Annotated in this window: 53 protein-coding genes and 4 pseudogenes; 29 read left to right on the top strand and 28 right to left on the bottom strand. The window is 69.2% G+C overall.

What is annotated here, in order from left to right:
* Window positions 1-160: 160 nt before the first annotated feature.
* The 4 genes from ACYSUO_RS39660 to ACYSUO_RS39645 form a co-directional block, all read right to left on the bottom strand.
* Window positions 161-1,117, bottom strand: coding sequence for a fumarylacetoacetate hydrolase family protein (locus tag ACYSUO_RS39660; protein WP_461781063.1), 957 nt, complete (start codon window positions 1,115-1,117; stop codon window positions 161-163).
* 87 nt (window positions 1,118-1,204) lie between these two features.
* Entirely contained in the window at window positions 1,205-2,161 is a 957-nt protein-coding gene (locus ACYSUO_RS39655) for a VOC family protein (protein ID WP_461781062.1), read from the bottom strand.
* Window positions 2,154-3,683 (bottom strand): bifunctional 3-(3-hydroxy-phenyl)propionate/3-hydroxycinnamic acid hydroxylase, encoded by a 1,530-nt coding sequence (locus tag ACYSUO_RS39650; RefSeq protein WP_461781061.1) that lies wholly within the window; start codon window positions 3,681-3,683, stop codon window positions 2,154-2,156. Before ACYSUO_RS39650 ends, ACYSUO_RS39655 begins: the two co-directional genes overlap by 8 nt.
* Before the next feature lie 44 nt (window positions 3,684-3,727).
* Complete coding sequence (locus ACYSUO_RS39645) at window positions 3,728-4,594, bottom strand: ABC transporter substrate-binding protein (RefSeq protein WP_461781060.1); 867 nt, start codon at window positions 4,592-4,594, stop codon at window positions 3,728-3,730.
* A 341-nt stretch (window positions 4,595-4,935) separates the two neighbouring features.
* Here ACYSUO_RS39645 and ACYSUO_RS39640 point away from each other — a divergent pair, with 341 nt between their 5' ends.
* Window positions 4,936-5,535 carry a TetR/AcrR family transcriptional regulator gene (locus ACYSUO_RS39640; RefSeq protein WP_461781059.1) on the top strand — a complete coding sequence of 200 codons (600 nt, stop codon included), beginning with the start codon at window positions 4,936-4,938 and terminating at the stop codon, window positions 5,533-5,535.
* 280 nt (window positions 5,536-5,815) lie between these two features.
* Here the strand turns inward: ACYSUO_RS39640 and ACYSUO_RS39635 are convergent, their stop codons facing one another.
* Together ACYSUO_RS39635 and ACYSUO_RS39630 are read right to left on the bottom strand one after the other, a co-directional pair.
* Window positions 5,816-6,607 (bottom strand): transposase family protein, encoded by a 792-nt coding sequence (locus ACYSUO_RS39635; protein ID WP_461781058.1) that lies wholly within the window; start codon window positions 6,605-6,607, stop codon window positions 5,816-5,818.
* 78 nt (window positions 6,608-6,685) lie between these two features.
* The gene (locus tag ACYSUO_RS39630) at window positions 6,686-6,856 is read right to left on the bottom strand and encodes a hypothetical protein (protein ID WP_461781057.1); all 171 of its coding nucleotides are present in this window, start codon (window positions 6,854-6,856) and stop codon (window positions 6,686-6,688) included.
* A 322-nt stretch (window positions 6,857-7,178) separates the two neighbouring features.
* Between ACYSUO_RS39630 and ACYSUO_RS39625 the strand changes: the two genes are divergently transcribed.
* Complete coding sequence (locus ACYSUO_RS39625; protein ID WP_461781056.1) at window positions 7,179-7,781, top strand: lipocalin family protein; 603 nt, start codon at window positions 7,179-7,181, stop codon at window positions 7,779-7,781.
* Between the two features lie 42 nt (window positions 7,782-7,823).
* Here ACYSUO_RS39625 and ACYSUO_RS39620 read toward each other — a convergent pair whose 3' ends face one another.
* Genes ACYSUO_RS39620 through ACYSUO_RS39610 form a run of 3 tightly spaced genes read right to left on the bottom strand, consistent with a single transcriptional unit; the run spans window position 7,824 to window position 11,338 of the window.
* Entirely contained in the window at window positions 7,824-9,383 is a 1,560-nt protein-coding gene (locus ACYSUO_RS39620) for an FAD-dependent oxidoreductase (protein WP_461781055.1), read from the bottom strand.
* Window positions 9,380-10,102 (bottom strand): class I SAM-dependent methyltransferase, encoded by a 723-nt coding sequence (locus ACYSUO_RS39615; RefSeq protein ID WP_461781054.1) that lies wholly within the window; start codon window positions 10,100-10,102, stop codon window positions 9,380-9,382. Before ACYSUO_RS39615 ends, ACYSUO_RS39620 begins: the two co-directional genes overlap by 4 nt.
* Before the next feature lie 36 nt (window positions 10,103-10,138).
* Window positions 10,139-11,338, bottom strand: coding sequence for a lycopene cyclase family protein (locus ACYSUO_RS39610; RefSeq protein ID WP_461781053.1), 1,200 nt, complete (start codon window positions 11,336-11,338; stop codon window positions 10,139-10,141).
* A 219-nt stretch (window positions 11,339-11,557) separates the two neighbouring features.
* Here ACYSUO_RS39610 and ACYSUO_RS39605 point away from each other — a divergent pair, with 219 nt between their 5' ends.
* From ACYSUO_RS39605 to ACYSUO_RS39585, 5 genes and pseudogenes are all read left to right on the top strand, one after another.
* The gene (locus ACYSUO_RS39605; protein WP_461781052.1) at window positions 11,558-12,811 is read left to right on the top strand and encodes a polyprenyl synthetase family protein; all 1,254 of its coding nucleotides are present in this window, start codon (window positions 11,558-11,560) and stop codon (window positions 12,809-12,811) included.
* Entirely contained in the window at window positions 12,808-14,346 is a 1,539-nt protein-coding gene (locus ACYSUO_RS39600; RefSeq protein WP_461781051.1) for a phytoene desaturase, read from the top strand. The genes ACYSUO_RS39605 and ACYSUO_RS39600 overlap by 4 nt, the downstream gene beginning before the upstream one ends.
* Complete coding sequence (locus ACYSUO_RS39595) at window positions 14,343-15,371, top strand: phytoene/squalene synthase family protein (protein ID WP_461781050.1); 1,029 nt, start codon at window positions 14,343-14,345, stop codon at window positions 15,369-15,371. Before ACYSUO_RS39600 ends, ACYSUO_RS39595 begins: the two co-directional genes overlap by 4 nt.
* Window positions 15,368-16,375 carry a DUF5914 domain-containing protein gene (locus ACYSUO_RS39590; RefSeq protein ID WP_461781049.1) on the top strand — a complete coding sequence of 336 codons (1,008 nt, stop codon included), beginning with the start codon at window positions 15,368-15,370 and terminating at the stop codon, window positions 16,373-16,375. The genes ACYSUO_RS39595 and ACYSUO_RS39590 overlap by 4 nt, the downstream gene beginning before the upstream one ends.
* Before the next feature lie 7 nt (window positions 16,376-16,382).
* A pseudogene (locus ACYSUO_RS39585) lies at window positions 16,383-16,573 on the top strand (IS5/IS1182 family transposase); the annotation flags it as partial.
* A gap of 154 nt (window positions 16,574-16,727) precedes the next feature.
* On the opposite strand, the gene ACYSUO_RS39580 reads toward ACYSUO_RS39585, so the two are convergent.
* Window positions 16,728-17,366 (bottom strand): hypothetical protein, encoded by a 639-nt coding sequence (locus tag ACYSUO_RS39580; protein WP_461781048.1) that lies wholly within the window; start codon window positions 17,364-17,366, stop codon window positions 16,728-16,730.
* 264 nt (window positions 17,367-17,630) lie between these two features.
* Here ACYSUO_RS39580 and ACYSUO_RS39575 point away from each other — a divergent pair.
* The 4 genes and pseudogenes from ACYSUO_RS39575 to ACYSUO_RS39560 all read left to right on the top strand — a co-directional run.
* A pseudogene (locus ACYSUO_RS39575) lies at window positions 17,631-17,738 on the top strand (IS5/IS1182 family transposase); the annotation flags it as partial.
* A 472-nt stretch (window positions 17,739-18,210) separates the two neighbouring features.
* A complete protein-coding gene (locus tag ACYSUO_RS39570; protein WP_461781047.1) occupies window positions 18,211-18,699 on the top strand; it encodes an STAS domain-containing protein in 489 nt (162 codons plus the stop codon).
* An 18-nt stretch (window positions 18,700-18,717) separates the two neighbouring features.
* Window positions 18,718-18,900: a hypothetical protein gene (locus ACYSUO_RS39565; protein WP_461781046.1), complete on the top strand. Its 183-nt coding sequence runs from the start codon at window positions 18,718-18,720 to the stop codon at window positions 18,898-18,900.
* A gap of 123 nt (window positions 18,901-19,023) precedes the next feature.
* Complete coding sequence (locus ACYSUO_RS39560; protein WP_461781045.1) at window positions 19,024-19,530, top strand: GNAT family N-acetyltransferase; 507 nt, start codon at window positions 19,024-19,026, stop codon at window positions 19,528-19,530.
* Window positions 19,531-20,333: 803 nt separating this feature from the next.
* Here the strand turns inward: ACYSUO_RS39560 and ACYSUO_RS39555 are convergent.
* Both ACYSUO_RS39555 and ACYSUO_RS39550 read right to left on the bottom strand, forming a co-directional pair.
* Window positions 20,334-20,795: a hypothetical protein gene (locus ACYSUO_RS39555; protein ID WP_461781044.1), complete on the bottom strand. Its 462-nt coding sequence runs from the start codon at window positions 20,793-20,795 to the stop codon at window positions 20,334-20,336.
* Between the two features lie 18 nt (window positions 20,796-20,813).
* A complete protein-coding gene (locus ACYSUO_RS39550; RefSeq protein ID WP_461781043.1) occupies window positions 20,814-22,328 on the bottom strand; it encodes a restriction endonuclease fold toxin-2 domain-containing protein in 1,515 nt (504 codons plus the stop codon).
* A gap of 158 nt (window positions 22,329-22,486) precedes the next feature.
* Here ACYSUO_RS39550 and ACYSUO_RS39545 point away from each other — a divergent pair, with 158 nt between their 5' ends.
* The gene (locus ACYSUO_RS39545) at window positions 22,487-22,828 is read left to right on the top strand and encodes a hypothetical protein (protein ID WP_461781042.1); all 342 of its coding nucleotides are present in this window, start codon (window positions 22,487-22,489) and stop codon (window positions 22,826-22,828) included.
* Between the two features lie 35 nt (window positions 22,829-22,863).
* On the opposite strand, the gene ACYSUO_RS39540 is transcribed toward ACYSUO_RS39545, so the two are convergent.
* Window positions 22,864-23,343 carry an SRPBCC family protein gene (locus ACYSUO_RS39540; RefSeq protein WP_461781041.1) on the bottom strand — a complete coding sequence of 160 codons (480 nt, stop codon included), beginning with the start codon at window positions 23,341-23,343 and terminating at the stop codon, window positions 22,864-22,866.
* 361 nt (window positions 23,344-23,704) lie between these two features.
* Window positions 23,705-24,361: an alpha/beta hydrolase gene (locus ACYSUO_RS39535; protein WP_461781040.1), complete on the bottom strand. Its 657-nt coding sequence runs from the start codon at window positions 24,359-24,361 to the stop codon at window positions 23,705-23,707.
* 299 nt (window positions 24,362-24,660) lie between these two features.
* On the opposite strand from ACYSUO_RS39535, the gene ACYSUO_RS39530 reads away from it, so the two are divergent.
* Window positions 24,661-25,128: a hypothetical protein gene (locus tag ACYSUO_RS39530; protein ID WP_461781039.1), complete on the top strand. Its 468-nt coding sequence runs from the start codon at window positions 24,661-24,663 to the stop codon at window positions 25,126-25,128.
* Window positions 25,129-25,207: 79 nt separating this feature from the next.
* Complete coding sequence (locus tag ACYSUO_RS39525; protein ID WP_461781038.1) at window positions 25,208-25,660, top strand: hypothetical protein; 453 nt, start codon at window positions 25,208-25,210, stop codon at window positions 25,658-25,660.
* On the opposite strand, the gene ACYSUO_RS39520 is transcribed toward ACYSUO_RS39525, so the two are convergent.
* Window positions 25,643-26,353: a GntR family transcriptional regulator gene (locus tag ACYSUO_RS39520; RefSeq protein WP_461781037.1), complete on the bottom strand. Its 711-nt coding sequence runs from the start codon at window positions 26,351-26,353 to the stop codon at window positions 25,643-25,645. The two genes, ACYSUO_RS39525 and ACYSUO_RS39520, sit on opposite strands and share 18 nt — an antisense overlap.
* A gap of 209 nt (window positions 26,354-26,562) precedes the next feature.
* Here ACYSUO_RS39520 and ACYSUO_RS39515 point away from each other — a divergent pair, with 209 nt between their 5' ends.
* The 7 genes from ACYSUO_RS39515 (at window position 26,563) to ACYSUO_RS39485 (ending at window position 33,942) form a co-directional block, all read left to right on the top strand.
* On the top strand, window positions 26,563-27,945 hold the full coding sequence (locus ACYSUO_RS39515) for an MFS transporter (RefSeq protein WP_461781036.1): 1,383 nt from the start codon (window positions 26,563-26,565) through the stop codon (window positions 27,943-27,945).
* 51 nt (window positions 27,946-27,996) lie between these two features.
* On the top strand, window positions 27,997-28,764 hold the full coding sequence (locus tag ACYSUO_RS39510) for an SDR family NAD(P)-dependent oxidoreductase (protein ID WP_461781035.1): 768 nt from the start codon (window positions 27,997-27,999) through the stop codon (window positions 28,762-28,764).
* A gap of 157 nt (window positions 28,765-28,921) precedes the next feature.
* Entirely contained in the window at window positions 28,922-29,656 is a 735-nt protein-coding gene (locus tag ACYSUO_RS39505) for a FadR/GntR family transcriptional regulator (RefSeq protein WP_327660139.1), read from the top strand.
* A 26-nt stretch (window positions 29,657-29,682) separates the two neighbouring features.
* Window positions 29,683-30,567 carry an NAD(P)-dependent oxidoreductase gene (locus ACYSUO_RS39500; RefSeq protein WP_461781034.1) on the top strand — a complete coding sequence of 295 codons (885 nt, stop codon included), beginning with the start codon at window positions 29,683-29,685 and terminating at the stop codon, window positions 30,565-30,567.
* Window positions 30,568-30,677: 110 nt separating this feature from the next.
* Window positions 30,678-32,030: an MFS transporter gene (locus ACYSUO_RS39495; protein WP_461781033.1), complete on the top strand. Its 1,353-nt coding sequence runs from the start codon at window positions 30,678-30,680 to the stop codon at window positions 32,028-32,030.
* Window positions 32,027-32,935 carry a transketolase gene (locus tag ACYSUO_RS39490; RefSeq protein ID WP_461781032.1) on the top strand — a complete coding sequence of 303 codons (909 nt, stop codon included), beginning with the start codon at window positions 32,027-32,029 and terminating at the stop codon, window positions 32,933-32,935. Before ACYSUO_RS39495 ends, ACYSUO_RS39490 begins: the two co-directional genes overlap by 4 nt.
* A gap of 2 nt (window positions 32,936-32,937) precedes the next feature.
* Window positions 32,938-33,942, top strand: coding sequence for a transketolase family protein (locus tag ACYSUO_RS39485; protein WP_461781031.1), 1,005 nt, complete (start codon window positions 32,938-32,940; stop codon window positions 33,940-33,942).
* 251 nt (window positions 33,943-34,193) lie between these two features.
* Here ACYSUO_RS39485 and ACYSUO_RS39480 read toward each other — a convergent pair whose 3' ends face one another.
* The 5 genes from ACYSUO_RS39480 to ACYSUO_RS39460 all read right to left on the bottom strand — a co-directional run bounded on the left by ACYSUO_RS39480 (window position 34,194) and on the right by ACYSUO_RS39460 (window position 40,113).
* Window positions 34,194-34,802 (bottom strand): SMI1/KNR4 family protein, encoded by a 609-nt coding sequence (locus ACYSUO_RS39480; RefSeq protein WP_461781030.1) that lies wholly within the window; start codon window positions 34,800-34,802, stop codon window positions 34,194-34,196.
* A 1,106-nt stretch (window positions 34,803-35,908) separates the two neighbouring features.
* Window positions 35,909-36,526 carry an ArsR/SmtB family transcription factor gene (locus ACYSUO_RS39475; protein ID WP_461781029.1) on the bottom strand — a complete coding sequence of 206 codons (618 nt, stop codon included), beginning with the start codon at window positions 36,524-36,526 and terminating at the stop codon, window positions 35,909-35,911.
* A 201-nt stretch (window positions 36,527-36,727) separates the two neighbouring features.
* On the bottom strand, window positions 36,728-38,161 hold the full coding sequence (locus tag ACYSUO_RS39470; RefSeq protein ID WP_461781028.1) for an MFS transporter: 1,434 nt from the start codon (window positions 38,159-38,161) through the stop codon (window positions 36,728-36,730).
* Window positions 38,162-38,290: 129 nt separating this feature from the next.
* Window positions 38,291-39,235 carry an aspartate carbamoyltransferase gene (locus tag ACYSUO_RS39465; RefSeq protein ID WP_461781027.1) on the bottom strand — a complete coding sequence of 315 codons (945 nt, stop codon included), beginning with the start codon at window positions 39,233-39,235 and terminating at the stop codon, window positions 38,291-38,293.
* Window positions 39,232-40,113 carry a ThiF family adenylyltransferase gene (locus ACYSUO_RS39460; RefSeq protein ID WP_461781026.1) on the bottom strand — a complete coding sequence of 294 codons (882 nt, stop codon included), beginning with the start codon at window positions 40,111-40,113 and terminating at the stop codon, window positions 39,232-39,234. The genes ACYSUO_RS39465 and ACYSUO_RS39460 overlap by 4 nt, the downstream gene beginning before the upstream one ends.
* 601 nt (window positions 40,114-40,714) lie before the next feature.
* On the opposite strand from ACYSUO_RS39460, the gene ACYSUO_RS39455 reads away from it, so the two are divergent.
* Window positions 40,715-41,407 carry a TetR/AcrR family transcriptional regulator gene (locus tag ACYSUO_RS39455; RefSeq protein ID WP_461781025.1) on the top strand — a complete coding sequence of 231 codons (693 nt, stop codon included), beginning with the start codon at window positions 40,715-40,717 and terminating at the stop codon, window positions 41,405-41,407.
* Between the two features lie 94 nt (window positions 41,408-41,501).
* On the opposite strand, the pseudogene ACYSUO_RS39450 reads toward ACYSUO_RS39455, so the two are convergent.
* Window positions 41,502-41,691: pseudogene (locus tag ACYSUO_RS39450) on the bottom strand (transposase); the annotation flags it as partial.
* A gap of 299 nt (window positions 41,692-41,990) precedes the next feature.
* Between ACYSUO_RS39450 and ACYSUO_RS39445 the strand changes: the two are divergent.
* The 3 genes from ACYSUO_RS39445 (at window position 41,991) to ACYSUO_RS39435 (ending at window position 45,626) form a co-directional block, all read left to right on the top strand.
* Entirely contained in the window at window positions 41,991-44,141 is a 2,151-nt protein-coding gene (locus ACYSUO_RS39445) for an ATP-binding protein (RefSeq protein ID WP_461781024.1), read from the top strand.
* A 105-nt stretch (window positions 44,142-44,246) separates the two neighbouring features.
* Window positions 44,247-44,516 (top strand): hypothetical protein, encoded by a 270-nt coding sequence (locus tag ACYSUO_RS39440; RefSeq protein WP_404082487.1) that lies wholly within the window; start codon window positions 44,247-44,249, stop codon window positions 44,514-44,516.
* A 9-nt stretch (window positions 44,517-44,525) separates the two neighbouring features.
* Window positions 44,526-45,626 carry an integrase core domain-containing protein gene (locus tag ACYSUO_RS39435; RefSeq protein ID WP_461781023.1) on the top strand — a complete coding sequence of 367 codons (1,101 nt, stop codon included), beginning with the start codon at window positions 44,526-44,528 and terminating at the stop codon, window positions 45,624-45,626.
* A gap of 117 nt (window positions 45,627-45,743) precedes the next feature.
* On the opposite strand, the gene ACYSUO_RS39430 is transcribed toward ACYSUO_RS39435, so the two are convergent.
* From ACYSUO_RS39430 to ACYSUO_RS39420, 3 genes are all read right to left on the bottom strand, one after another.
* The gene (locus tag ACYSUO_RS39430) at window positions 45,744-46,202 is read right to left on the bottom strand and encodes a hypothetical protein (protein WP_461781022.1); all 459 of its coding nucleotides are present in this window, start codon (window positions 46,200-46,202) and stop codon (window positions 45,744-45,746) included.
* Between the two features lie 124 nt (window positions 46,203-46,326).
* Window positions 46,327-47,273, bottom strand: a protein-coding gene (locus ACYSUO_RS39425; RefSeq protein ID WP_461781021.1) for an IS5 family transposase whose coding sequence is annotated in 2 segments (ribosomal slippage) — window positions 46,327-46,874 and window positions 46,874-47,273 — 948 coding nt in all. Because the reading frame shifts where the segments join, the coding sequence is not laid out codon by codon here.
* Window positions 47,274-47,325: 52 nt separating this feature from the next.
* Window positions 47,326-47,760, bottom strand: coding sequence for an HAD family hydrolase (locus tag ACYSUO_RS39420; protein WP_461781020.1), 435 nt, complete (start codon window positions 47,758-47,760; stop codon window positions 47,326-47,328).
* Between the two features lie 535 nt (window positions 47,761-48,295).
* Here ACYSUO_RS39420 and ACYSUO_RS39415 point away from each other — a divergent pair.
* Window positions 48,296-48,655: pseudogene (locus ACYSUO_RS39415) on the top strand (ATP-binding protein); the annotation flags it as partial.
* Window positions 48,656-48,673: 18 nt separating this feature from the next.
* Here the strand turns inward: ACYSUO_RS39415 and ACYSUO_RS39410 are convergent.
* Both ACYSUO_RS39410 and ACYSUO_RS39405 read right to left on the bottom strand, forming a co-directional pair.
* Window positions 48,674-49,210, bottom strand: a complete 537-nt coding sequence (locus tag ACYSUO_RS39410) for a 2'-5' RNA ligase family protein (RefSeq protein WP_461781019.1) — start codon at window positions 49,208-49,210, stop codon at window positions 48,674-48,676.
* Complete coding sequence (locus ACYSUO_RS39405) at window positions 49,116-49,430, bottom strand: hypothetical protein (protein WP_461781064.1); 315 nt, start codon at window positions 49,428-49,430, stop codon at window positions 49,116-49,118. The genes ACYSUO_RS39410 and ACYSUO_RS39405 overlap by 95 nt, the downstream gene beginning before the upstream one ends.
* Here ACYSUO_RS39405 and ACYSUO_RS39400 point away from each other — a divergent pair.
* Complete coding sequence (locus tag ACYSUO_RS39400; RefSeq protein WP_461781065.1) at window positions 49,314-49,625, top strand: hypothetical protein; 312 nt, start codon at window positions 49,314-49,316, stop codon at window positions 49,623-49,625. The two genes, ACYSUO_RS39405 and ACYSUO_RS39400, sit on opposite strands and share 117 nt — an antisense overlap.
* A gap of 61 nt (window positions 49,626-49,686) precedes the next feature.
* Window positions 49,687-50,049 carry a hypothetical protein gene (locus tag ACYSUO_RS39395; RefSeq protein WP_461781018.1) on the top strand — a complete coding sequence of 121 codons (363 nt, stop codon included), beginning with the start codon at window positions 49,687-49,689 and terminating at the stop codon, window positions 50,047-50,049.
* A 239-nt stretch (window positions 50,050-50,288) separates the two neighbouring features.
* Here the strand turns inward: ACYSUO_RS39395 and ACYSUO_RS39390 are convergent, their stop codons facing one another.
* Window positions 50,289-51,263, bottom strand: coding sequence for a DMT family transporter (locus ACYSUO_RS39390; protein WP_461781017.1), 975 nt, complete (start codon window positions 51,261-51,263; stop codon window positions 50,289-50,291).
* A 345-nt stretch (window positions 51,264-51,608) separates the two neighbouring features.
* A complete protein-coding gene (locus ACYSUO_RS39385; protein WP_461781016.1) occupies window positions 51,609-52,568 on the bottom strand; it encodes a GlxA family transcriptional regulator in 960 nt (319 codons plus the stop codon).
* 148 nt (window positions 52,569-52,716) lie between these two features.
* Between ACYSUO_RS39385 and ACYSUO_RS39380 the strand changes: the two genes are divergently transcribed.
* On the top strand, window positions 52,717-53,613 hold the full coding sequence (locus ACYSUO_RS39380; protein ID WP_461781015.1) for an NAD-dependent epimerase/dehydratase family protein: 897 nt from the start codon (window positions 52,717-52,719) through the stop codon (window positions 53,611-53,613).
* Window positions 53,614-53,741 lie beyond the last annotated feature (128 nt).

The following is a 53,741-nucleotide window of genomic DNA, read 5'->3' as shown; positions in this document are numbered from 1 at the left end:
GGGGTGCCCGGGCGCCCCCCGCGGCCGCCCGTCCCCGGGTTTGGGGGGGGGGGGGGGGTGGGGTTTCTCACCCAAACACACTTGTCTCCCCTTGGGGGTGGGCCCCCCCCCCGGGGGGGGGGGCCACCGGGTGGCCCCGCAGGGACGGCTCCGGCGATGCCTAGCTGCACACGGTGCGCTGCGTACCGAGGCCGGTGATCTCGCTCTCCATCACGTCGCCCGCACGCAGGAACCGCCCGTAGTGGGAGCCGTTGCCCTCCGGTGAGCCGGTGATGAGCATGTCGCCCGGCTGCAGGACCAGGCGGTGGGAGGCGTACGAGATGAGCGAGGCGATGTCGAAGATCATGTCGCCCGTGTTGCCCTTCTGCATGACCTTGCCGTTGAGCTTCAGCGTGATGTCCAGGTCCTGCGGGTCGGGCACGAAGCGCGCGGGCACCACGTACGGCCCCGTGGGGTAGAAGCCGGGCTGGTTCTTGGAGCGCATCCAGTCCGTGCCCATCATGGGGATCTCCGGGCGGGGCACGAGACTGCGCGTCGTCAGGTCATTGCAGATGGTGTAGCCCGCGACGTGGTCGAGCGCCTCGGCGGGGCTCACCTCGCGCGCCTCGCGGCCGATGATCACGCCCAGTTCGAGTTCCCAGTCGTGGTTCTCGCCGAGGGAGGGCAGGACGACATCGTCGTAGGGCCCGTTGATGGCCGAGGGGACGCCGATCCACACGTAGGGATCGCCGTTCGCCCGGCGCTCGTCGACCTCGCGGGCGGCCTGCTCGCGCAGTTCCTCCGCGGTGGCGTCCGCTTTGCCCAGGCGGTGGGCGACGGTGATCTGGATGACGTGCTCGCGGTAGTTGGCGCCGGCGGCGATGATCTGCCCGGGCGGCTGGACCGGTGCCAGCACCCGCAGGTCGCCGACCGGCCGCCCCGAGCCGGCTTCGGGCGCGTCGGCGAGAGACTGAAGCGCTTCGAGCGCCGTCTCCCAGTCGGCGAGCAGGTCCCGGGTGGTGGCGGCTGCGGGCAGCACGGTCCGGGTGTCGTACACCTTTCCGTCCACGACAATTCCGGGGAACGGGCTGTCAGTTGCTTCGGCGAAGGTCCCCAAGGAGAAGGGTGTGATGCTCATCGTGTCCTCGACTTCTTGATGATGGCGGGGGGAGGGTGGGCTGCCGAAGCAGGGGCGGCGGCCCACCCTGGTCTCCTACGTCTGGTGTCATACCGGGGGCGGGGTGAACAGGCCGCGGTCGGGATCGTTGAACATCTCCCGGGACACGAAATCGTTCATCGGGTTCGAGGTACCCCACTGATCCGATGTCTCCGGATCGTCCGTCGAGTACAGGTGCGGATGCCAGGAGTCCTCGTCCAGGGTCTCCAGCTCCGTCGTGTACTCCATCGTGTTCCCGTTCGGGTCATGGAAGTACGTGAACGTGTTGTCCCCCGCCCGGTGCCGGCCCGGGCCCCACACCTTGTACACACCGTCCCGCATCAGCCGGCCGCTGCCCCGCATGTACTCGTCCAGGCCGCGCATCTCGAACGACGCATGATGCAGCGACACATGCGGGCACCGCGCGATCGCCATCGAGTGGTGCTGCGGATTGCACCGCATGAACCACATGATCCCGCCCAGCTTCGGATGCACATTCGTGTCCGTCAGCCGGAAATCCAGGAACTTCTCGTAGAACGCCTGCAGCTTCTCCGGCTCCGGCGAGTTCAGCACCACATGCGACAGCCGCACCGGGATGTCCTCGCGCTCCTCGATCCGCCGGTGCCGTCGCGCCGCCACCTCCGTGGACACCTCGACCGTGCGGCCCTCCACGTCGAAGAACCGGAAACCGTAGCCGCCGCCCGGTGTCTGCAGCACGTCCGGCTCCCCCACCAACCGCACACCCCCGCGGGCCAGCCGCACCGCCAGAGCGTCCACCGTTTCCCGGTCCGCGGCGCCATAGGACACCAGGTCCAGCCGCTTGTCCTGCGCCCGGCGCACCCGGATCACGTACTGCTCCGGCGACCCCTCCGCCGCGAAATACGTGACATCACCGTCCGACCCGGCCTTCACCAACCCCCACTTCTCCTCATAGAAGGCCACCTGCTTCTCATAGTCCTGCACCGCGATATCCACATGCCGCAAATGCGTGATCGGACTGATCGAACTGATCGGACTCTCAGACATGACGAACTCCAGAAGTAGTGGCGGCAAGAGACGAATCCGGGAGCCCGGACCCGAGCGGCAGCAGGCGGAGCAGCTCTGTGAGGCTCCGCGCCGACTGCGCGGTCCCGAGCACGTATCGGTCGGGACGAACCAGAACAGCCGGCGACACCACGCTGTCGAGCAGCGCGCCGACGTGTTCCGGAGAAGTGAGCACGGCGATCTCCGGATCGCCCTCCAGTGCGGTCCGTACGAACCCGGTTAGTTCCGCGAGGAGTTGAGGCGTGGCAGCCAGTAGGAACCGGCGGCCGACGAGATCATCGAGACGGGTGCCGTCCGGCAGCATCGGCTGAATCGACAGGCGGCCGGCCTCGGGGACGGCGGCCCCGGCGTGCAGGCCGGGGCCGAGAGCCGGGTCCGCCGGGAAACCTTTCTCGGGTTCGGCGAGAACGAAAGCATCTCGCTGCGAGGCGACCTCGGGGTCGGTGGTCTGGACGAGATTGGCCATCACCGCCGCCTCGTTGACCCAGTACCAGGCGTGCGGGCGGCGCTCGGACTCATAGGTGTCGAGCAGGGATTCGGGCGCCCTGCCGCTGGCGACCAGCCGGAGCTTCCACACGAGGTTCGACACGTCCCGCATCCCCGCGCACAGGCCCTGGCCGAACAGCGGCGGCGCCTGGTGCGCGGCGTCGCCCGCGAGGAACACGTTGCCCACGCGCCACCTCTCCGCGACCCGGGCGCGGAAGGTGTAGATGGAGCGACGGTCGGGGGTGAAGTTGTCGGGCGTGAGAAGACCCTTGCTCAGCCGGGCGATTCCCGCGGGCGTGATGATTTCGTCCGGGTCGTCTCCCGGCAGCACTTTGAGCTCGATGCGGGCACGGTCGCCGGGGAGCCGGATGAACAGGGCCGGCCGCGTGTGCCGGCCCAGCAGCACCATGTCGCCCTCCATGTCCAGGGCCCCGTGCAGCTGCCCGTCGGCGACGAGCCACGGATCGTCCACGCCGAGGTTCTCGACGGGAATGCCGAGTGAATCCCGGACCGTGGAGTTGGCGCCGTCGCAGGCCACGACCCAGCGCGCCGTGATCGTCTGCCGCGTACCGTCGGCCGTCTCGACGTGGCAGTGGACACCGTCATCGTCCTGGTCGATCTCCAGGAGCGTCGTTCCGAGCCGGAGTTCCACACCGGGCAGCCGTTCGACCTCTGCACGCAGCAGAGCGTCGATCTCCGGCTGGTGGAAGAGGTTTTCACCGTGCCATGCCTGCGGCCCCCACTGCCCGGTCGCGAAGGACAGCAGGGTGTCCCCGGCCTCGTTCTCCATCCGGTAATGCCGCATCGGGCTTGTCAGTTCGGAAACCTGCGCGGCGAGGCCGATCGACTGGAACGAGCGCATCGCCTCGGCGTCGAAGTGCACCGCCCGAGCCTGCCTCCACATCTCGGGCCACATCTCGATACCGACGGCCCGCACGCCGGCATGGCCCAGCTCGGCCAGCATCTTCACCCCTACCGGGCCACCGCCGACGACCAGGACTTCGCAGTCTTGCGACACCACATCTCCCTGTTCTTCTCTGGTACTTGTTGGAAGTACCGCTCTTACTTGTGCACTCCGCCGAGGGGCCCGTCGTCGTACAGATCCCTAAGGCCAGGCGCAGGCCGGGGCAGCAGGCCGAGCCCGTCGCGCATCGCCAAGATCCGCTCAAGTCCCGCACGTGACGGAACCAGTGACTTCGGGCGCGTGCGCAATGCCGCTCGCACCGAGGCAGGCCCGTGACCACCCCGCGCCAACAGCTCCCGTACCTGCTCGTCGGGGGCGTCACAGAGCCACTGCCGCGCCGCTTCCAGTGACGTCAGATACCGCGGGAGCCCGTCGCCGCCCGCCTTCCGTGCTGCCGGTCCCGCGACCACTCCCTGTCCGGGGTAGTCAGGTACCTCCGCCTCCACGGCAGCCAGTGACACGAAGCCCGCCTCGGCCGCCAGCTCATCCAACGGCGGCCCCAGCAAGGTCGCATCGATCGATCCCGTACGCAGTGCTTCCCAGCGCTCACGCACACCGCCTACGGGCAGCAGCGTGCAGTCGGCGGCGGACAGTCCACGCCGGGCGAGCAGATGGCGCAGCACCACCGCGAACCCGTTGTCCACGGCGTCGACACCCAGCACCGCACCGCGCAGCCCCTCCACTCTTTCCACCGACGGCCTGGCGAGCAGTTCCAGCGGTGTCGTCGACTCCACCTGGGCCACGATCCGAAGACCGCCGCCGCCGGCGTTCCAGACCACGAGGTTGTCCATGGCCGTCACACCCACATCCACGTTCCCGCTCAGCAACCGGTCCCGCTGATCCGTCGACGACTCGATGAACACGGTCTCGACATCCACGCCCACGTCGGCGTAGAACCCCAACTCCTCGGCGACGACACAGACCGAAGGCGGCACGAAAACCGCCTGTCGAAAGCACACCGTCATGGGGCGCTCCTTCCCTACAAGAGGTGACGCGACTCTACATTCGAAACGATACGTTTCGCATCCAATGAACCTCATCCCACCCCTGCGAGGGCGGACACTCCGGCCAACCCCCCGGCCCATGAGGCGTTCAACGCGGGCGATTAGGCAGCGTTTCTCCCCCTTCACGCGGCGGGAGAGTGGCCTCCGCCACAGATGGCTGACTCATTGGGGGTGGGTACCGCCTCGACTTCCTGCACCACCACTACACATTCGATACGTCTCGTATCATTTGTGAGGTAACATGGAGGGCCAGTCGCGCGCTGACGCGAGAACTACGGTCGCGTCCGAGGTATTTTTCCCCTGTGGCTGTACGAAGCGAATCGAGTCGCCGAGCAATCCTCGACGCGACCATGGACCTGCTCGTCCGTGATGGCCGACGAGCCATCACGGTGCAGAAGCTGACCATGGAGGCAATCGCCAAGCGGGCCAAGGTCAGCAAGGCGACGATCTACCGGTGGTGGCCCAGCAAGGGCGCCGTCGTCATCGACGCCTTTATGGAGAACCACCTCGCACACACCCGAATCCCCGAAGGGGTGCCCGTCCGCGAGGCACTCCTCGCGCACCTCAAGGCACTGATCTCCCAGTACGCCGGCCCCATGGGCACGCTCGTCGCGCAGATCGTGGCCGAAGGACAGTACGACCCCGAGACGATCGCCGACTTCCGCGGCAGATTCTGGAACGAACGCGCCGCAGCGGTCGAGAAGTTGATGCGGCGCGGCATCGACGAAGGCGTCTTCCGCTCCGACCTCGACCCGAGTGCGGCAGCCCAACTGTTCTATGCGCCGGTCTACTTCCACCTGCTCTTCGGCATCAGCCCGCTCAACGACGCGCTCGCCGAGCAACTCGTCGACCTGGGAATCCGCGGCCTGGCAGCCCACTCGGTCGAGGTCGGGAGCACCTGACCTCTCCGTGCTTCTCCGCGCGCGGTGGTTGAACCGCCCACAGTTCCGGGTGAGGGTGTGGGCTGTGACCGAGGAGCCGAGGAAGGGGTGTCAGCCATGACCGCCACCGCGGCCCCGTTCCGCGCCGATCACGACCGCAGCCTGCTCCGTCCGCCTGCACTCCTCAGGCCCTCCGCGGCAGCGATCAGTAAGCCAGGATTGCGCAGACCCCGACGGTTCACGACGACTCCCTCGACGGCACTCGCCCACCAGGTCGCCAGCGAGGGAGCGTGAGTTCATTTCATCTGCCCTCTGACCTGGCCAGATGAAGGGTGAGGATGGCACGAACGAGGTCGGTGGTCCGATTCGTGCTGCACCGGATCTTGCGGAGGACTGGCCAGCCCTTCAGCGTGGCTACGGCTTGTTCGCCGACGCACCGGATCTTGGCGTGGGTTGTGTTGTGGCGGCGTTGCCACCGCTTGAGCTTCCGGCCGCGGATCGGCACCCGGATATGCCGTCCCGCAGCCTGGCACGCGCGGCCGGCCCAGGTCGTCAGTCCGGTCATGGCCAGGGCGTCGATGATCCCGGTGGTGCGGGCGGCGGTCAGGTCGTGCGTGGCACCGGGCAAGGCGGGCGAGGCCCACAGCAGTTTGCCCGGCGGGTCGGCGATGACCTGCACATTCATCCCGTGCCGCTTGGCCTTGCCGGAGCAGTACGGGCGGCCGGCGGCGATCCGGTCGATCGGCAGGAGGGTGCCGTCGAGGATCAGGAACGCTTTCCGGCGAGCCGCTTCCGATGCCTGCTCCAGCGTCGGGGCGAGGGTGGCCAGGATCTCGATCGCCTCTCGGATGTAGCGGTAGGCCGTGGCGGTGCCGATGCCGAATCCGGCGGCGAGCTGGGCGTAGGTATCGCCCTTTCGCAGGTGCGCCAGGACGAGCAGGGCTCGGCGGCCCGGCGGCAGGCGCCGGCACCGCGTGCCCTGGAGTCGATGGCGAGTGCGCAATCGGCCGGCCAGGAAGCGCAGAGTGGGGGTGGACAGGTCGATGCCGGCGGTAGACAAGCACGCGAAGCCTCTGGTGGATCCGGTTCGCATGGTCGAAAACCCTTCTACCAGGGGCCTCTTCGCGCCTTCAGCCCAACGGGCAAGCTCATCCGGCAAGTTGGAACGGGCTCATTGACCGGGCCAGTACGCGCAACCGCCGCTGCTCCCGCTCAAAGGTGTGACGGGGCTCCTACCGGTGCCCTCGTACCCCCACAGGCGCCAGCCGCGCGTGTCGTCCACGGTGCCGAGTTGCTGGTCGGCGAAGTGCACACCGAAGCCGAAGACGTCGTCCTGAGCCATGAACCGCACGAGTCGGCGACGTGACTGTTCGGCCTGGGCGCGCGGTCGTGATCGAGGACGACCTACCGGTCGGGGGGCCGGACCTGGACGGGGCAGTGTCCGGAAAGCCGCTGCTCACGCGGGGTTTGACGGAGTCGAAGCATTCCCGCCAGACCTCCCTTCGATGCGATCACGGTGGAGGGTCGGCCATGGGGCCCGCATTGCACCGTTCGGGTCGAAGTCGCCGGAAAGAGGCGGCAACACGGTGAGCGGTGCAACCGCCTCCGCGCTCGGCACGGAATGCGTTCGTCCGCGCCATTGCGCTACTCGATGGAGGTCGACCGTGATCCACCGTTCTCAGGTACGCCGCGCCGTTGTCTGCACGCTTGCCGCTGGGGCACTCCTCGCCCCGGTGACAACGGCGGTGGCCGCGCCCCGTGCCGAAACCGAGCCCGCGCCCGTGGCCCGGGTGGACCTTCAGCGCTACCTCGGAAAGTGGCACCAAATCGCGGCTGTTCCGGCCCTCTACGAGGCGCAGTGCGTGAAGAACGCGCACGCCCTGTACAGCCTGAGCGGGACCGGCACGGTGTCCGTGAAGAACTCCTGCACGACCGTCTTCGGTCTCACCAGCAGTGTGAAGGGCGACGCCAAGCCCCTGGACGCCGAGAACGCGCGCCTGAACGTCTCCTTCGCCGGAGTGAACGGGCACTACAAGCACGGCAAAGACGCCAATTACATCGTGGTCGGCCTCGACGACGACTACCGGTGGGCGGTGGTGACCGACTCCCTGCGCCGCAGCGGATTCGTCCTCTCGCGGACACCCGAGCTGGGCGCGGAACAGACCCGAGCGGCGCGAACCGCGTTGCGGCGGGCGGGAGTCGACCCCTGCCGCGTCGCGTACACGCCGCAGGACGGCGGCAACACCACGCGCGCCCCGTTCTGCTGAGACCCCACCGGGCTCGACAGCGGCGCCGGACCGCGGCCGCCCTCATCGCGAGGGCGTCGCCGTCCGGTGCGCCAGTCGGCGCAGCAGCAGGTTGCGTCCCCGCTGCGGCACGGTCCACAGCGGGTGTCCCCGCAACTGCCACTGCCGCAAGAGGGAGTTGGCCGCGAGCATGCCGCTGGTCGCGGCCCGCTCCATCAGCGCCACCGGCAGGCCCGTACGCACCAGGTCGCCGGCGACCATGAGGCGCGGGTGGGGCGTGGTCACCGCGGGACGGTCCTGGTATCCGGACACGGGGAACAGCGGGCAGTCCTCGCGCCACTCGTGTCGGACGTCGACGATGCGGGCCGACCGCGTTTCCGGATACACCTGATGCAACTGCTCGATGAGCCGTTGTTGTTCGCCTGCCCGGTCCGCGTCGTCCGCGACGGCGTAGGCGTGCAGTTCCACCACGGACCCGCCCGTGCGGCGGGACCAGCGGTGGGCCTCCTGCTCCCAGCGGTCCAGGACGCTGACGTTGTCCAATCCGCCGTAGCCGCTGGTGCCGAGGAAACCGGGCCGGTCCTGCGCCACCGGCCGGTCGAGCCAGAGCCGGGAGACGAGGAAGGCGGGGGCGGTCCGCAGCCCGGCGATCCGGTCGCGCCAGGGCGTGTCGCCCAGCCCGGGACTGCGGTCGACCACCTGTCGCAGCCCGCCGGTGTCGAGAGCGAGAACGCAGGCGTCGTAGTGCCGGGCATCGGCTCCGGTGGCGACGGTGAACCCGCCGTCGGCCGACGGCACGATCTGGTCGACCGGCTCCGACAGGCGGATCTCGGCGCCCTGCTTCTCCAGGTAGGCGCTGAGCGGATCCCACAGGGCGACCGGGAAGGGGTCGTCGGGGACGTCGAACAGGAGGCCTTCGGCGGACCCCAGGAAATAGATGTGGAACATCAGCACCATCTCGGCCGCCGAGAGTCCGCGGGGATCCGCGAAGAAGCTGCGCGAGAACACCTCGAACGCCAGATGGTGGGCCGCCTCGGGGAACCCGATCGACTGAAGGAATTCGTGGGCGCTGACGCCGTCCAACCGGTCGTAGATCTCCGGTACCCGCACATCCATCAGCGGCAGCGCGGCCCGCGCGTTCATCGCGGGGAGATCACGGAGGGTGAAGGTCGGGCTGCGCGCGACGAAGCCCAGAGCGCTCCACGGAGGGGTGCGCGGGACGTGGCGGAAGCTGTCGCGCAGGCCGTCGGCGTGCCACAGCGGGTAGTCGGGCAGCGGTGTCAGCCGTTCAAGGCGCGGATCGGTCCTGCGCAGCAGGGAGCACAGGTTGTAGTACTGGCGGAAGAAGGCGTGGAAGCCGCGGCTCATGGTGGCGGACGAGCCGTCGGCGAGGACCGTGTGCCAGCCGGCGAGACGGCCGCCGAGTGCGGCCTCGCGTTCGAACAGCGTGACGCGCACGCCGCGTTCGGCCAGCGCGACGGCCGCCGCCAGGCCGGCGATCCCCCCGCCCACGACGGCCGTCGACGGCGGTGTGCCGGTGGCCCTGGCCGATCCGGGGGCGGCCGGGATGTGCACGGCCCGGCGGTCCAGGCCTCCCGGCGGCGGGGTGTGCCGAGGCTTCATCCGTGTGTCCCTTCCCCCGGCGTTTGGCCGACGACGGTGTGCGTGATGCCGGTCTGCCAGCCCGGTAGCGGCAGCACCCGCACGTGAGTGAACCCCGCCCGGGCCGTCCGGCGGGCGAACTGGTCGGCCGTGTCGAACTCGACGACGCTGCGCCACAAATGCCGGTACAGGGCGCCGTCCCCGAGGGCCGTGGTGACGGGCAACAGGCCCGCGCAGACCGCCGACCACAGGGCACGGTGACGGTGCTTGCCGCTGAGGGTGTACTCGTGCACGGCCAGCCGGCCACCGGGTTTGAGGACGGCCGCCACCGACGACAGGATGCGGTCGGGGTCGGCGGTGTTGCGGAAGAGATAGGCGGCGAACACCGCGTCGAAAGGACCCCCGACCGTGCTGGAGTCCAGTTTCTCGGCAGGCGCGTGGGTGAAGCTGACGGTGGCGGGCCACGACTTGGCCGCCGCCTTCTGAAGCATTCCCGCCGACGCGTCCACAGCGGTGATCTCGGCCTGCGGCAGCACGGACAGCAGCGCCGCCGTCGACGCGCCCGTACCGCAGCCCAGATCGAGGACGCGCAGGCCGCGCCCGTGGCAGTCGAGCCCCAGACGGCGCGCCGAGCGCCGCAGGTGCGCGTGGTAGCCGGGGTTGGCCCGCACCAGGGCGTCGTAGCTGCCGGCGGCGTGGTCGAAAGCCGATGCCAGGTCGGCATCGCGCAGGGTGGGCATGGTTCTCCTCTACGAGGTCTATGAGGCCTACGAGGTCTATGAGGATCGGACGACGGGGGCGGGCCGTCGTGGACGCACCGGGAGTTCCACGGCACTGCGCAGCAGTGGCCCCACCGGGCTGTTCAGGCCGATCGAGAGGTCCTCGGCCAGCGTGGTGGCACCGTCCAGGAAGCGCAGCAGCCGCTGGGTCGGCACCCGGGAGAACAGCCGCATGAAGAAGGCCGCCCCGTCGACATGGCCACGGGCCAGTCCGTTCAGCAGGACCGCGTCCATGAGCATCGACCGCCCCGGGTGGGGAGCGGGTGGCTCGGGATCGCGGCCCGCCAGCAGGGCGTCCGCGATCGCCGATGTCTGGCGTTGGATGGCGGTGAAGGTGTAGCCGGTCGCCGGACGTGTGGCACCGCCGGCCGCGCCGATTCTGAAGATCCCCTCTCCGACGCGGCGGGGGAAGCGGGCGTCCGTCATGGGGATGACCCCCTCTTCACGGGCCTCGACGCGGACGTCGCGCACCTCCAGGACGTCGTGCAGATACGCGGTGAGGGCGCGGTCGTACGCGTCCGCGGGCAGCGCGGCCGGGGAGAACTGCGTGTACTCCACCAGAGCGGTGTGCTCACTCGTCGGGAGGACGTAGGTGAAGGCCAGGCCGCGCGCGGGCTGCGGCGTGCGGAAGTCCATCAGCTCGACGGCCCCCGGGTCGAAGACCGGCCGATCGGTGCGGACGAACCAGCCGCGGAAGTGCTGCAGCAGCGTCGTACGGGCCGGGGGCAGACCGCGCAGCGGCCGCGAGTCGAACACCCAGCGCGCGGCGAGCCGTTCGTGGCCTCCCTCGGCCGTGCGGACCAGCACGCGGGGACCGTCACGGCCCGCCTCGACGCCCTCCACCACACCCTGCGAGCGCACCAGCCCCGGATGTGCGGCCAGACGGCGCTCCACCAGCGCCTCGAAGTCGGGAGAGCGGATCATCTTGTACCGCAACGATCCCGTGTTCCCACCCGCGCGGCGACCGTCGGGGCCGTACACCCGAATCCGGTTCCAGGCGGCGGTCACGGCGTCGTCGTAGCGCCCCGGCCCCTGCTCCCAGAAGCACCACGTACGAGGAGGGGGCCGCAACGGGCCGGCAGGCGCGTCGACGAGCCTGACCGACAGCGTTCCCGACGCCCCCGGCGTGGTGCACAGGCGCTCCGCCAACGACAGTCCGGCAGCCCCGGCGCCGATGATCACCACGTCCGAGCGCACGTTCACCTCCAGCGTCCACACAGTCAGATACGGATCACTCTTCCCGCGCCGCCTCCCGTGCGGATGCGCGGCGCCCCAGATCAGACGGCTGCCCGCCGCCCGCGGCCGTCCACACGCGAGGTTGCGCCATTTGCCGCGGTCAGGCGCATCCGATCGCGCACGCGGCAAGGAATGCCCTGACCAGCATCCCCCCGTCACATGCATCCCTAAGGAGCCGACATGCCCTCCCACGAGGCACCGGCCGCCACCGCTACGGTCGCCCCACCTCACGGAGCGCACCTCGAAGGCGACGTCGCCGCCACGGGCGGCGGCCACCTGCCGCGCTCCATGCGTGTTCGTCGGATCGACGACGACGTACCGCTGACCGTGCAGCGTCGCCTGGCCCCGATCCTCGCGCGGCGCGTCGCGCAGGCCGGCGCCGTCGACGCCACGTTCGGCGCCGATGTGGCCGAGCGCGTCGCCCACTTCACCCTGGGCGGCGGACGGCGCGTACGCCCGCAGTTCCTGTGGTGGGGACTGCGCGCCTGCGGACTGCCGGATGAGCAACAGATCGACGCGGCGCTTCAGCTGAGCGCGGCGCTGGAGCTGATACAGACGTGCGCCCTGATCCATGACGACATCATGGATCAGGCACCCACCCGGCGGAGCCGCCCCGCCGTGCATGTCGACTTCGCGGCCCAGTACGCCGCCTCCGCCCGCGAAGATGCCGCCCGTTTCGGCGAGTCGGCGGCGATCCTCGCCGGGGACCTCGCGCTGGCCTGGGCCGACGACGAAGCCGCCGTCCTGGACATCCCCGGCCACCAGATGCAACGGATTCGCGACACCTGGGCGCAGATGCGCCTGGAGATGGTGGCCGGGCAGTATCTCGACATCCAGGGGGAGCACACCTCCACGAGGTCCCTCAGCCACGCCATTCGCGCCGCGTGCCTGAAAACCGCCCTCTACACCGTGGAGCGCCCGCTGCAACTGGGAGCCATCCTCGGCGACGCCGACGAGAGGACCCTGCGGGCCCTGTGCTCGGCAGGGCGCTGCGCCGGACTGGCCTTCCAGTTGCGCGACGACCTGGACGACGTGTTCACGGGTCCCGGCCCGCGGGGCAAACCCGCTGCGGGCGATCTACGGGCCGGCAAGCCGACCTATCTCGTCGCTCTCGCCCATGCGCGCGCCGAGCGGGACGGTGACCTGGACACCCTGCGGGTCATGGACCGCTGCCTGGGACGGCGCGATCTCGGCGCCGACGACCTCGCCGACATCAGGCAGGTGCTCGATGACACCGGGGCCAGGGGCCTCGTCGAGGACAAGATCCGCCGCCTGGTCGCCCAGAGCAGTCGTCACCTCGCCGCGGCCACGCTCGATCCCGAAGCCCGAGCCCGCCTGCACCTGCTCCTCCAGCAGGTGGCCGGGGGCGAGGTCCCCATGCCCGCCGACACCTCGGCCCGGCCGGGCACCGCACTCCAGGGAGCGGCACAGTGAAGACCGTAGGCGGAAAGACGGACCACGTCGTCGTGGTCGGCGCGGGGCTCTCCGGCCTCGCGGCCACGCTCCATCTGCTGGGCGCGGGACGCCGCGTGACACTCGTCGAACGAGACGATCGGCCCGGCGGACGCGCGGGACGACTCACCCGCGGCGGCTACCGCATCGACACCGGCCCCACCGTGATGACCATGCCCGACCTGGCCGACGAAGCCTTCGCCGCGGTCGGCGAACGACTGAGCGACCGGGTCGACCTCATCCCTCTCCATCCCGCCTACCGGGCCTCGTTCGCCGACGGCAGCAGCCTCGACGTCCACACCGACGCCCAGGCCATGGAACAGGCCGTCGAGGACTTCGCCGGTCCGGGGGCCGCCGCCGGATACGTGGAGCTGCGCCGCTGGCTGGAGCGCCTCTACCGGGCGCAGATGCAGCACTTCATCGACACCAACTTCGACTCACCGCTGCAACTGCTCACCCCCGATCTGGCGCGGCTGGCCGCGCTGGGCGGCTTCGGGCGCATGGACTCCCGGATCGCCCGGTTCATCAAGGACGAGCGGCTGCGCCGCGTCTTCTCCTTCCAGGCCCTGTACGCGGGGGTGCCCCCGGCCCGCGCCCTCGCCGCCTACGCGGTCATCGCCTACATGGACACCGTCGCCGGCGTGTACTTCCCGCGCGGCGGCATGCACGCACTGCCGCAGGCCATGGCGGACGCCGCCCGGGACGCCGGCGCCGAACTCCTCTACGGCCGCACGGTCGAGAGCCTCGAACGCTCGGGAGACCGCGTCACCGCCGTGGTCACCGGCGACGAGCGGATCCCCTGCGACGCCGTCGTCCTCACCCCCGACCTGCCCGTCACCTACCGACTGCTCGGCCGCACACCGCGCCGCCCGGCACCGGTGCGGCACGCTCCCTCCGCCGTGATCCTGCACGCCGGAACCGACCGGACATGGCCCCAACTGGCCCATCACACCATCTCGTTCGGAGCGGCCTGGCACGAGACCTTCGACGAACTCACCCGCGAGGGCCGGCTGATGAGCGACCCCTCCCTGCTCATCACCCGGCCCACCGCCACCGACCCCACCCTGGCACCGCCCGGCCGGCACCTGCACTACATCCTGGCGCCTTGCCCGAACACCGACATCGGCCCCAGCGCAGCCCAGTGGGGCGACCTCGCACCCCGCTACCGCACCGAGCTCCTCACCGAACTGGAACGACGCGGCCTGGACGGCATCGCCGACTCCATCGACGAGCAGTGCCTGGTCACCCCCGCCGACTGGCACGCCCAGGAGCACGCGGCCGGCACCCCGTTCTCCGCCGCGCACACCTTCGCGCAGACCGGCCCGTTCCGCCCGCGCAACCTCGTACGGGGAACCGACAACGCGGTCCTCGCCGGCTGCGGAACGACCCCCGGCGTGGGCGTGCCCACCGTGCTGCTGTCCGGCAAGCTCGCCGCCGCCCGCATCACCGGACCGACCCCGCACGCGGCTCGCCGAGCCCGCGACAGTCTCAAGACCCCGAGAGGAGCGGCCTCGTGACCACCCGCGAACTCGACGCAGCCGGCGTCACCGACCCCGCCCTGCGCCACGCCTACACGCACTGCCGCGAGCTCAACGCCCGCCACGGAAAGACGTACTTCCTGGCGACCCGGCTCCTGCCCGCGCGGCATCGCCCCGCGGTCCACGCGCTGTACGGATTCGCCCGCTGGGCCGACGACATCGTCGACTCCCTCGGCGAGCGGAGCACGAGCGACCAACGGAGCGTGGCACTGGAGGAGTTGGCGGAGAGTCTGCGGCACGGCCTGCGCGCGGGCCACAGCAGCGAACCCGTCGTCCAGGCCCTGGCCGACACCGCACACCGCTACGACATCGACCCCGGCCACTTCCACGACTTCATGACGGCGATGCGCGACGATCTCACCGTCACCGACTACCCGACCTACGCGGACCTCAGGGGCTACATGCACGGTTCGGCGGCCGTGATCGGCCTGCAGATGCTCCCCGTCCTCGGGACCACCGTGCCGCGCGCCGAGGCCGAACCGTACGCGGCGGACCTCGGCGTGGCCTTCCAACTCACCAACTTCCTGCGGGACGTGGGCGAGGACCTCGACCGCGGACGGGTCTACATCCCCGCCGACCTGCTCACCGCGCACGGCGTCGACCGTGGCCGACTCCAGTGGAGCCGCGCCACCGGCCGGTCCGATCACCGTGTCACCGGAGCGCTGCGGGCCTTCGAGGCACTCACCCGCGACGTGTACCGGCAGGCGGTCCCCGGAATCGCCCTCCTGGACCCGGTGTCCAGGCCCTGCATCCGTACCGCCTTCGTCCTCTACTCCGGGATCCTCGACGCCGTCGCGGCGGACGGCTACAACGTCCTGCACCGGCGTGCCGTCGTGCCCCGCCGCCGCCGGGCCGTCGTCGCCCTCGACGGACTGGCGCGCATCGCGCACGCACGGATCCGCCACCGCTCCACACCCCCGGCCTCCACCCCTCGGCACTCCTGCGCGGGGCGGACGCCCGACACCCCGGCCCTGACCCCCTCGGCGCGCGGAGAGGCAGCATGAGCAAGCGACCCGGAGCACCGCGATTCCCGCTGACACTCCGCAGGAACCCCCAGCCGTGGGAGCGTCAGGAACCCACGTGGCGCCAGGCCCGCCCCGCCGTCATCGAGACCGCCTTGAAACGGTCCCAGGCACGTCCGTCGGGCAACTGGTACGTCGTCGGAGCCACCCGCGACGTTCCGGCCGCGGCACCCTTGGGGCGCACCGTGGCGGGCCGCGAACTCGTCATCTGGCGGGACACCGACGGCAACCTCGCCGCCGGCCCCGGCGCCTGCCCCCACCTGGGAGCACCGCTCAAGGACAGCCCGCTGCGCTGCGGAACCATCGTCTGCCACTGGCACGGCCTCGCGCTGGGGCCGCAGGGCGGCCCCGGCTGGCGCACGCTGCCTGTCCACGACGACGGTGTCCTCATGTGGGTCCGCCTCGACGCCGTGGACGGCGAGAAGCCGCTCGACGAACCCGTGATCCCCCCGCGCCCGGACCCGGCACGGTCCCTACAGGCGGTCTACACCGGGTTCGGCCGCTGCGAACCCGAGGACATCGTCGCCAACCGGCTCGACCCCTGGCACGGTGCCTGGTTCCACCCCTACTCATTCGTCGACCTCACGGTCACCGAGAGCCCCGAGGGTGACACCACCGAACCGGACCGGTTCGTCGTCGATGTCTCCTTCAAACTCACGGCCCGGCTCGTCGTCCCCGTCCGCGCCGTCTTCACGGCCCCCGAACCCCGCACCGTCGTCATGCACATCACGGACGGAGAGGGACGCGACTCCGTCGTCGAAACCCACGCCACGCCCCTCACCCCACCCGGACATCCCACGCCCCGCACAGCCGTGGTCGAGGCGGTGCTCGCCACCTCCGAACGCACCGGCTTCACGCTCGCGCGCCACGCGTCCTTCCTGCTGCGCCCGTTGATGCGCACGGCGGCGGGGCGACTCTGGCGCGACGACCTCGCCTACGCGGAACGCCGCTGGTCGCAGCGCACACGGCAGCACCTGCCGTACTGACCCCGCTGGCAGGGCGACGACGCCGTTCCGAGGCCGCCGGCTCAAGCGGTGGAGGCGACGTCACAACACCACCCACGCGAAGATCCGCTGCGTCGGCGAGCAGGCCATGGCCGTCCTGAAGGGCTGGCGCCTCCTGCAAAACTCCGCTGCAGCACAACCCGAATCACCGACATCGCGAAGACCGTCCGCGTCCCTCACCATCCTCAACGTGAGGACGGAAAAGCCTCACGGTCCGCCGGGCGGAATCCGACTCCACCATCGCAACCACGCCCCAAGAAGGACGTCGGGCCCACTTCCCCCATCGTGCATGGCAGGAAGCGGGCCCGAGGCAGCAACGCCAAGGAACTCGGCGTCAGTTCAGCGGCACGTCGAAGTTCTTCGCCGTGATCTTCGTGCCGTCCGAGCCCTTGGCCGCCAGGCGCTTGTAGCGCAGGACGAGCTTGTCGGTCTCCTTGTCCGGGGTGAAGACGACCCAACCCGTGCTGGTCTTACCCGTCTTGGCATCCTCCAGCGGCGTGTAGCCCGCCTTCTTGACCTCGTCGTCCAGGATCGTGGTGCTCGCCTGGTCGATGCCATTGGACATGCCCGTCAGGCGGAAGCTCGTCGAACCGAAGCTGGTGTAGTACTTCGAGCTCGCGGTCACCTTCACATTGACCAGGACCACCTTCTCGCTCTCGAGCGCCGAGAACTTGGCCTTGGCCGCCGCCGACGGCTGGTAGCCGTCGATGTACTTCAGCACCGTGGCCTTGTGCCCCATGACATCGTCCTCGAAGGACTTGTTCACGGTCACCGCCTTCGGGGCCTCGGAATCCGCGGACGCCTCCGCGGACGGAGACGCGGACGCCGGGCCCGCCTGCTCCGTCGCCGACTTCGACGGCGCGGGATCGGGGGCCGTCTGCGTCGGCTTGTCCGAGTCACCTCCGCACCCGGTGAGCAGGGCGCTGCACGCCACGACGGCAGCGACAGCAGGCAGGAACGTACGAACACGCATGAAGGAGAACCCCCGAGAAATGGAACACGCATCTGGGTCCGCGAGCCTTCTCTGCGCGCCCCGACCCGCCATGCCCCCGTTGGTCACGGCGCGGCGACTCTACCCGAAGCCCCCACCAAGCGGAGCCGCGTCACCCAATCTTGATGTGGGCGTCTCCCCCTCCTACGGCGGTACGGTTGCCTGGTTCTCGTCTCAGCGTGCGAGGGTCTGTCTTCCCAGTCCCAAGACACCATTTCAGTTGGCGTGATCTTGCGGCAGTCCGGGATGACGACTGCTGCGCTTGTCGCGCGCATGGCGCCGGAAGTCTTGTGGGAGTTGTTCCAGCGAGTGCCACAGGGCGGAAGCCACCGTCGACGAGGTGACCGCGAGGTCCGATGACGGGGCAGGCCGCGCAGCGCTGGCAGGACCCGGCGCTGCCCGCCTCCGAGCGGGTCGACGCGCAGGGCCCGACGCGCCCTGATTCTCGACTTCGGGCATCTCGTCGGCATCGTCACGCTCGCCGACATCAGCCGGTTCCTGGAATGGCCGACCGCCGCCGCCCGCTCCAGCCGTGAAGCCGTACCGCGCGTATGCGGCGTGCTCTGCGACAGGATGCGTGAACAGACGGATTCGGACAACTGGCTTTTGGCGCGCGGGCATTGATTGGCTACGGCGCGTTCCGGGTATTCCGCTGGCACATCGCCGCCACCCCAGACCCTGCTGGCCACGACAACGGCGCGGGCACCCGCGCGTCATGTGGGCGGCTCCTGCCCACGCCCGGATCGTTGCTTCTCTCTCGTCTCGGACGTTGTGGCACCCCCTCACATACTCGCTGCCGCGCACTCAGGCACCGCGAGGAGGAGTGATGATAGAGGACGTCGCCGCGTTTGGGCTCCGCGTGGGGGGACCGAGCGGGCGGCTGGTGATCGAACTCTGGGGTGAGTTGGACATCTTCGCCGCACAGCAGCTGTCGGCCCGTCTCACGTCCCTGATCGGGGAGGAAACGGGTGACGTGATACTCGACCTGTGCGGTGTGTCCTTCATCGACTGCAGCGGCCTGTCCCTGCTGTGCACCGTGCGCGACCAGGTCCTCCAGCGCCAACGTCGACTGGCTCTGGTGAGCGACGATCCGTTCTTCCTCCGAGTGCTGCGGCTGACCGGGTTGGCCGACACCTTCACCGTCATCGGTTGCCGGGAGGCGTCAACCGATGCGGTTGCGGAGCGGTACGACCGCATCGGCGTACCCGTACGAGTCGCATCCAGACCGAGCGGTACGCCGGCTTCCGACCCGCCCGAATCCGCTAGGGGCGAGGAGCCGTTCGACCTCTCGTGCGGAACCGCCGACCTCTCGTAAGCCGACCGAACCCTCGCCATGACGCCAGATGTCCCCGCCGAGCGACACCTGAACGATCGGGTTGAGGGGCACCGGACCACACCGGGCCCGGCCGACGCCCGGAAGAAGTTCTACGGCTACAAGGGTGCTCTCGACGGCATCACAGGACCGGGGACCAAGGCCGCCTTCTGGCGCAAGGCCTATGCCAACCCGGCGGTCTGACTGGCTGAGCATCGTGAGCGGCCCGCCCCGCCAGGGGCCAGGCCGCTCGCTTTCTGGTAGGCGTTGTGCAGCCCCGCGTCGCGAATCCGCATCGCGCCGGGCCTGGTCGGTGGGGATGCGGGCATGCCGGAGGTGCTTCTATTGGTCAAGGTTGAGCTGAGACTCGTCGTGCGTGATCTGACGTCTGCTGATCTGGCGTCGTGCTCATGGGCAGGGTCCGACCACCATCTCCGAGGCGTCGTACAGCAGTTGAAGCGAGCTCAGGCTGGTGACGTCGATTACTTGGCCGTCTGCACGCCCTCGAACATTCCGATCGCGAAGGGCGGCGTGGACTACCGGGCCGCAGAAGGTGCTGGAACTCTGTGGCAGCTGGCCGTCCATCCCGCACTGCAATCGTGTGGAATCGGAACCGTCCTCATTGAGGCCGCGGAACAACGCATCAAGGACCGCGGCCTGCGGCAGGCGGAGCTGGGCGTGGAAGAGGACAATTCACGCGCTCGCGCCCTGTACGAACGGCTGGGCTACATCGCATACGACAGCCGGCCCGACTCGTGGGACGAGCAAGCCCCCGACGGAACACTGCGTCGATACGAGACCACGTGCACACTGATGCGGAAGCGCTTGTCGTAGGCGGCGCTCTGGTTGGTTGACCTGCGCGCGGGAGCGGGCTCCGCGTGCGGACGTGGCGGGCGAGGAGGGCTCCTTTTCGTGCCGGTGGACAGTTTGCGCACCAATCGCGCACCTTCGGTCAAATAGCTTCATGTGGAACGTAGTTGAACGACGCGACGTACGCTGACGACTCACAGGCAAGCTCAGGGGAAGGGCAGCCAATGGGCGACGAAGCAGAGCCGACGTTCGAGGCACTTCTTGATGCTGCGGTACTCGGGTGGCGATTGGACGAGATACGGGCGGGGCGACTGGAGGCGAACGCCGACGACCGCCTCATCCTCAGAAAACTCGGCGTTTTTGAGCGAATGCGCAGTGAAAGCTGGTGCGCCGACAAGGCGAGGCAAAGGAGTTGGGAGTCCCTTCTGAAGGCATCCGAGCGCCACTCCACCCCTGCTGAGCCCGGAGGCTCTGTGCCGCGTGCAGGTGAGGATGGACAGGTCACTTCATAGCGGCGCTTGCGTGGCGACCCCTGCTGGGGCATGTCCGGCGGATCTTGCCATCCGCGGTCAGCCACCTTGTGAACGTCCCCCAGCTCTGCCCCGCACCTCGGGACGAGGACTAACCGATCATGCCAAGGTGTGGGCATGCATACGCCAACTCGCAGTGCCCCAGGGGTGCTTCAGCCCAGGGACGACCGAATGTGGGCCCTGTCTCGACACATCGCGGTCGTTCTCACACTCGGTGTCGCTCTGTTCCGAGGGGCTAGCTTCGCGCCCGCCGCTGTCACTCAAACATGCAGCAGCCCCATGGGCTCGCGTCGGCCGTCACTCGTCCACCACCTCGTCGAGATGGTCGAGCAGTTCTTCGGTGACCACGTCCTGCTGCGCACCCACAGGGATCCAGTAGTCGCTCATGTCGCCGCTCTCGACGCCCTCTTCGCTGTTGAAGCGCATGCGTGCTCCATCGGGCAGCAAGCCCTGGAGCCATTCGATGAATGCCGCCGCATCGGCGGCGGTGCAGGGCCCGATGTTGAAGCTCTGCGCCGCGTCCATGAACTGCCCCTCGATGGGGGTTTCCCCTACGTGCACGGCGAACACCAGTGAGTGGCCGTCGAACGCGAGCTGGTCGGCCATCTCCTGCGGCGCCGTCAGCGGTGCCGTCACGGCCTGGTCACTCAGCCGTCGCAGTCCGGCTTCGAAGCGCTCCGCATCGAGGCTCCAGGGCTGTCCCTCAGGCGCTGCGACGTAGAACGTCGTGGTGAGCTTTTCCAGCTCGTCCCTGTTCATGTACTTGCTTCCGGTTCTCTAGGGGGTGTGGCGTGCGTAGCCTTCGACATGGTTGGTGGCCATGAGGAAACGCCAGTACGCCAGGGACTCGGCGTCGTTGGTGTTGACCTCGACGAAGCGGACCTTGTTACTGGGAACCGTCATGGCCTTTCCGTACTCGGCCATCTCCTTGAGATCGCCGTTGTACATGTTGGTTTCCCAGATCCGGCCGTTCGACTTGTTCATATTGTTCAGCGTGCGCGGTGAACAGCCTTCCTGCTTGACGTACTTGGCCTCCACCGCGGCGCCGTCCGTGGCACGCAGGCCGTCAGCCATGAGCCGACCGCTTGGCTTGGGCCAGCCAGAGGGCAACGGCAGTCCGCGCTCCGGCGATCCTGCCACGCGCTTTTGGTATTCGTCGGCAGGCCTGTTGCCGGGGTTCTTGTACGGCAGACCGTCGGCCCACATCTTGAATTCGGCCTGCTCCTTGGAGGACAGCGGGGCCTCATAAGGCGGTACAGGTGGTGCGATCGGAGCGAGCGTCACCGGCTGGCTCGACAGGGACGCTAAGGTCACGCCAGGTGCGGAGCCGTTGTAGGAGGCGGGCACCAGCCCAGGGACGAGCACCGGTACGGGGAAGATCGGGGGCAGGCCGGGAAGGCCGGGCCGCCCGTCGGAGTTGGGCAACCGAATCCGTTTGCCGGATCCCTCCAGCGCACCGGGGATGTCACCGAGCGAGCGGATGCGTGTATCGCCGAGCACCTGGTCGAGGGGGCCTTCGCGCGACCAACGGGGAGTGAGATCGAACAGGGCCGAGCGTGCCTCCATGATGTGGTCGGCGTAGGCCGCGCATGCCCTCTTGATCTGGTAGCAGGCGGCGGCGAGGTTCGGGAGCAGCGGTTCCCCCTCGGTGACTTCGCCCGGCATGCCGCGCTTGCCGATGAAGGTATTGCAGTAGTCGTAGAAGGCGTTCATGGCTGTGCCCGTGCAGTCCGACTTCAGCCGTCGGACGCCCGTCTGGGCCGTATCCGCCAGCGACTCGACCAGGCTGCCGGCCTTGTGCCACGTTGCGGCAGTGTCGTAGAGCTTTCCGTAATCGCCGCGCGCCTTCGGGTCGCTGTCCTGGTCGAAGAACGAGTCGACGAAGGAGTCCTTGTGGATGATGCGGGGAAGCTGGCGTGAGCTTCCCGTCGGATCGCATTCGCTCGCCGCATTCCTGAGCTGGGAAATTTCCTGTGCCACGGAATGTTGTTTCAGCATCGCCTCGACAGCAGCATCCTCAGCCGCGAGGTACCCGAATGCCATCTCCATGAGTCCGGCCGCGGTATTGGCGAGTCCGTACGCGGCGAACGCGAGCCGCTCGACGGTCTCTTGTGCCGCCGGCTCATAGACCTTGGCGAAAGCGTGCCCTGCCTCGTCGTCACCAGCCATGTCCGCCGAGTCCGCCAGGTCGTTCACCAAACCGTTGGCGATGGACTGGGCATCGTGCTTCAGCGTGGTAAAGCCTCGGGAGCTCGTTGCCATGTGCGTCGTATTGACGTCAAAGTCTGCCATTGCCCCCCCGGCACAGTCTGGTCTCCCTTGACCACGCAGCCTACGAGATGGCCCTGCGGCTGCCGAGAATGTCGTCCACACAGCTCAGAAGCGTCTCCAACGGTGCGGCAGGATGAGCACTCGTGCTGCCTCGTCTCGCCTGCCTAACCGTCACCAATATGTTCGCCGCACTGCGGTTGCTGCCGATGAGCAACCGCGACAAGGACGCGGAGATCCTCGCCCTGCGGCACCAGCTCGCCGTCCTTCAGCGACAGCTCGGAGCAGACCGGCCCAAGTTCGCTCCGGAAGACCGGGTCCTCATTGCCGCCCTACTGGCGCCCATGCCCCGCGAAGTCCTGTGCCGGCTCCGGATACTGGTCCGACCCGACACCGTGCCGCGCCGGCCTCGCGATCTGATGAAACGGCGCCACGCCCGTACCTGCCGGCCGAAAAGACCGGGCCGACCACGCACCATCCGCTCAATCCGCGCGCTGGTCCTGCGCCTGGCGCAGCAGCGATGACTTTTCGAGTCCCACAGGACACGGTTGAGGTGCCGTCAGCGGGCGAACGCCCCATTCTCAACAGTGCGAGCAAGGATTCCCAGCGTGGCCCGCAGACCAGCCTCCGGGATGACCGGGAAGACGCCCGCCTCGCGGTACTTGTCGTCGATCTGGCTCCAGTCGTAGTAGGAAGTGACGAGCGTGCCCTTCTCGTTGGGTTCGAGGCGATACCCGTAAAGGTGGCGGATGGGCGGCTGGATGGTGCCTGAGATCGTCCATTCCAAGAGCGCGTCGCGTTCGTAGCGAGTGATGATCACCGTCACGTCGTACCGCCCCATGGGAAGGTCCCCGAGAGCCTCCCGGTCCATGTGGACGACGAACTCGTCCCCCACCGCACTTACGGGAGCGCCCGCTGCGGACTGCAGCATGCCTGAGCTGTCAATACCCACGTGGCCCTGCGGGGATCGCAGCACCTCAAAGATCGCCGACGGGGATGCGCCAATCTGCCGGGTGACATCAAATCGCTCTGTCGTCATGCCTCACCCTTACATGCATGACCCCGTCAGCCGCTGGCAGGGGAGGCGGTCGCATGCATCAACGAGTACGGACATGCGACCTGACCAGGGGCGATGAGTTTCCGAACCGCACGAGACACCACGTCGTGGCCTTCCGGTCGTGACACCGAGCCGACACGGTGACCCTGTCCCGCTCGAAGATACGATTCCTGCTCTGGCCTGCAGCTTCTCCACGCGAGGCAACAGCGTCAATGACGCCCGGGATGATCCTTCGACCGCAGCCCCGGCAGGCCCTCCACCGCATCCACCGTCGAATCCACCCGGCGCCAACCACGGCGTTGTGCCGGACGGTGTCCGTCTCCCACGAAGGGGCCCACCGCGACTACCCGTGGGAGGTGAAGTGCACGACCGCCGAGGCGGTGGTGTGGTGCCACCGCCTGCTGTTGCGCAGCATCGCGTGGTCGCCACCGGGCACGAGGGACATGTCCGCCCGCGCGCCTGACGCTCGCGCACGTCGGACGTACTCGGCCGAGGCCTGTGGATCGGTGACACGGTCGTGGTCACCGTGGAGTACGAGGACGTCCTTGTCCCTCAGGTGTGCGACGGGTTCGCCCTCCGGGCACCAGGGGGCCAACGCCACAACGGCCCCGACCTGGGGAGCTCGTGCGGCGCGCAGAGCGGCGCGGCCGCCCATCGAGTGACCCACGAGCACCACTGGCACGTCGCCGACGAGCCGGGTCAGCTCGTCCAGTGCCCGATTCGCATCGTGCAGGGCATCGGCGTCGGATCCATTCCAGCCACGCACCCGGTACCGCACCCGCGCCAAGAGGACGGGGGCGTCCGCGAGGGCCGCCGCGGCCGCGCGCACGAAGGGCCGCATGCGCAGCGCCGCAAGGTGCCAGGACCGCGACGGCGACCGGCCATCGGCACGGCCGCCGTGCAGGAACAGCACCGCGGCCCGCGCCTCGGACGGGGTTCGACACCGCACCAACGCACCGCTAGGACTCGCCACAGTGGCTCGCTGTCCGAAATCAGTCATGCGTCACCCTCCCTACTCCACGGCGTGACCGTGGAATGCTCGCTACTGATCATTCGGCGCCCGCCCTGCAACGGCTTGGTCGAGCGGACCGGTCCAGGGGCGTTTTGTCGGCCCTGCAACACCGTGACCGGTCAGATCAGTCCCGTGACGGTGATGGTGACATGAGCCCGCACTTTCTGGTCAGGGACGGCCATAGCCAGGTGTTCCTCGGTCGTCCGGCGGTGTGCGTGCCGAGAACCCCATCCGCGCAGACCACTCAAGCCGTCATCGCGCCATGGCAGCCCGGCATCTGAACGACCGTGCTGCTTCGATTGACCTATCTGCCCGTGACCAACGCCTTCGCCATGCTGCGGCTGCTCCCGGCGAGCGACCGCGACAAGAAGACCGAGATCCTCGCCCTGCACCACCAACTCGGTTTCCTGCAAAGGCCACTCGACGGCCAACGTCTCCGCCTCCACGCCGCGGACCGCGCATTCCTCGCCGCACTGCTCACTCCGCTCCCCCGCGCGACACTGCGCCGACTCCAGCTGCCGATCAGCCCGGACACCGTCCTGCGCCGGCACCGCGACCTGATCAAGCACCGCCGCGCCCGGTGCAAGTACTGGCCGACGCCCCGGCCGTCCACGCACCCACACCTCGAAACACCGCCCGTACCTCGCCTCGCCGCCGAGAACCCCAGCCTGGGGATACCGCCGCATCCACGGCGAACTCCCCCTCGTCGGCGTCCGGGTCGCACCATCCACCGTCTGGGAGATCCTCAAAACTGAAGGCATCGCCCCAGCCCCACAGCGAACCACCGTCACCTGGGCCAACTTCCTGCGCTCCCAAGCCCACGCCATCCTCGCGATGGACTTCATCGAGACCGTCACCCTCACTGGCCAGCGCCAGTACATCCTCGCCGCCATCCACCACTCAAGCAGAAGGGTCCACGTCCTGGGCCACACCGCCCGCCCCACGCACGCCTGGGTGACCCGGGCCATACGAAACCTGGTCATGGACCGGCATTGCCCCGGCCCCGCGCCGCTCAGGGCCCACGCGGCGACAGTTCCTCCATGCTCGGGCGAAAAGGGTGATCGCCTGCAACTCCCTCAAGTGGACTGCGCCCTGACGTTGAAACGGATCCACATCCTGGTGTCAATCGAGCGTCTCGGCAGAATCCTGCTCGAATACCAACATGCCGCCCGGACTACGCGGATGGAGTTTTCGGCAGGCACCCTGTTCCCGGGCGCCGCTCGGCCCGGCCGCAGCGACGACGCTGCTGCCCTGCGGCTGGACGAACGCTCAAGCGCTTTCGTGTGAGGTGTCTTCGGCGCGTTCGGTGTTCTCGCGCTCGATGCCGAGCCGGCGGATCGCCGCCTCCATGTGGTCGTGCAGGATCTCCTGCGCCGCCGCCGCGTCCCCGCGCTCGATCGCGTCGGCGATCGGAGCGTGCGCGCCGGGCGACATGGCCTCGTCGCGGAGCTCGTCGCCCGCGCTCATGATGGCCACCCGCATCGGCCCCTCGAGCTGCTTCCAGGTGCGCAACAGCATGGAATTGCCCGAGAGTTCGCACAACAGCAGATGGAACCCGAGGTCCGCCTCGACCTTGGCCGCCAGATCGGCGTCGGCCTCGAAGGTGCGCTGGAGCTGGTCGAGTGCCTCCCGCAGGGCCTGAGCCGACCGCTTCCGCTTCGGGGACGCGATCAGCTGCGCCACCGCCAGGCCCTCCAGCGCTTCCCGGACCTGGAACAGCTCGCGTACCTCGGTGGGCGAAAGCTGCGAGACCCGCAGCATGCCCCGCGCGCCGGCGGTGACAAGACCTTCCTGCTGAAGATGACGCAGCGCCTCCCGAACCGTGCCCCGGCTGACCGAGAGCCGGTCCGCGATCTCCACCTCGCCGAGGTGATCACCGGGCCGGTACTGACCGGTCGTGATGGCCGTACGCAACGCCACGAGCGCGCGCTCCCGCAGGGTGGTGGTGCGGGTGAGGCTGGTTAGCGTCTGACCAGGCACGGTCGAACCCTCCTTGGACTGCTCCGGCCGTCATCGTAGCCCGAAGCAAGGTTCCAGTGTTAACAGTCGACAGACTTCACATTGATCCCGCCGCAAGGGTTGACAGTGCCGCAGCCCACATTGAGCATCCTCTCTCGCCTGCTGACTGTTAACAGTCAGCAGTCGGGAGTGCGAGGGAGCCGCCCCACGCCAGATCAAGGAGGATCGCCATGCCCGAATCCATGCCGCGTCCGGGGACCGACCGGGAGGCAGAGGCCTCGCAGGGCTCGCCGGACCGCATGCGGGTCGCCGTCGGCTCCGGTGTCGGCGCGACCATCGAGACCTACGACTTCATCGGTTTCGGCACCGCCGCCGCCCTGTACTTCGGCGACGTGTTCTTCCCCGACTCCGACCCGCTCTCGGCCACCCTGCTCTCCTTCGCCACCCTCGGAATCGGCTTCGCTGCCCGCCCGTTGGGCGGCGTCATCGCCGGACATCTCGGCGACCGCATCGGCCGCAAGCCCGTCCTGGTCGCCTCGCTCCTGACGATGGGCGTCGCGACCGTCCTCATCGGCTGTCTGCCGACGTACCAGACGGTCGGCGTCTGGGCACCGGTCCTGCTCGTCCTCGTCCGCGTGATCCAGGGGCTGGCCTTCGGCGCCGAGTGGGGCGGCGCGATCCTGATGGCCTTCGAGCACGCCCCCTGGCGCCGACGCGGTCAGTACACCGGCATCACCCAGGCCGGATTCCCCGTCGGCCTGCTCCTCGCCAACCTCGCCTTCCTGGTGAGCGGCCACACGCTCGACGACAACTGGGCTTGGCGGGTTCCGTTCCTGCTCAGCGCGGTCCTGATCGTCGTCGGCATCGTGATCCGCCTCAAGGTCGACGAGTCGCCGCAGTTCGAGGAGTTGAAGCAGTCCGGCGAGGTCGTCAAGAACCCGCTGCTCACGGTGGTGCGCGAGGACTGGCGCAATATCCTGCGGGCCTTCTCGCTGCGGATCGCCGAGACCGCCGGCTACGCCGTGTCGATCACCTTCCTCCTGTCCTACCTCGACGACGGCACCGCCCCGGACATCTCCGGCGGCACCAGCCTGCTGGCCCTCGTGGTCGCCGCGGCGCTCGGCATCGCCGCCACCGTCCTGTGGGGCCGCCTGTCCGACCGCGTCGGACGCCGCCCCGTCTATCTCTTCGGCTGCGCGTTCAGCGTCGCCTGGGGCCTCCCCCTGTTCCTTCTGGTCAACACCGAGGATGCCGCGCTCGTGACGGTCGCCTTCGTGGCCAGCTACGTCGTCTGCCAGAACTCCCTGGCGGGCGTCCAAGGCGCCTGGTTCTGCGAGCTGTTCGCGACGAAGACCCGCACGGCCGGCACATCACTGGCCTATCAACTCTCCGCCGTCGTCTCCGGCTTCACGCCGATGATCGCCACGGCCCTCTACTCCGCCACCGGCTGGACCGGCCCCGCGCTGCTGTTCAGCGGCTGCGGGCTGATCGGCCTGGTGGCGGCGCTGGTGACCCGCGAGACCTGGGGCCCGGGCGAGCGCACCGATGCCGAACACCGGGCGAGCCGTACCGAATCCGACGCGATGCTCGCCGCCGCGGACGCGTCCCGCTGACACCCGACCCCATCCCCACTCCCTAAGCCCACCACCTCTGAGGAGAACCGCATGACCACCGCAACCACCCCCCGTACGGCCGTCGTCACCGGCGCCGGATCCCGCCGCGGCATCGGCCGCGCCACCGCGCACGCGCTCGCCGCATCGGGCTATCACGTCGCCGTCCTGGACCTCGACAAGGAGGCCGCGCTCGACGTCGCCCAGGAAGTCACCGACCGGCACGGCGTCCAGGCGCTCGGCCTCGCCGCCGACGTGACGGACCCCGCCGCCGTGGACGCCGCGATCGGAGAGGTCGAGGCCGCGCTCCCGCCCATCGGCGCCCTGGTCAACAACGCGGGCATCACCTCGCCGGTCCGCTTCCTGGACGTCACCCCCGCCGAATGGGACCGGATCTTCGACGTCAACGTACGCGGCAGCTTCCTGGTCACACAGCGAGTGGCGGCCGGGATGGCGGAGCGCGGCTTCGGGCGCATCGTCTTCCTGTCGTCCGTCTCGGCGGAGCGCGGTGGCGGCGTGTTCGGCGGCGTGGCCTACTCCGCGGCGAAGGCCGGCCTCCTCGGCTTCGCCCGCGCCCTCGCCCGCGAACTGGGCCCCGCCGGCGTCACGGCGAACTGCGTCGCACCCGGTCTCATCGACACCGACATCACCCAGGGCAAGCTCGACGCGGACCGCAAGGCCGCCATGATCGCCGACGTCCCGGTGCGCCGGATCGGCGAGGTCGAGGACGTGGCCGACGTGATCGCCTTCCTGACCCGGCCCGAGTCGGGCTACCTGACGGGCGTGACGTACGACGTCAACGGCGGCTCGCACATCCACTGAGCCCGCGGGTGACGTGTGGTCGGCGGAGGCGCCAACGGCTCGCGAAATTGGTTTAACCAAAGTGTTGACCTTGCGGTTTGCCAGGCCATAACCTCCACGCATTGGTTAAACCAATCTGTTCGGTGGTCCGGAGGGTCACCGGTGTGAGGAGGCTTCGATGGCCATGGACCTGGCCCAGTTGGTGCGTGCGCTCTCGGAGCAGAGCACCCCGGACGGTGACGAGGGACGGCTGCGGCTGCCCACCGAGCGCGCGCTCGTGGACAGCCTGGAGATCAGCCGCGGGGCGCTGCGCGAGCAACTGTCGATCCTGGAACACCTCGGCTTCCTGGACCGCACCCAGGGCCGCGGCTCCTACCTCACCGCGCCCGGCACCGGATTCCTCCAGCTCTACTTCGACCTGGCGGGCCAGCTCGGGCACCTCAGCCAGCCGCAGTTCCGCGACGCACGCGAGATCCTGGAGACCGCGCTGGCCGAGGCCGCGGCCCGCCGCGCCACCGCGGACGACGTCGACGCCCTGCGCGCACTGGTGGACGAGATGGTCCGCGCCACCACCACCGGCGAACACGGCGCCGCACTCGAGGCCGACCTCGACTTCCACCGCCGACTGTGCGACATCGTCGGCAACCCGGTGTTCAGCATGCTGCACGACGCCCTCAGCCACGCGCTGCGCAGTGAACTCGTCGAGCGGCGCGAGCGCGCCGGGCAGGTTCCGCTGCCGCCCGGCCGCAGCCTCGTCATCGACACCGTGCACTACGGAATCGTCGAGGCCATAGACGGCCGCGACGCCGAGGGCGCACGCGCCGCCATGCGCCGCCACTTCGAGGTCTGGTCCTCGTTCACCGACGCCTCGGCCCACGAGGCCGTCCGCCCCTGCACCGCTTCGGATCAGTGAAACGGCCACGGCCGCTGGAGACCCCCATGAGCCCCATAACCCCCTCAGCTGTCACCTTCGTCGGTATCGGCGCCATCGGCCTGCCCATGGCCACGCGCATCGCCGCCTACGGACACCACGTCACCGGCGTCGACCCCGCCCCCGGCGCGGCCGATCGCGCCCGTGACGCCGGGCTCGCCGGCGCCGTCGGCTCGATCGACCAGGCGCCGGACGCCCCGGTGACCGTCGTCATGGTCGCCACGCCCGACCAGCTGGCCGCCCTCGTGGACACCGCCCTCGACGCCCGCCCCGACCAGGCCGGACGCCACTGGGTGATCATGAGTACGGTCGGCCCGGACGCGGTGCGCTCCGAGGGCGGTCGGCTCGCCAAGGCCGGCGCGCGCGTCGTCGACGCCCCCGTGACCGGCGGCGTCGCCCGTGCCCGTACCGGCGAACTGACCATCTTCGCCGCCGGCGACAGCGCGGACGTGGTCACCGTGACCCCGGTGCTGAATGCCTGCGGCACCGTGCGCCCGGTCGGTGACCGGCTCGGTGACGGCCAGGCCATCAAGGTGGTCAACCAGCACCTGTGCTCGGTCCACATCGTCGCCGCCGCCGAGGCCCTCAACCTCGCCGACACCCTCGGCCTCGACCGCGCCAAGGTCCTCGGCCTGGTCGAGACCGGGGCCGCCGGTTCGTTCATGCTCTCCGACCGCGGGCCGCGGATGCTCGAAGGCACCGACACCGAAGTCACCAGCACCGTCTCGATCTTCGTGAAGGACAGCGGCCTGGTGGCCGAGGCGGCCCGCGCCGCCGGCGCCGACACCCCGCTCCTCGACCTCTCCCGCGACCGCTACCTGGCCGCCGCCGAGCGCGGACTCGCCGCCCGCGACGACTCCCGCGTCATCGAGACGTACCAGCAGACCCCCTGATCGCCCGTCAGGGCACCGGCGCCACCCCTGGGCGCCGGGCCGGAGAGCCCTGCGCCTCTCCCCTCGGGCCGAACCCCGGACCGCACTCCGGGCAGAACAAGGAGCCGCCGATGAGTGCCGTCAGCAATGCCGCCGACGCGTCCCACCGCGACAACCCCGCCAAAGTCTCCCTCGCCTCCATGGTCGGATCGGCGGTGGAGAGCTACGACTTCTTCATCTACGGAACAGCCTCCGCCGCCTACTTCGGCACCGCCTTCTTCCACACCGACAACAAGCTCGTCGGTGTCCTCGCCTCCTTCGCCACCCTCGCCGTCGGCTTCTTCTTCCGGCCCCTCGGCGGCTATCTCGCCGGCCACTTCGGCGACCGCATCGGACGCAAGACCGTCCTCAACGCCTCCCTGCTCCTGATGGGAGTGGCCACCGTCCTCGTCGGCGCGCTGCCCACGTACGCTCAAGTCGGCGTCGCCGCCCCGCTGTTGCTGATCCTGCTGCGCATCCTGCAGGGCATCGGCTTCGGGGCCGAGTGGGGCGGCGCCGTTCTGATGGCCGTCGAACACGCGCCGCCGCGCCGCCGCGGCTGGTTCGGGGCCGTCCCGCAGATCGGCATCCCCGCGGGGCTCCTCCTGGCCAACGGCACCTTCCTGGTCAGCGAGCAGCTGTTCACCGGGAACTGGGTGTGGCGCGCGCCGTTCCTGCTGTCCATCGTGATGGTGGCCGTCGGGCTCTTCATCCGGCTGCGGATCGAGGAGTCCCCGGAGTTCACCGAGATGAAGCAGCGCGGTGAGATCCGCAAGACGCCCGCGCTCGACGTGCTGCGCCGCGACTGGCGGCTCATCCTGCGCATCACCGCGCTGCGGCTCGCCGAGACCGGCGGCTATTACGTCGCCACCAGCTTCGTCCTCTCCTACGTCGGTCTCGCCGAGCTCGGCACCAGCAACGACGTCCTGCTGGGCACGGTCATCGGCTCCGCCGTAGGCCTCGGCAGCCACCTCTTCTTCGGCGCCCTGTCCGACCGCATCGGCCGCAAGCCGGTCTTCCTCATCGGGGCCGTCTTCACCATCGCGTTCGGCTTCCCGATGTTCCTTCTGGTCAACACCGGTGTCACCGCACTGATCGTGACCGCCGTCGTGCTCGCCCTGGTGCTGAGCCACGATCCGATCTTCGCCGTCGAATCCTCCTGGTTCTCCGAGCAGTTCCCCCGTGAGGTCCGCTCCTCCGGCATCTCGCTCGGCTACAACCTGGCCTCGCTCGTCGCCGGCCTGCTGCCCTTCGCCGCCACCGCCCTGTACGGCTGGATCGGCTGGGAGGGCCCCGCCGCCCTGTTCTGCCTCCTCGGCGTCGCCTCCGCGGCCGCCGCGATCGGCGCCCCGGAAACCGCCCCGGCCAGGACCGGCCTCGACGACAACTCCCCGCCCACTTCCGCCGATTCACCCGCCACCCCCATCCCCGAGAAGGTCCGATGACTGCCACAACCGTGACCGGGGCCCGCGACACGGCCCGTACCCTCGCCGAGCGCGTCGCCCATGTCGGCGAGGCCGCCTACCGCATGCGCCACCACGTCCTGACCATGGGCGAAGGACAGGGCCAGGGCTACGTCGGCCAGGCCCTCGGCGCCGCCGACACGCTCGCCGCCGTCTACACCGACCAGCTGCGGCTGCGCCCCGAGGACCCCGAGTGGTCCGGCCGCGACCGCTTCCTGCTCTCCACCGGCCACTACGCGATCGGCCTCTACGCCGCGCTCGCCGAGGCCGGCACCGTCCCCGTCGCCGAGCTCGCCACGTACGGCACCGACGACTCCCGCCTGCCGATGTCCGGCATGGCCTCGTACACGCCCGGCATGGAGATCTCCGGCGGCTCGCTCGGGCACGGCCTGACCGTCGCCGTCGGCATCGCCCTCGGCCTGCGCCACCAGAACAACCCCGCCCGGGTGTTCAACTTCCTGTCCGACGGCGAACTCGACGAGGGCTCCACGTGGGAGGCGGCCATGGGCGCCCACCACCACAAGCTCGGCCACCTCACCGCCCTGGTCGACATGAACGCCCTCCAGGCCGACGGTGCCACCAACACCGTGCTCTCCATCGAGCCGGCCGAGGAGAAGTGGCAGGCCTGCGGCTGGTTCACCCAGCGCGTCGACGGCAACGACGTCGAGGCCCTGCTGCGCGCCCTGGACGCGGCCGCCGAGCAGGCCGCCGACGAGGGACGGCCCTCCGTGATCCTGTGCGACACCCGTATCGGCCGCGGGGTCCCGCTCCTGGAGAACCGCGAGAAGGCCCACTTCATGCGGATCGAGGAGCACGAATGGGAGATCTGCCGACAGCAGCTGACGGCCGGTCACGACGCCGCGGCCACCAACGGAACGGGAGCCTGACCATGACGACCACGACTGCAACTGCCGCTCAGCCCAAGCGACTTACCACCTCGGCGATGATCGCTTCCTTCGCCGACCCCGGCCAGCGCACCTCCCCGGCCCCCTTCGGCAAGGCGCTCGCCGAACTCGCCGAGAGCGACCGGCGGATCGTCGGCCTCACCGCCGACCTCGGCAAGTACACCGACATGCACGTCTTCGCGCAGGCCCACCCCGACCGGTTCTTCCAGATGGGCATGGCCGAGCAGCTGCTGTTCGGCGCGGCGGCCGGCATGGCGGAGACGGGCCTCGTCCCCTTCGCCTCGACGTACTCGGTGTTCGCGGCCCGCCGCGCGTACGACTTCATCTGCCTCGACATCGCCGAGCCGAACCTCAACGTCAACATCGTCGGCGGCCTGCCCGGGCTGACCACCGGCTACGGGCCCAGCCACCAGGCCACCGAGGACGTCGCGATCTTCCGCGGCATGCCGAACCTCACCATCGTCGACCCGTGCGACGCCCTCGACCTCGAACAGGCCGTCCCGCAGCTCGCCGCCCACAACGGCCCCACCTACCTGCGCCTGCTGCGCGGCAAGGTGCCCCTCGTGCTCGACGAGTACGACTACACCTTCGAGCTCGGCAAGGCCAAGGTCCTGCGCGGCGGCCGGGACGTCGTCCTCGTCTCCAGCGGCCTGATGACCATGCGTGCGCTCCAGGCGGCGGAGAAGCTCGCCGCTCACAACGTCGACGTGGCCGTCGTGCACAGTCCCACCCTCAAGCCGTTCGACGAGGAGACCGTGCTGCGCGAACTGGCGGGCGACCGGCTCGCGGTGACGCTGGAGAACCACACGGTCGTCGGCGGCCTCTTCGAGACCGTCGCCTCCGCCGCCGTCCGCACCGGCCTCGGCAAGCCCGTCCTGCCGATCGCTCTGCCGGACGAGTTCATCGACGCGGGCGCGCTCCCGACCCTGCACGACCGGTACGGCCTGGCCGCGGACCGAATCGTCGAGAAGGTACTCAAGTCACTCTGAGGCACTGAAGGGCGGGCAGATCGTCGGCAGGCAGCGGCAGGACAGCGCCGGCCGACACTGCCCTGCATACCGCGAGGGCAACGGGCGGCCGCCGCAGTTCACGAACGAGAGCCGTGGCGTCGTCAGCGACGGGACGGAGGGGCCGCCGCTGACGTCAGCCGTCTCCGTGACACACCCGTAGCCACCGACGTACCCGAAACCGGACGTGCCATGGCTACACACATGTGTGCCCCTCTGCCCGATCTGCTGGCTCAGGCTTCCTGCCATTCCAGGAAACCCTGGTCGTCCACGTAGGGCTCCCACTCGCCCCAGATCGGAAAGCTGGAAGAGCACAGGGCCTGAGCGGTGCTCTCCAGAAGGCGGGTGAGGCTGTCGAAGGCCGGGCCTTTCGGGAACGAGGCACCGTCGCCGTGCTCGAACACGCCCATCCTGCCCGCTTCTTCGCCTTCTGCGTGGGTGACGAAGAGGAGGTTTCCGCTCTCGTCGTGGCAAACAGGAATCCAGCACGGATGCCACAGGGGGTGGTCGCCAGGCAGTGGGCGCGGGTACTGGCCCGGGTTTTGCGGGTGCTTGTCCCTCAGCTGTTGAACACGGCGTTCGCCTGCCACCCTCCACGCCACATATTCGCGGCGGATGATGTCGGCGCTGCTGAACCGGCGGAAGCCCGGGAGAACGAATTCGCCAGCACCGTCATGGCACAACAGCGCGTCCTTGAGTTCGGCCGGAAGCGCGACGCCGATGTGTGCCTCGAGGTCCTGCAGTACGTGCTCGCTTGCGGCTTCGGCAAGTGAAGCGAAGGTGGCCGGCGCGTTGGGCCGCAGCCAGGCTTCGATATCGGCCCAGGCATCAGCCGGTGTCATGACGACATGCTTGCGTGCTCCGTTCCCGTGCCGCAAGGGCCAGGAACGGGGCAGCGCCGCAACGGGAGTTAGGGCCCACCAGGCCCCCCTGGACGCGGGCCAGGCCTAGGACGAACATGCACCCGGGGCAGACGGTACAGACCCCGATGATCAAATACCCGGTGCGAGCGAGATGGTGTAAATCTACGTGACGGCATCACTGACGTGCAGAAGGACCACTTCCTTCGAAGCGGGATCCGTTTACGCCTGGGAAACCGCAGAGGGAGACACGGGCAACATCCTGATCGACTCAGCGGGATCAATTGCCCGCCCCTGCACGCCTGAGGGAACACCCCTCGGCGACATGACCCTCAACAAGAGCGTCGGGAACATAGAACACCCCGACCCTGACCCGAGGCTCCGTCGCACGTTCCTGATCACGGCATCGGCGCTCTTCCAAGAGGAGGAGCGCCAAGGGCACCTGCCTGACGAGATCACGCGCAGCTACTGGTAGGCGCCACATCATCAATCGCGGATGGGCTGCATCAGCTTGATCTTTAACCTCGGGTGTCACCCGAGGTTAAAGATCAAGGTTAGAGGGCTCGTCCCCGTCCTCCTGGTGCAACTCGCTGCCCTGCTACTGGGTGTACGCCCGGCTCCGGCGGGTGAGCGGGACTGCGCGGGCTGAGGGTAACCCGCACTTTGCCCTGACATGACTCACTCGATGAGGAACCTGTGCCGTTCGAAAACTCATCGCTCCTGCTCGGAGGTGGTCTGGCGTGGCATCGCTGTCTGCCGATCGTGGCGCCGCGTCGCGGGCTGAGAGGACGGACCGGCCTTGAACTCCGGGAACCCCAGCGTGGTGAGCACCGCATGACGACACAGCCCAGGACGGGACACGTGGCCCAGCCATCCCGCCGACACCGCCTGCTGACACCCTGGGGCGTGTACCAGCCCGGCGCCGGGAGGTCGTCGACTTCCGCAGCAACGTGTTCTACCAGCACGTCAGCACGCAGGTCGTCAGTCCCCTGAGCAGGTGAGTCGTTCCGGTGGCAGCCCCAGCCAGCGGGCGATGGCGCGGCGGCCGTCGGGGCCCACCCGCAGGATCCGGCTGTCGTGGCTTCGTGTCACCCAGTCGTGGGCCAGGAACGCGGACAGGACGGCCGCTCCGAGCCGGCCCGCGAGGTGGTGCGTGTCGCTCGTCCAGTCGACGCAGTGGCGGACCGTGGCGGCCGAGCCCGCGGTGCCGTCGACGGTGATGTCGATGGCGCCGAGCAGGTGCCTGCCGGCGGGGTGATCCGGTACGCCGTGGGGCCACGGCCCGTGCGGGCGATCGCGCCACGGTCCAGTAAGCCCTCCATCACGGTGACGCCCAGGTCGCCCGCCGCGTGGTCGTAGCACGTGCGGGCGGCCTTCAGTGAGGAGCTGCGGCGGTGCGAGCGCAGCGAGTTGGGCCGGAAGGGCGGTGACAGCCGGGCCAGGCACTCCAGGGCGGTGGCCACGTCGGCGGAGGCCAGGCTGTAGTAGCGGTGCCGGCCCTCACTGCGGACGGTGAGCAGCTCGCCGTCGACGAGCCGCGCCAGATGGGCGCTCACCGTGGACTGCGCGACCCCCGCTTCGACCGCGAGTTCCGACATCGCCAGGGACCGCCGGTCCAGGAGGGACAGCAGGATCCGGGCTCTGGTCGGATCGGCCATCAGCGCGGCCGGATCCACGAAGTTGGCATCGCCGGCGAACTCACGCACGCGCTCCACTCCTTGGGCTCTCCCACGGCGGTACTCGGTCGGAAAGCGGCTACCACGCGCAGGGGCGAACACGCTGCGGGATACAAGGGGTTTGCCATTCTTGAGGAGTACTTGGGCGGGCCGATTGCGCTCCTTTGCCGCGGCTCTCCACCGTGCCCGGTCACCGCGCAGCACGACCGCTGCCCGCTGCCGCATCCCGGTTCAGGGTGCCGTCGCCTCCTGCTCCGCTGCCTTTCGCGGGATGGTCAGCACCGTCAGGAGCGCGGCCGCCGCCCACAGGACGGCGCACAGCACGCCCACCCGGTGCAGCCCGGCGAGGAAGCTGCCGTGCGCGGCCGGGTCGCCGACCAGTGAGCCGAGCACCGCGATGCCCAGCGCTCCGGCGGCCTGCCGGGCGGTGTTGTTGACCCCGGAGGACAGCCCCGGCCGGTCCTCGGGGCCGGCCCGCAGCGCCGCCGCGACGACCGCGGCCGTGAGCAGCCCCATGCCTGCGCCCAGGCCGACGAGGACCGGAACCAGGGCGGGGTAGCCGCTGTTCGGGCCCACCGCGAGCAGGCAGAGCGCACCCGCCGCCCCGAGCAGCAGCCCCGCCAGCATCGGCGGGCGCGGCCCGAAGCGGGCGACCAGCCGTCCGGTGAGGGGCGCGCCGGCCGCGAGCGGTACGAACAGTGGCAGCATCATCAGGCCCGCCTCGAAGGCACCGTGCCCCTGCACCCCCTGGAGATACAGGGTCACGACGAACACCGCGCCGATGCCGGTGAAGTTCATGGCGGCGGCCACCGTATTGGCGCCGGAGAACGCCCGGCGCCGGAACAGGTCCAGCGGCACCATCGGCGCCGTCGCCCGCCGCTCCCGCCAGACGAATCCGGCCAGCAGCACGACCGAGAGCACGGCTGCCCACGCGACGGCCGTGGCGGACGCCTCTCCACCCGCCGCGACCGCGCAGTACACGACGCCGCCGAGCGCCGCCGCGGCGAGCGCGGCTCCGGGCAGGTCCATCCGGTGCTCCGGGGTGCCGTCGCCGCCCGGCACCAGTCGCAGCGTGAACAGGGCGGCCACCGCCACCAGCGGAACGTTCAGCCAGAACACCGCGCGCCAGTCGGTGGCCGCGACCAGGAACCCGCCGAGGAGCGGCCCGGCGGGCAGTGCCAGGGCCGACACCCCGGCCCAGATACCGAGGGCACGGGCCTGTTCCGCGCGGTCGGGGAAGGTGCGCTGGACGACGGCGAGGGTGCCGGGCAACAGCAGCGCCGCGCCGACCCCTTGGAGCGCGCGGGCCCCGATGAGCGTGCCAGCGGCGGGGGCCAGGGCGCACAGCAGGGAGGCGAGCCCGAACACCCCGAGACCCGCGACCACCACGCGCCGGTGCCCAAGACGGTCCCCGAGCGCGCCGCCGGCCAGCAGGAACGCGGCGAGCGTCACGCTGTAGGCGTCGACCACCCACTGCAGTCCGGACAGTCCGCCGCCGAGGTCGTGGCCGATGGTCGGCAGGGCCACGTTGACGACGGTCACGTCGAGCTGCACGAGGAACATGCCGACGCACATCACGAGCAGCACGATGGTGCGTCGCATGCCGTCGGGCGCCGAGGTGCGCCCCGAGTGTTCCCGGTCGAGTGCGGAGGGCGTTGACTTCATGGTCTCCATCGTTACTCCGGAAAGATGCGGTATGCAGCCAAGCGGGGCCGCGCGTCGCGGCCCGTGGGCACGCGCACGGCCCGGGACACGGATCCCGTCCGCGCCCCGAGCCGTCGCCGCCCGTCGGCCTCAGGTCAGCCCGGCCAGCAGGGCGGCACGCAGCGTCACCCCTCGGCCGACTCCGTCGAAGTAGTGGGTGTTCGCCAACTCATGGGTTTCCGGAGGCAGTTCGGGGCCACGCGGGCCGGTGTGGGTGACCGGTACGTCCGCGCCCACGGTGCGCAGCAGCCGCGCGCTGAGGACGTACCGCTCGTCGAGCGACGCGCCGCGGCCATGGTCGCGCACCGCCCCCTGGTGGAAGTCGGACAGTTCGAACGGGATCGCGCACACGGCGTCGGACAGCCGCAGCAACTCCTCGCCGGTCTCCACGTGCCGTCGCAGCAGCCCCCTCTCGTCGATGAGGTCGGCCACGTCCTTCGGCAGCGTCGCGCCCTCTGGTGCGAGGAACACCAGCCCCTCGGCGCGGAGGGCATCCAGCGCGTACACCAGGGAGCGGGCGACACGGCAGCCCGGGTCGCCGAGGTAGCCGATGGTCGCGCCGCGGAGGGACCCCAATTCCTGCCGCAGGGTCCACAGATCCAGCATCACCTGAGTGGGATGCTCCCGGTCACCCGTGCCGGCGCTGATCACCGGCACCGGGCTGACCTGGAGTGCCTGTTCCGCGGCCGCGTCGTCGGTGTGCCGCAGGACCAGGACGTCGACGTAGGAACCGAGCACCCTGACGGTGTCTTCCAGTGTCTCCCGGTAGAAGTCCCCGGCCCGGGTCGTGGTCACGTCGGCGAAGCCGATGGCCGAGCCGCCGATGCGGTGCGCCGCCGCCTCGAAACTCAGCCGGGTGCGGGTGCTGTTCTGGTAGAACGCGGTGCCCACGAGGAGTCCGGGCGCCAGCCGCGAGGCCACGTCGCGGGGCTGTGACTCCAGCCAGGTCGCCCTCTCGAAGAGGGCCTCGTAGTCGTCCTCCGTCCACTCCGCCAGGCTGGCCGCGTGCCGCGGCGGCGACGTCAGTGTCCTCACCACCACTGCCCCCCCACCGTCTTCATCGTCCACGTCTGCGTGTCGATCATCGAGTAGCCCGGTGTGACAGGCAGCGGCACCGTGCCCGGCAACCGGTCGAGCCCGGTGATCGCCTGGCCGAGGCGGGAGGCGAGCATGCCCTGGGCGAGGGGTGGGGTGCCGGCGAAGATCGGGCATTCCTGTTTGTGGATGAACCACTCGTCGAGCATGGCCCGGCTCGGGTAGTCGGGCATCTCCGGTATGAAGCGGCTGATGAGCCGGCGCGCGTTCTTCTCGTTCATCTCTTCGTGCTGCGGTACGCCGAAGTACTCCTCGGCTGTCATCGAGTCCTTCGTCCACTTGAAGAAGAACGTGCGATGCCCGAAGACCGGCGTCAGCATCATGAACTGGCACTGTTCGGCACGCCGGAACGCCTGGTGGAGGGTGTAGCGGGCGTCGATCTCGTACAGCTCGATCTTGTCGAGGACGTAGTCGCAGCCCTCGAAGAACTCGTCGACGGTCTCCTCGTGGATGCCCTCGGGGAAGACGTCGATGTTCACGTCGCGCGTGGTGTCGTGGACGAGTTCGGCGACCACCTCGGCCTTGTTGCGCCCTACGTTGCCGATGGTCGCGCCGAACTGCCGGTTGATGTTGGAGACTTCGAAGGTGTCCGGGTCCGCCACCTTCAGGTTCCGCACGCCCATCCGTACGAGGCGTTCGGCGGTGGCGCCGCCGATGCCGCCGACTCCGGCCACCCCGATCGTCGCGTCACGCAGCCGGAGTTGACGCTCACGCTGCTCCTCCTCGGTGTCGCCCAGCCAACCGAGGTTCCGCTTGACCCGTTCCCAGTAGTAGTTCTCGTCGGTCCGTTCGGCGGTTAGGCGCTGACGGTCTGCCACGACGGCCTCCGGTTCTCTACGGGCATCGGGGGACGGCGCCTCACCGTGAGGTATCGCGCCCCCTCGGACGCCTCCACGCTAGGAGCCCGCGGCTTCGACGCGGCCCGAAGTGTCGTGAGGGCCAGGGGCGTTGAGGGTTTCGCCCAAAGGCTGTTGCCCGACACCGGAATGTCGGGCAACAGCCTTTGGTTCTACGCCGACTCGGCGCGTCAGCGGATCAGTTCCACGTCAGTGGCTCAACTCCACGTCCGCGTCTGGCCGACCTGGTGCGTGCCGAGAACCCCATCCGCGCAGGCCACTCAAGCCGTCATCGCACCGTGGCAGCCCGGCATGAGGAACGACCGTGCGGCTTCGATTGACCCATCTGACCGTGACCAACGCTTCGCCATGCTGCGGCTGCTCCCGGCGAGCGACCACGACAAGAACACCGAGACCCTCGCCCTGCACCACCAGATCACCGTCCTGCAACGGCAACTCGATCCGAAACGGCCTCAGTTCGCACCAGCAGACCGAGCCTTGCCCGCCGCATTCTTCCCCCCCCTCTCCCGCGCCAGGCACTACGCCGCCTGCGACTGCTCGTACGCCCCGACACCGTCCTGCGATGGCACCGCGACCTGCTCAAACAGCGCCACGCGAACGCCTCTCGACCTCACCGCCCAGGCCGGCCCCGGACGCCGAGCGCAACCGCGAGCGCATCCTGGCGGCAGCTCGCCGCCTCATCTCCCGCGAAGGGCTCGGTGTCCCCATGACCGCCGTCGCACGCGAGGCCGGCGTCGGCAACGCCACCCTGTTCCGCCGTTTCGGCACCCGGGAACGCCTCATCGACGCGGTGTACACGGATCGTGTGGAGGCCCACCACAGCCTGGTGACAGCCTGCTCGAACACCCCGGACCCCTGGCAGGGGTTCGCCGACTACGTCCAGGGCCTGTGCACCCGGCAGATCGCGGACCCGACCTTCATCGAGGTCCTGACCATGACCTTCCCCGCCGGCTCCGTGGAGACTCGACGCGCCGAAGCATCCCGCGGTGCGCTCGGGCTCATCTCCCGGGCCAAGAAGGCCGGTTACCTGCGCCACGACTTCAGCGACCGTGACCTCACGATTCTGCTGTTGGCCAACTCCGGCGTCGTCCGAGCAGGCGGCAACACCGCCTCGAACGCCTCGCGCCGCCTCGTGGCTCAGACGCTGCGCGGCTATGCCACCCCGGACGCGCCCCTCACGCCGCTGCCGGACGCTCCGCCGGCCACGGAGCTCTACCACGCCATGATCAGCCTCGTCCGATCGCGTCCCGCATGAGAAGCCGTTGTCCTATCGATCTTGAGTGCGGTGTGATCGAAAGTGGCGCTCGGGTCGGGTGATTCCGCCGTGGCCGTGCATAAGGACAGGGCCTCTGGTGGAGCTTGGCCCATACCCGGCCTCGGTCCACTCGGTGAAACGACGGAAGGCAGTCACCCCGACAGTCCGAAGCCGGGCGGTAGTTGATTCCATGTGCAGCCCGAGGTGGCAACGAAGATGACCGCGGCCAGCACCTCTCGGTCACCTCGTCGACGGTGGCCTCCACCCTGCTGGCGAACCGGCGCCCGCAGCCGCTACCCCTGGGCGTCGGCGGGCATGGTCAGCGCGATGCGCAGCGCCTGGGCCGCTGCGGATGCCGTGCCGGACGGCACACGCCGAGCCCGTCCGGCGTCAACGCGCCTGCGCGCCCTACGGATCCGGCTCGCGCCGCGGGGGCGGGAACACGGCCGCACCGGACCTGGGCCATTGCCCTCTGTCCTCCGTTCGGGTGGCAGGGGGTGGCCGGGTGTGCAACGCTCCGTGTCTGGAAAACGGTGCACCAGTGGTTCCTTTGGTGTCCCGCTGGGAGGGGTGGGTTCGCGTGATGGCCACGCACAGCGACAGGCCGAAGTACGGCAATCTGCCGATCGAGACCACCCAGTTCATCGGCAGGGCAAGGCAGTTGGGTGAAGTGCTCGACGCGCTCGGCAGCTCACGGCTCGTCACCCTGACCGGGCCCGGAGGCATCGGCAAGACCCGCATCGCCCTGCGGGCCGCCGCCAGGACCGCTCCCCGTTTCGGCCACGGCGCCTGGCTCGTCGAACTGTCCCCCGTCCTCTCCCCCGACCTCCTCGAGCACACGCTCGCGGGCGTCCTGGGCGTCGCCGACCAGACGAATCAGCCACTGATCGACGTCCTCACGGAGTATCTGCGCGACCGCGAGCTGCTGCTCGTTCTGGACACCTGCGAGCACCTGGTCGAGGCGTGCGCCCGGCTCGCCAGAACCCTGCTCGCCGAGGCGCCGGGACTGTGCATCCTGGCCACCAGCAGGCAGGCCCTCGACATCCCGTACGAGCGTCGTGTCGACGTCGGCCCCATGGACACCGGGCCCGAGGGCGAGGCTCTCGATCTACTGCGCGCCCGTGCCTGGCCCGACGAGGAGCCGCCCGGTCAGGTGACCCCGGAGGAACTCGCCCGGCTGTGCGCCCTGTTGGACGGGGTGCCACTCGCCATCGAGCTCGCCTCGGGACTGCTGCGCGCCACGTCCGTCAACCATCTCGTGCACCGCCTTGGCCGGCGGATGGCCGTCCTGTCGGCGAACGCGGGGTCCGAACCGCCGGACGCGGCGGCCGAGTTGGGCGCCGAAGACGGGCTGCCGGGCGCCACACCGCTGCGGCGGCCCGCACGGCACAGCGCGCTGCGCACCACCGTCGGCTGGAGCCACGAGTGGTGCACCCCGCGGGAGCGGCTGCTGTGGGCCCGGCTCTCCGTCTTCCCCAGCAGCTTCGACCGCAAGGCCGTCGACTTCGTGTGCAGCTCGGAACCCCTCGCCGACTGCGATCTCACCGAGGTCCTGGACGGGCTGCTCGCCAAGTCCGTCGTCCTGGCCGAGGACAGCGAGGCGGAGCCCCGCTACCGGCTGCTCGACACCGTGCGCGAGTACGGCGCCGAATGGCTCGAACGGATCGGTGAGTCGGACCCGGTGCGGCTGCGCCACCGCGACTACTACCGCGACTTCGCTCAACGCGGCGACCAGGCGTGGATCGGGCCCGACCAGGCGCGGTGGCACGCCGACACCCGCACCGAACTGCCCAATCTGCGCGCCGCCCTCGACACCTGTCTGCGCACGGACCGGGACGCGGCCCTGGAGATGGCGAGCGACCTGCTCTACTTCTGGTTCGGCTGCGGCCATCTGCGCGAGGGACGGTACTACAGCGAGGCGGCCCTCGCCCTCGCGCCCGACCGGCCGCGCGCCGCGGCGCGGACCCTGTGGTCGTGCGGTTATGTCGCGCTCGGCCAGGGCGACTTGGACACCACGGCCCGCCGGGCGGCGGAGGCCCGGATCCTCGCCGAGAAGTACGACGACAAGCCCGCCCTGGCCGGGGCGATGTGGGTCCAGGCCGCCGCGATGACCCTGCGTGGCTCGCCCACCGAGTCCCTGCCGCTGTACGCGGCCGCACACGAACTGGCCGCCCGCACCGGCCCTCCCATGATCGAGCTGTCCGCCCTGCCCACCTGGGGCTACGCGCACATGATGCTCGGCGAAGCCGACGGGGTGCGGGCCCGGGTGGACCGACTGCGGGAACTGACCGATCCCCTCGGCGAGATCTGGATCCGCTCGTACGCGGACTACGTCTGGGGCAACCACTGCATCGCCCAGGGCAGTCCGGCCGAGGCGATCGCCTCGCTCCTGTCGTCGCTGGAGGCCAAGTGGCGCCTGGACGACCTCTACGGGATGGCGATCACTCTCGACTCCCTGGCCGTCGCGGCCACCGGCGACCAGCACCCCGATCTGGCGGCCCGCCTCTTCGGCCTCGTCGACCGGGCCTGGGACATCCTCGGCACCCCGCACCTGGGTTCCCCCGAGATGACCGAGCACCGGCGCACCTGCGAGAACGCGGTCCGCGCCGCCCTCGGCCCGGACGAATACACCGAGCAGTACGCGAGCGGAGCGGACGTCTCCTCGGTCCACGCGGGGGTGATGGAGGTCCTGCGCAGCGTCTCGAATCAGTCAAACGGGCCTGAGTCGGGCTGAGTTGCCGGGCTCGATTCGGCCCTTCGACTTTCGCAAGCGTGTCCCGGCAGGCACTCCGGGCCGCTCGCCATCCCCGTCGCCGGCGACTCCGAGAAGGCGCGGCGCGTGGCCATGCAGCTCGTGGACGACACCGGCTTCGACCCCTACGACGCCGGCACACCGGCCGACTCCTGGCGCCAGCAGCCGAACAGCCCCGTCTACTGCACCGAGCTGACCCTCGACGCACTCCCGGCGGCCCTGGCCGCGGCCGACCGCGCCAAGGACGTCCGCGTCCGCAACAGCCTGCCGGAGCGCTTCGCCGCCCTTGTGGGTGCCGAATATTACGGCGGTGCAGTTCAGCCCTGTTGTCGCGCCGACGACAGCGGTCGGCAATGATCACTGTCCATGCTCGTACGCCTGGCCTGCATCGCCGTCTCCCACGCCTTCACCGCCCTGCGGCTGATCCCGATGAACGACCACGACAAGGACGTCGAGATCCTCGCGCTGCGCCACCAGCTCACCGTCCTGCAACGCCGGCTCGGCAACCAACGCCCCGGCTTTCAGACGGCCGACCGCGCCTTCCTCGCCGCTCTCCTCGCCCCGCTGCCACGAACCGCCCTGCGCCGGCTACGGCTCATCGTCTCCCCGGACACTGTCCTGCGCCGGCACCGCGACTTCATGAATAACCGTCACGTCCATCTCAGCCGCAACCCGCGTCCCGGCCGCCCCCGCACAGTCACTTCCGTCCGCCGCCTCATACTCCGCCTCGCCGAGGAAAACCCCACCTGGGGCTACCGGCGTATCCACAGCGAACTCACACTCCTCGGCATCAAACTGGCACCCTCCACCGTCTGGGAAATCCTCAAGGCCGAAGGCATCGATCCTGCAACCCATCGCTCGAACGTCACCTGGGCCACATTCCTGCACTCCCAGGCCGAGGCAATCCTCGCGATTGACTTCATCGAGACCGTCACCCTCACCGGACAGCGTCAGTACATCCTCGCCGCCATCCACCACGCCCACCGAAACGTCCGTGTGCTCGGCACCACCGCGCATCCCACCCACGCCTGGGTCACCCAGGCGATCAAGAACCTGGTCATGGACCTCGAAGACGCCGGACAGCTCACCGCCATCAAGTTCATGATCCGCGACCGCGACGCAAAATACCCCGTCGTCATCGACGAGATCCTTTCTCAGGCAGGGATCCGCACCGTGCTCACCGCCGTCCGCACGCCACGCATGAACTCAATCATGGAACGCTGGGTTCGCAGCCTGCGCCGTGAAGTCCTCGACCGCACCCTGCTCTGGAACGAAGCCCACCTGCGGCGAGCGCTCCACGAGTACGAACAGCATGACAACCATCACCGCACCCACCGCACACTGCAGGCTGCCGCACCCCTCAGAGTCGTGCCGGAACCGCTCAATCCACCACAACTCGAGCCGCTTCGCGTTCGCCGACACGATCGTCTCGGCGGCGTACTCCACGAGCACCAACATGCTTCCTGACCTGCATGGACGCAATTATCGGCACGCACACCACTGACTGCTCTCGGTTACCGTGCCTGGCCTGCGCGGCCGGTGGCTGCCGCGTACCGAGGCCGACGAAGGTGCTGGAGAGACGCGTCAGTCGTTCTCGTGGATCCAGCCCTCGGAAAGAAAGTAGCTGCGCACGATGCCGACTTTGTACGCGTCCTCCTGCTTCAGCGCGGCGCTCACCTTGTATCCGAATGGATTGCAGAAAGGGCAGGGCGTGGGGAAGTCCATGCCCGATGCGAGCCCGCGCAGGAGCTGGCGCGGCGACCCCCAGGTGACGCCGGGCCGGTTCGGATCGAGGCTGCGGCACTCACGTGAGGAGCTGCCGAATTCAGTGTCGCGGTGGAGTATGAGCCCGTCGTAGCCGCGTGCCTTGGGTTCGGTGATGAACACCGGCGGGAGGGTGATCTGCGCGTGGGGGTGCCCGGCCCGCTCCATGGCGTATTCGAGCTTGTTGTAGACCATGGCGGCTTCGTCGGGATCGGTGAACTCACCGGGGAGGGTGATGGTGATCGTGCTGTAGCGGCGACGGGGTACTGCGTCAGACATGGGCCGGAGCCTAACGTTCCGTTTTCGGCCAACGGAACACACCTCTGGCTCTGGCGCTTAAGGACTCGCCGCTCATCCACTGGTGGGGCGGGCGGGCGCACAAGTACCGGGCGGTTTGAAGCCGCTAGGGCGTTTCTGATGGCTCTTGGACGGTGTCGCGGAGCCAGATGACGACTGCTGCGACGGCCAGGGTGCCGTTGAAGATGTAGTCGCGTTTGTCGTAGCGGCTGGCGACCGCACGGAACTGTTTCCACTTGCTGACGCACCGTTCGGCGGCGCTGCGGCGGCGGTACTGGGTCTTGTCGAAGGCCGGAGGCCGGCCGCCTTTCCGGCCCCGCCGGCGACGATTGGCCCGTTGGTCGTCAGGCTGGGCGATGGTCGCTTTGATGTGCCGTCTATGCAGGTAGGCGCGGGTGTCGCGGCTGGAGTAGGCCTTGTCGCCGCGGAGCCGGTCCGGGCGGGTGCGTGGCCGTCCCGGCCCGCGGCGGGCGATCCGTAATTGCTCCAGCACGGGAACGAGCATGGGGTTGTCGCCCCGCTGGCCGGGCGAGGTCTGCCAGACCAGTGGGCGGGCCCGGTCATCGGCCAGGAAGTGGACCTTGCTGGTCAGTCCGCCCCGGGAACGTCCCAGTGCCTCGCGTCCATCGGCCTCCACACGCGCCCCGCCCCCTTTTGCGGGAAGTCACGTGGCGGCCGGTGCCGGGCTCCGGCTGCATGCTGGTGAGCGCGGCAGGAGGTGGAGTCGATGTTCACCGCCCACTCGGCCTCCTTGTCAGCGGACCGGGCCAGGGCACCGTCCGGGTCACCGGCATCGGCCTCGATCTGCAGCTCTGTCAGGATCCGCTGCCAGGTTCCGTCGGCCGACCAGCGGCGATGCCGCTCGTAAACGGTCTGCCATGGCCCGTACCGCTCGGGCAGGTCCTGCCACGGCACCCCCGTGCGGGCCCGGAACAGTACTCCGTTGATCACCCGGCGGTGATCCGCCCATTGCCCACCCGGGGCACCGTTCACCGGCAACAGCGACTCGACCTTCTGCCACTGCGCGTCAGTCAGTTCATGACGTCGCACCATACGACCCGCATGCCCAACACCAACGCTGATCCACCCACCCCAGCAAGAGCCATCAGAAACGCCCTAGTTGGTAGGCGTCCGGGTGGGGCTTGGCGTTCAGTACGTCCTCGCCGTAGACCTGAACGTCAGGAAGGGGAAGACCGGCCCGCTCGAACCGCTCATGAACCGGCAGACGGCTGCCGGATGTCACGATCGCCCATGCCGCAGGCTGCAGGGCTTGGAGGAGAGGACTGGCGCCTTCCATGGGCGGGAAGGCATTCCCCTCCCGGCGCATCAGGGCGTTGAGCACTTCCCGCTCTGTTGCGAGGTCCAGATGAGGGGCGACGTCCCGAACCGTGTCCTCCGGGCGCCGGCCGAATGTCTGCTGCCACACCACCCCTGCGTCCAAGCCCCGCAGATCTGCCCAGGCATTCCAGATGCGTTGATGAGCGGCAGCCGAATCGAGCAGAACCCCGTCGACGTCGAACAGCACAGCAGCGAATGTCATGGCGGCCACGATCTCAGGGCGGGTGACCGACAGGCACAGCAGGATGGAGAACCTTGTGCAAGGCTCAGCTGGCATTGTCTTGTGCAGCGGCCCGGGCCTGGGTGATAGCGAGGCGGTACGAGTCGATCCACTCCCCGATGAGACCGGGTGATGTCGTCACCGACCGACAGGCGCTGTCACCACTCGGTTCTGGCACACATTCCGTGAGAGCGGCGGACGAGAGTCTTCTGACCGGCAGACTGGAGCGATGCGGATAGAGAGCGTCGCCCGGATCCAGGCAGTCCGGCTCGCCGTGACGGTCGGTGCAGTCATTGCCGCTCCAGTCCTGTTCGTGGCTGGGACTCCGTTGCGCCGCCGCATGGTGCGTCGCTACTACCGCGAGGACGGCTCGGGCCTTGCGAGCAAAGAGGACGGTTGGGTGAGCCCGGGGTACTTCGTCGTCACCAACGTGGTTGTTCGAGCCCTCTGCTGGCCGTCGGATTACGTACTCCGACGGCTTCGTCCTGCCTGACCAGGACAGTCATCGGGCGGCGGTGCCGGCTTCCGGGTCAAGTACGTCCTGGCCACCAAACTCGTCAACGAGCTCGTCGAGGCGGCCGACGAGAAGCTGTTGACCAAGACCATCGCCCGCTACGGGTTGGTCGACCTTCTCTGTATTGACGAGCTGGGCCGGCGCGGCGCTGAGTTGTTGTTCCAGGTTCTGACCGAGCGCGGGGAGAAGAACGGTATGGCCATCGCCTCCTACGAGCCCTTCTCCTCGTGGACCGAGACGTTCACCGACTCCCGGCTCTGCGCGGCTTTAGTGGACCGACTCACCTTCGGAGGCAACATCATCGAAACCGGTAGCGACTCCTATCGCCTCGCCCAAATCAAGGCCCAGCAGTTCGGCGGCTGATCGACGACCGACAGAGGATCACCGGAGCGCAAACGACGCCCGCTGCTGCCACCTTGTTCCGTCGTGGACGATCAGATCGACCGACGACACGCGGGCAGTGACGGGAAGCCTGCCGCGAAGGTCGGCTTCGGTCTCCTCCAGTACGGCATCGTCTTGCCCCTGGGCGATGGTCAGATGCGGGACGACCTCCTCGAACTGCCCGCCGAATGGCGGGGCTTCCGGCCACCGGTCCGCGACCGCCTCGGTGAGCCGTCGGAACGGGAGGTCCGGTTCGGGGACGAGATACAAGATCTCCGGGAATCGCCCGCAGTGCTCGAACCGGACCCCGAAGGGCCGGTGACGCCCGATCACTTCTCCGATGGCAGCGAGGGTACTGCTGTCGATGCGGCCCTCGTCGAGGAAAGGGAAGAGGACGGTGACATGGGCCGGAACACCCGCGCGGGCTGAGGGGTCCAACCGGTCACGCCACGCTCGAACAGCAGGTTCCGCCTCGGGGACCCTCGCGATGAGTCCCGACTGCCCTGCCTGAAACCCACCCGAGTCGTCTCCTGCCATCGCACATACCTATCAGTGAGCCCGGAACGACTGCGACCCGATTACGATCGCGGGCGGTTGCACCCGGCGGTCGACACCCAACGCGACCCTCGCTCAGGTTGTAGTGCAGGGCAAGTACCGAGAAGCAGAGATCGCACGCGGGCAGGTTGTCGATCCCGGTTGCCTGCTCGGCTCCGTGGGCGACGGCGTGGCGCAGGTAGTCGCCGAAGCCGCACCCGATGTCGAGCACGCGCAGCCCCTGCAGGTCGGGCAGGAGCCGGTGCTGCTCGTCGATGGCGAAGAGGCCGCGCTCGGATGGATCGGAGTGGTGCATCCGCTCGTGCTGCGTGAGGAAGCGTTCCTTGTTGGCTATGTCGCCGAATCAGGGAGGCGTTTGTCGCCGGTTTTGGGAGGCACTTGGGTGCGTCGTGGGTGATCGATGTCGATGAGATTTGACGTCGCTCAAGCGTGCGAGGGTCTGGGCGTATGGTCGGTGCATGTGCTCGATGGGCGAGGTTCCCGATCTTGAGCGACTCCGCGCTGCGGTCCTCGACTGGTCCTGCGATTGGGGTGAGGACCATCCCCACCACGTGCGTCTTGTCGAGACGACACGTGATGCCGCGACCCGCGCTCTGCATGACGGTGGTTTGGTCCGCTCCACCCAGGAGCGGATCTATTTCGTGGTCGTCCGGGGGAGTTTCACGAAGCTGCTGGTGTCGGGTAATACCCGCAGTGGTGTATGGGCAGGTCTCCTGATCGAGCAAGAGCGGCTGCGTGTGACCACGTTCACCGTGCGGCCCGAAGTGGGGATTCCGCTGGCTTCGGCTCTGGACAGCCTGGGGGAATATTTCCCGTTGTGAGTGTGGTGTCTTCGATGGGCTTCACTCAGGCTGACTGCTGGCCGTGGCACAGGCACACTCAGCGTCCCACCGCAAGCCCCCAAGTGCCGTCAAAACAAAGCGACACCACCAGACTCGGTCAACCACTGCCTCCCCCGGTCACCAACAAACGCCTCCCGAACTCGCAGACATAGCCGCCTTGTCGTAGACGCTGTCGCTCATGGACGGGTCCTCTGCAACGGGGGCGGAGAAGGCGGCGTCTAGGAGTTGGAGGAGGCCGGCCGCTGGGTTCTGCCCACCAGCAGGGAGCTGGCGACGACCAGGCCCGCGGCGGCCACGGGGCGGATGCCGAGCGGCTCGTGCAGGTAGAGCGCGGTGAGCAGGAAGGCGAACAGGACCGTGGCGTAGTTGGAAAAGCTCAGCGCCAGTGGGGAGAGGATCCGTGACAGGCGCATCATGGCGGCCACGGCCAGCACGTTGAAGACCATGCCGGCGGCGAAGAGGGCGAGGTCGCCGGCCCGGGCGGCCGGTGGGAGGCGGAAGCCGCGGTTGAGGGCTGCGAACAGCGCCAGGGGTACGAGGTTGGTGGCCAGGAGGAGTTGGAGGTAGCCGGATCCGAGCCGGGCGGCTTTGCGGATGAGGAAGCCGCTGACGGCGTAGGAGAGGGGCACCACCAGCATGATCAGGTACCAGAGGGTCTGGGCTCCCCGGGCGGGGTCGGAGATCTGCGGGACGATCAGGATGCTGACGCCGCCGAAGCCGAGCGCGACGCATGCGGCGGTGCCGGTGCGGATGCGGGCATGGAACCAGGCCGCCCCGATCAGCAGGGAGAACAGTGGTGTCATGCTGCTGATCAGCGAGGTCTCTGCCGGCGTGATCGTGTCCAGCGCGAGGTAGATGACGAGGTAGGGGACGAAGATCAGAGTCAGGGCCGCCAGCACCAGGGTGGGCCACCGGGCCTTCAGGCCCTCAAGGGCCTGGGGGCGGACAGCGGGCTTGAGGCAGGCCGCCAGACATGCCGCCACGGTCGCGAAGTTGAGGGCGAGCGGGAAGTGAAGGTGCTGTACCCGCGGTTGATGGTGATCTTGCCCAGGAACGACTCCATCGCCCAGGAGAACCCCACGAGCAGCACGGCAACACCGGTGGCCGCAGGGCCTGTCGTGTTGTTCTGCACGGCCTTCTTCAACTGCCTCAACAACACGTACCTTCGCCCTGTCTACGGGATACCAGCACATCACACCTGCGGCCGTGTGCTGCGGGTTACGGCCCCGGTGCGTGTTGGAGCGTCGCGCCGTCGTCCTGTGCCGAGAGCTGCAAGTGCCACCACCGGACGAACTGGGCGAACACCGAGTGCTCACTCCGCCCGCGCCCTGCTCGGCGGGGTCGACGATCCGGGTCGGGTTGTCGACTTGAGCGACCCGCGCGCCCTGGACAGCGTCCGCATCAAGGCCGTGCTCGCCGAGCACGCCGCAGCTCCGCTGATGATCGTGGAGGGCACCTTCGCGCCCGCTCTGCCCGAGCTCATCGCCGTTGCCACGCTGATCACCTATGGAACGCCAGGTCCGGACCGAGGCGCGCGGTCACTGACCAGTCTTCATGCTCGGGCGGTGGAAGGCGCTCCGGTAGACGGCTGGGGTCATGCCGATCTGGCGGTTCAGGTGCTGGCGGAGCGACTCGCCGGAGCCGAGGCCGCTGCGGCTGGCCACCTGGTCGACGGTGAGATCGGTGGTCTCCAGTAGCTCCCGGGCCCGCAGCAGCCGCTGCTGGAGCAGCCATTGGAATGGGGTCACGCCAGTCTCGGCTGTGAAACGGCGGGTCAGGGTCCGCACACTGACCTTGGCTTGACCGGCCAGGTCGCGCAGGGAGATCGGCTGGTCCAGGTGCCGCAGTGCCCAGATGCGGGCCGCGTCCAATGAGGAGTCGGTTTCGGCCGGGAGCGGGGTCTGTACGAACTGCGCCTGCCCGCCGTGGCGGACCGGCGTGACGACAGCGGCGCGGGCCGCCGCGTTGGCCACGGCCGCACCGTAGTCGCAACTGATCAGGTGCAGGCACAGGTCGATTCCGGCGGCCGAGCCCGCACCGGTGATGATCGGTCCGTCCTCGGCGAACAGCCGGTCGGCGTCCACGTGGACCGAGGGGAAGGCGCGCTGCATCTCCTCGGCCAGGCCCCAGTGGGTGGTGGCGACACGGCCGTCGAGGAGTCCGGCCTGGGCGAGGACGAAGGCGCCGCTGCAGATCGAGGTGACGCGCTTGCCCGCGGTGGCGGCCTCCCGCAAGGCGTCCAGTGCGGCCGGCTCGGCGTCGTGCCGGCTGGCGGTCGAGGGAACGATCACCGTGTCCGCCGCCGCAACTGCCTGAAGACCGTGCCGGACCACCACCTCGATGCCGCCGGAGGCACCGATCACACCGGGCGTGGCGGTACACACCGTCACCTCATAGCCGGGGCGGCCGTCGAGTTCGGCGGCGCCGAGCAGGGCGGACGGCATGGACAGGTCGAAGGGTTTGACCGCGGGAACGGCCAGGACGGCGACACGATGCATGGCTACATCCTTGGAGTCCGTGGCTTTCTGGCCACTAACCTACTCTGCGTCCGCACGGCAGAGTTGGGCGTGCGGACGGGCCCTCCGTGAACCACGTTTCCCCCTTCGGGGAGGCGTCCCATTCTTGAAGGTGAACGGAGACAACACCATGGGTGGATCAGTCGTCATCGGGGCAGGTGCGACCGGGGTCGCGACCGCCAGGCAACTGGCCGACAGCGGCAAGCGGGTCCGCCTCATCACCCGCAGCGGCAGTGGTCCTGACCACTCCGCCATCGAACGGGTCGCCCTGGATGCGGGCCGCACTGACGAGCTGGCAGAGGCTCTGGCCGGAGCGGACACGGTCTTCAACGCCGCCATGACCGCCTACCAGACCTGGCCGGAGACCATGCCGCCGTTGTTCACCTCGATTCTCGCCGCGACCGAACGGGCCGGGACCGACTACGTGATGCTCGGCAACCACTACGGCTATCAGCAGACCACCGGGCCGGTCACCGAGCGGACCCCGATGGCCCCGACCACCCGGAAGGGCCGGGTCAGGGCCCAGCTGTGGCAGCAGGCCAAGGACGCGCACGGCGAAGGGCGGCTGCGGGCCACCGAAGTGCGAGCCGGCCAGTACCTGGGCCCCGGCGCAGTCTCACCGTTCACGCTGCTGGTCGCGCCCCGAGTCCTCGACGGCGAACTGGCCCTCGTCCACGGCAACCCCGATGCGGCCCATTCGTTCTCATACACCGAGGACGTCGCAGCGGCACTGGTGGCGGTCAGCAACGACGAACGGGCCTGGGGGCGGGCCTGGCACGCCCCGGTCATCACCACGACCGTGCGTCATGCCGCAACCGACCTCGCCGAACTCCACGGAGCGCCCGAACCGCGGTTGGAGCAGCTCACCGAACGGGACCTGACACTGCTGTCCCTCACCGATCCACTGTGGCGGGAGTTCGCCGAGATGAGCTACATGTCCGAGCGCCCCTTCATCGTGGACGACAGCGACATCCGCGACACCTTCGGACTCAAGTCTTCAACGCTCCGGAAAGCGCTGGCGACCTGATGCGGCAGTGGGGGGGGGGGGGGGGCCCCCCCCCCCCCCCCCCGCCCCCCCGGGGGGGGGGGGGGGGGGGGGGAACCGGGGGGCCCCCCCCCCCCGGGGGGGCCGCCCCCCCCCCCCCGCCCCCCCCC

The organism is Streptomyces sp. UC4497 (genome assembly GCF_054871485.1).
Note: the sequence above shows the minus strand (reverse complement) of the source record. Positions and strands in the feature narration are given on the sequence as shown.

Excerpts from the sequence above, each read along its gene's own strand:
- ACYSUO_RS39500 (WP_461781034.1), top strand. The coding sequence starts at position 29,683 with ATGAGCCCCATAACCCCCTCAGCTGTCACCTTCGTCGGTATCGGCGCC.
- ACYSUO_RS39410 (WP_461781019.1), bottom strand. The coding sequence starts at position 49,210 with ATGGCAGGAGACGACTCGGGTGGGTTTCAGGCAGGGCAGTCGGGACTC.
- ACYSUO_RS39635 (WP_461781058.1), bottom strand. The coding sequence starts at position 6,607 with ATGCGAACCGGATCCACCAGAGGCTTCGCGTGCTTGTCTACCGCCGGC.
- ACYSUO_RS39580 (WP_461781048.1), bottom strand. The coding sequence starts at position 17,366 with ATGCGTGTTCGTACGTTCCTGCCTGCTGTCGCTGCCGTCGTGGCGTGC.
- ACYSUO_RS39390 (WP_461781017.1), bottom strand. The coding sequence starts at position 51,263 with ATGTGCTGGTATCCCGTAGACAGGGCGAAGGTACGTGTTGTTGAGGCA.
- ACYSUO_RS39560 (WP_461781045.1), top strand. The coding sequence starts at position 19,024 with ATGCCGGAGGTGCTTCTATTGGTCAAGGTTGAGCTGAGACTCGTCGTG.
- ACYSUO_RS39485 (WP_461781031.1), top strand. The coding sequence starts at position 32,938 with ATGACGACCACGACTGCAACTGCCGCTCAGCCCAAGCGACTTACCACC.
- ACYSUO_RS39645 (WP_461781060.1), bottom strand. The coding sequence starts at position 4,594 with ATGACGGTGTGCTTTCGACAGGCGGTTTTCGTGCCGCCTTCGGTCTGT.
- ACYSUO_RS39455 (WP_461781025.1), top strand. The coding sequence starts at position 40,715 with ATGGCACCGCGACCTGCTCAAACAGCGCCACGCGAACGCCTCTCGACC.
- ACYSUO_RS39420 (WP_461781020.1), bottom strand. The coding sequence starts at position 47,760 with ATGACATTCGCTGCTGTGCTGTTCGACGTCGACGGGGTTCTGCTCGAT.
- ACYSUO_RS39380 (WP_461781015.1), top strand. The coding sequence starts at position 52,717 with ATGGGTGGATCAGTCGTCATCGGGGCAGGTGCGACCGGGGTCGCGACC.
- ACYSUO_RS39630 (WP_461781057.1), bottom strand. The coding sequence starts at position 6,856 with ATGGCTCAGGACGACGTCTTCGGCTTCGGTGTGCACTTCGCCGACCAG.
- ACYSUO_RS39430 (WP_461781022.1), bottom strand. The coding sequence starts at position 46,202 with ATGTCTGACGCAGTACCCCGTCGCCGCTACAGCACGATCACCATCACC.
- ACYSUO_RS39395 (WP_461781018.1), top strand. The coding sequence starts at position 49,687 with ATGTGCTCGATGGGCGAGGTTCCCGATCTTGAGCGACTCCGCGCTGCG.
- ACYSUO_RS39555 (WP_461781044.1), bottom strand. The coding sequence starts at position 20,795 with ATGAACAGGGACGAGCTGGAAAAGCTCACCACGACGTTCTACGTCGCA.
- ACYSUO_RS39660 (WP_461781063.1), bottom strand. The coding sequence starts at position 1,117 with ATGAGCATCACACCCTTCTCCTTGGGGACCTTCGCCGAAGCAACTGAC.
- ACYSUO_RS39620 (WP_461781055.1), bottom strand. The coding sequence starts at position 9,383 with ATGAAGCCTCGGCACACCCCGCCGCCGGGAGGCCTGGACCGCCGGGCC.
- ACYSUO_RS39435 (WP_461781023.1), top strand. The coding sequence starts at position 44,526 with ATGCTCGTACGCCTGGCCTGCATCGCCGTCTCCCACGCCTTCACCGCC.
- ACYSUO_RS39480 (WP_461781030.1), bottom strand. The coding sequence starts at position 34,802 with ATGACACCGGCTGATGCCTGGGCCGATATCGAAGCCTGGCTGCGGCCC.
- ACYSUO_RS39550 (WP_461781043.1), bottom strand. The coding sequence starts at position 22,328 with ATGGCAGACTTTGACGTCAATACGACGCACATGGCAACGAGCTCCCGA.
- ACYSUO_RS39540 (WP_461781041.1), bottom strand. The coding sequence starts at position 23,343 with ATGACGACAGAGCGATTTGATGTCACCCGGCAGATTGGCGCATCCCCG.
- ACYSUO_RS39385 (WP_461781016.1), bottom strand. The coding sequence starts at position 52,568 with ATGCATCGTGTCGCCGTCCTGGCCGTTCCCGCGGTCAAACCCTTCGAC.
- ACYSUO_RS39525 (WP_461781038.1), top strand. The coding sequence starts at position 25,208 with ATGGACTTCATCGAGACCGTCACCCTCACTGGCCAGCGCCAGTACATC.
- ACYSUO_RS39565 (WP_461781046.1), top strand. The coding sequence starts at position 18,718 with ATGACGCCAGATGTCCCCGCCGAGCGACACCTGAACGATCGGGTTGAG.
- ACYSUO_RS39655 (WP_461781062.1), bottom strand. The coding sequence starts at position 2,161 with ATGTCTGAGAGTCCGATCAGTTCGATCAGTCCGATCACGCATTTGCGG.
- ACYSUO_RS39445 (WP_461781024.1), top strand. The coding sequence starts at position 41,991 with ATGGCCACGCACAGCGACAGGCCGAAGTACGGCAATCTGCCGATCGAG.
- ACYSUO_RS39510 (WP_461781035.1), top strand. The coding sequence starts at position 27,997 with ATGACCACCGCAACCACCCCCCGTACGGCCGTCGTCACCGGCGCCGGA.
- ACYSUO_RS39570 (WP_461781047.1), top strand. The coding sequence starts at position 18,211 with ATGATAGAGGACGTCGCCGCGTTTGGGCTCCGCGTGGGGGGACCGAGC.
- ACYSUO_RS39615 (WP_461781054.1), bottom strand. The coding sequence starts at position 10,102 with ATGCCCACCCTGCGCGATGCCGACCTGGCATCGGCTTTCGACCACGCC.
- ACYSUO_RS39470 (WP_461781028.1), bottom strand. The coding sequence starts at position 38,161 with ATGAAGTCAACGCCCTCCGCACTCGACCGGGAACACTCGGGGCGCACC.
- ACYSUO_RS39515 (WP_461781036.1), top strand. The coding sequence starts at position 26,563 with ATGCCCGAATCCATGCCGCGTCCGGGGACCGACCGGGAGGCAGAGGCC.
- ACYSUO_RS39535 (WP_461781040.1), bottom strand. The coding sequence starts at position 24,361 with ATGACTGATTTCGGACAGCGAGCCACTGTGGCGAGTCCTAGCGGTGCG.
- ACYSUO_RS39505 (WP_327660139.1), top strand. The coding sequence starts at position 28,922 with ATGGCCATGGACCTGGCCCAGTTGGTGCGTGCGCTCTCGGAGCAGAGC.
- ACYSUO_RS39590 (WP_461781049.1), top strand. The coding sequence starts at position 15,368 with ATGAGCAAGCGACCCGGAGCACCGCGATTCCCGCTGACACTCCGCAGG.
- ACYSUO_RS39490 (WP_461781032.1), top strand. The coding sequence starts at position 32,027 with ATGACTGCCACAACCGTGACCGGGGCCCGCGACACGGCCCGTACCCTC.
- ACYSUO_RS39545 (WP_461781042.1), top strand. The coding sequence starts at position 22,487 with ATGTTCGCCGCACTGCGGTTGCTGCCGATGAGCAACCGCGACAAGGAC.
- ACYSUO_RS39495 (WP_461781033.1), top strand. The coding sequence starts at position 30,678 with ATGAGTGCCGTCAGCAATGCCGCCGACGCGTCCCACCGCGACAACCCC.
- ACYSUO_RS39605 (WP_461781052.1), top strand. The coding sequence starts at position 11,558 with ATGCCCTCCCACGAGGCACCGGCCGCCACCGCTACGGTCGCCCCACCT.